At 42.5% G+C, this 57,671-nt stretch carries 35 protein-coding genes and 2 pseudogenes (2 of these 37 running past the window's edge); 25 read left to right on the top strand and 12 right to left on the bottom strand.

The genetic code is table 11. The features are described 5' to 3' along the window. The 5 genes from NV381_RS18545 to NV381_RS18525 all read left to right on the top strand — a co-directional run. Positions 1–303: the final stretch of a DDE-type integrase/transposase/recombinase gene (locus NV381_RS18545; RefSeq protein ID WP_258214780.1), read on the top strand. Its footprint begins 1,764 nt before the window's first position; only the last 303 of its 2,067 coding nucleotides appear in the window; its start codon lies off the left edge, out of view; its stop codon occupies positions 301–303. A gap of 1 nt (position 304) precedes the next feature. Next, complete coding sequence (locus tag NV381_RS18540; RefSeq protein ID WP_258214779.1) at positions 305–1,246, top strand: TniB family NTP-binding protein; 942 nt, start codon at positions 305–307, stop codon at positions 1,244–1,246. A 152-nt stretch (positions 1,247–1,398) separates the two neighbouring features. After that, positions 1,399–3,384 carry a TniQ family protein gene (locus tag NV381_RS18535; protein WP_258214778.1) on the top strand — a complete coding sequence of 662 codons (1,986 nt, stop codon included), beginning with the start codon at positions 1,399–1,401 and terminating at the stop codon, positions 3,382–3,384. Between the two features lie 264 nt (positions 3,385–3,648). Then, positions 3,649–6,060 carry an AAA family ATPase gene (locus NV381_RS18530; RefSeq protein ID WP_258214777.1) on the top strand — a complete coding sequence of 804 codons (2,412 nt, stop codon included), beginning with the start codon at positions 3,649–3,651 and terminating at the stop codon, positions 6,058–6,060. A 54-nt stretch (positions 6,061–6,114) separates the two neighbouring features. Beyond that, positions 6,115–6,675: a hypothetical protein gene (locus tag NV381_RS18525; protein ID WP_258214776.1), complete on the top strand. Its 561-nt coding sequence runs from the start codon at positions 6,115–6,117 to the stop codon at positions 6,673–6,675. 674 nt (positions 6,676–7,349) lie between these two features. Here NV381_RS18525 and NV381_RS18520 read toward each other — a convergent pair. The 5 genes from NV381_RS18520 to NV381_RS18500 all read right to left on the bottom strand — a co-directional run bounded on the left by NV381_RS18520 (position 7,350) and on the right by NV381_RS18500 (position 16,307). After that, positions 7,350–8,450, bottom strand: a complete 1,101-nt coding sequence (locus NV381_RS18520; RefSeq protein WP_258214775.1) for a hypothetical protein — start codon at positions 8,448–8,450, stop codon at positions 7,350–7,352. A gap of 6 nt (positions 8,451–8,456) precedes the next feature. Then, positions 8,457–10,058 carry an ATP-binding protein gene (locus NV381_RS18515; RefSeq protein ID WP_258214774.1) on the bottom strand — a complete coding sequence of 534 codons (1,602 nt, stop codon included), beginning with the start codon at positions 10,056–10,058 and terminating at the stop codon, positions 8,457–8,459. Continuing rightward, positions 10,055–11,917: an HsdM family class I SAM-dependent methyltransferase gene (locus NV381_RS18510; protein ID WP_258214773.1), complete on the bottom strand. Its 1,863-nt coding sequence runs from the start codon at positions 11,915–11,917 to the stop codon at positions 10,055–10,057. The genes NV381_RS18515 and NV381_RS18510 overlap by 4 nt, the downstream gene beginning before the upstream one ends. Before the next feature lie 15 nt (positions 11,918–11,932). Next, positions 11,933–12,991 carry a restriction endonuclease subunit S gene (locus NV381_RS18505; protein ID WP_258214772.1) on the bottom strand — a complete coding sequence of 353 codons (1,059 nt, stop codon included), beginning with the start codon at positions 12,989–12,991 and terminating at the stop codon, positions 11,933–11,935. A gap of 1,030 nt (positions 12,992–14,021) precedes the next feature. Then, positions 14,022–16,307, bottom strand: a complete 2,286-nt coding sequence (locus tag NV381_RS18500; RefSeq protein ID WP_258214771.1) for a glycoside hydrolase family 28 protein — start codon at positions 16,305–16,307, stop codon at positions 14,022–14,024. A 233-nt stretch (positions 16,308–16,540) separates the two neighbouring features. Between NV381_RS18500 and NV381_RS18495 the strand changes: the two genes are divergently transcribed. The 6 genes from NV381_RS18495 (at position 16,541) to NV381_RS18470 (ending at position 30,088) form a co-directional block, all read left to right on the top strand. Next, a complete protein-coding gene (locus NV381_RS18495) occupies positions 16,541–18,790 on the top strand; it encodes a helix-turn-helix domain-containing protein (protein WP_258214770.1) in 2,250 nt (749 codons plus the stop codon). Positions 18,791–19,001: 211 nt separating this feature from the next. Then, positions 19,002–19,964 (top strand): ABC transporter permease, encoded by a 963-nt coding sequence (locus NV381_RS18490; RefSeq protein WP_419182281.1) that lies wholly within the window; start codon positions 19,002–19,004, stop codon positions 19,962–19,964. 15 nt (positions 19,965–19,979) lie between these two features. Continuing rightward, positions 19,980–20,855 (top strand): carbohydrate ABC transporter permease, encoded by an 876-nt coding sequence (locus NV381_RS18485; protein ID WP_171655755.1) that lies wholly within the window; start codon positions 19,980–19,982, stop codon positions 20,853–20,855. A gap of 67 nt (positions 20,856–20,922) precedes the next feature. After that, positions 20,923–22,572, top strand: coding sequence for an extracellular solute-binding protein (locus NV381_RS18480; protein ID WP_258214769.1), 1,650 nt, complete (start codon positions 20,923–20,925; stop codon positions 22,570–22,572). Between the two features lie 82 nt (positions 22,573–22,654). Further along, complete coding sequence (locus NV381_RS18475) at positions 22,655–23,986, top strand: glycoside hydrolase family 28 protein (RefSeq protein WP_258214768.1); 1,332 nt, start codon at positions 22,655–22,657, stop codon at positions 23,984–23,986. After that, positions 23,987–30,088: an S-layer homology domain-containing protein gene (locus NV381_RS18470; protein WP_258214767.1), complete on the top strand. Its 6,102-nt coding sequence runs from the start codon at positions 23,987–23,989 to the stop codon at positions 30,086–30,088. Here NV381_RS18470 and NV381_RS18465 read toward each other — a convergent pair. Both NV381_RS18465 and NV381_RS38490 read right to left on the bottom strand, forming a co-directional pair. Beyond that, positions 30,075–30,410 (bottom strand): hypothetical protein, encoded by a 336-nt coding sequence (locus NV381_RS18465; RefSeq protein ID WP_258214766.1) that lies wholly within the window; start codon positions 30,408–30,410, stop codon positions 30,075–30,077. The two genes, NV381_RS18470 and NV381_RS18465, sit on opposite strands and share 14 nt — an antisense overlap. After that, positions 30,407–30,469: pseudogene (locus tag NV381_RS38490) on the bottom strand (SUMF1/EgtB/PvdO family nonheme iron enzyme); the annotation flags it as partial. The gene NV381_RS18465 and the pseudogene NV381_RS38490, both read right to left, overlap by 4 nt. A gap of 169 nt (positions 30,470–30,638) precedes the next feature. Here NV381_RS38490 and NV381_RS18460 point away from each other — a divergent pair. The 4 genes from NV381_RS18460 to NV381_RS18445 all read left to right on the top strand — a co-directional run bounded on the left by NV381_RS18460 (position 30,639) and on the right by NV381_RS18445 (position 36,403). Beyond that, positions 30,639–32,069: a sulfatase gene (locus NV381_RS18460; protein ID WP_258214765.1), complete on the top strand. Its 1,431-nt coding sequence runs from the start codon at positions 30,639–30,641 to the stop codon at positions 32,067–32,069. A 36-nt stretch (positions 32,070–32,105) separates the two neighbouring features. Further along, positions 32,106–33,260: an ROK family transcriptional regulator gene (locus tag NV381_RS18455; protein WP_258214764.1), complete on the top strand. Its 1,155-nt coding sequence runs from the start codon at positions 32,106–32,108 to the stop codon at positions 33,258–33,260. Between the two features lie 131 nt (positions 33,261–33,391). Further along, a complete protein-coding gene (locus tag NV381_RS18450; RefSeq protein WP_258214763.1) occupies positions 33,392–35,158 on the top strand; it encodes a cache domain-containing sensor histidine kinase in 1,767 nt (588 codons plus the stop codon). A 21-nt stretch (positions 35,159–35,179) separates the two neighbouring features. Continuing rightward, a complete protein-coding gene (locus NV381_RS18445; protein WP_258214762.1) occupies positions 35,180–36,403 on the top strand; it encodes a response regulator transcription factor in 1,224 nt (407 codons plus the stop codon). 19 nt (positions 36,404–36,422) lie between these two features. On the opposite strand, the pseudogene NV381_RS18440 reads toward NV381_RS18445, so the two are convergent. Continuing rightward, positions 36,423–36,566: pseudogene (locus NV381_RS18440) on the bottom strand (IS3 family transposase); the annotation flags it as partial. A 240-nt stretch (positions 36,567–36,806) separates the two neighbouring features. Between NV381_RS18440 and NV381_RS18435 the strand changes: the two are divergent. The 6 genes from NV381_RS18435 (at position 36,807) to NV381_RS18405 (ending at position 47,109) form a co-directional block, all read left to right on the top strand. After that, positions 36,807–38,111: an ABC transporter substrate-binding protein gene (locus tag NV381_RS18435; RefSeq protein WP_258214761.1), complete on the top strand. Its 1,305-nt coding sequence runs from the start codon at positions 36,807–36,809 to the stop codon at positions 38,109–38,111. Between the two features lie 24 nt (positions 38,112–38,135). Next, positions 38,136–39,050, top strand: a complete 915-nt coding sequence (locus NV381_RS18430; RefSeq protein ID WP_258214760.1) for a carbohydrate ABC transporter permease — start codon at positions 38,136–38,138, stop codon at positions 39,048–39,050. A 24-nt stretch (positions 39,051–39,074) separates the two neighbouring features. Beyond that, positions 39,075–39,941 (top strand): carbohydrate ABC transporter permease, encoded by an 867-nt coding sequence (locus tag NV381_RS18425; RefSeq protein ID WP_258214759.1) that lies wholly within the window; start codon positions 39,075–39,077, stop codon positions 39,939–39,941. A gap of 84 nt (positions 39,942–40,025) precedes the next feature. Continuing rightward, positions 40,026–41,528 (top strand): sulfatase, encoded by a 1,503-nt coding sequence (locus NV381_RS18420; protein WP_258214758.1) that lies wholly within the window; start codon positions 40,026–40,028, stop codon positions 41,526–41,528. A gap of 200 nt (positions 41,529–41,728) precedes the next feature. Then, entirely contained in the window at positions 41,729–45,886 is a 4,158-nt protein-coding gene (locus tag NV381_RS18415) for an S-layer homology domain-containing protein (protein ID WP_258214757.1), read from the top strand. A gap of 527 nt (positions 45,887–46,413) precedes the next feature. Beyond that, positions 46,414–47,109, top strand: a complete 696-nt coding sequence (locus NV381_RS18405; protein WP_258214756.1) for a class I SAM-dependent methyltransferase — start codon at positions 46,414–46,416, stop codon at positions 47,107–47,109. Between the two features lie 211 nt (positions 47,110–47,320). Here NV381_RS18405 and NV381_RS18400 read toward each other — a convergent pair whose 3' ends face one another. Continuing rightward, on the bottom strand, positions 47,321–49,060 hold the full coding sequence (locus NV381_RS18400; protein ID WP_258214755.1) for a sensor histidine kinase: 1,740 nt from the start codon (positions 49,058–49,060) through the stop codon (positions 47,321–47,323). Next, positions 49,057–49,818: a response regulator transcription factor gene (locus NV381_RS18395; RefSeq protein ID WP_258214838.1), complete on the bottom strand. Its 762-nt coding sequence runs from the start codon at positions 49,816–49,818 to the stop codon at positions 49,057–49,059. The genes NV381_RS18400 and NV381_RS18395 overlap by 4 nt, the downstream gene beginning before the upstream one ends. 247 nt (positions 49,819–50,065) lie before the next feature. Here NV381_RS18395 and NV381_RS18390 point away from each other — a divergent pair, with 247 nt between their 5' ends. The 4 genes from NV381_RS18390 to ahpF all read left to right on the top strand — a co-directional run bounded on the left by NV381_RS18390 (position 50,066) and on the right by ahpF (position 54,214). After that, a complete protein-coding gene (locus tag NV381_RS18390; RefSeq protein ID WP_258214754.1) occupies positions 50,066–51,325 on the top strand; it encodes a TraB/GumN family protein in 1,260 nt (419 codons plus the stop codon). Positions 51,326–51,401: 76 nt separating this feature from the next. Continuing rightward, the gene (locus tag NV381_RS18385; RefSeq protein WP_258214753.1) at positions 51,402–51,713 is read left to right on the top strand and encodes a YbjQ family protein; all 312 of its coding nucleotides are present in this window, start codon (positions 51,402–51,404) and stop codon (positions 51,711–51,713) included. Positions 51,714–52,108: 395 nt separating this feature from the next. After that, on the top strand, positions 52,109–52,672 hold the full coding sequence (ahpC, locus tag NV381_RS18380; RefSeq protein WP_258214752.1) for an alkyl hydroperoxide reductase subunit C: 564 nt from the start codon (positions 52,109–52,111) through the stop codon (positions 52,670–52,672). Between the two features lie 12 nt (positions 52,673–52,684). Then, on the top strand, positions 52,685–54,214 hold the full coding sequence (ahpF, locus tag NV381_RS18375) for an alkyl hydroperoxide reductase subunit F (protein WP_258214751.1): 1,530 nt from the start codon (positions 52,685–52,687) through the stop codon (positions 54,212–54,214). A gap of 130 nt (positions 54,215–54,344) precedes the next feature. Here ahpF and NV381_RS18370 read toward each other — a convergent pair whose 3' ends face one another. Beyond that, complete coding sequence (locus NV381_RS18370) at positions 54,345–57,320, bottom strand: ATP-binding protein (protein ID WP_258214750.1); 2,976 nt, start codon at positions 57,318–57,320, stop codon at positions 54,345–54,347. 324 nt (positions 57,321–57,644) lie between these two features. Further along, a protein-coding gene (locus tag NV381_RS18365) for an alpha/beta-type small acid-soluble spore protein (protein WP_171654113.1) crosses the window boundary here: on the bottom strand, positions 57,645–57,671 show its final stretch. 183 nt of this gene lie beyond the right edge of the window; the window shows 27 of its 210 coding nt (coding positions 184–210); the start codon falls outside the window, past its right edge — the gene reads right to left on this strand; its stop codon occupies positions 57,645–57,647.

The raw sequence follows: 57,671 nt of genomic DNA, 5'->3' as shown, positions 1-57,671 counted from the left end.
CTCATAGAAGATTTGGAAAGAATGAACCGGTTTACCTTTAAAAAAGTGCTTGATATATTACGAGAAAAAGGTGAGTTGAACGTAGGCTATATTCCTGGATCGAGAGAAGTCAAAAAAGGTATGGCTTTACTAATGAAACGAATTCAAGAAAGAGTTAAGTCCAGGCGCAAAGCAAGAGAGCAATCGGTAAGAATGAATCTTGAAATGGGCATTAAGGTTGGCCAGCCTCCGAAAACTGCACAGTCTAAGTCCAAGGTTACTTTGCAAGATATGTTCAGACAATTGCAACAAGGAGGCGAATAATATGTCAGTAATAGAAGATGAATATCAATTAAGTACAACATTTGCTCAAAGGGTTGCAAGCCTATATATTACACATCCGCGCTTGAAAAAAATTTGGGGTATGCTGGATTCAATTAGAAAACATAATAAATTTCAGGGAGGTAGCAATTCTCCACGGCATCGATTTGTAATTGGTTTATCGGGAGTGGGTAAAACACAAATGATGAGAAGATATGCTGAACTAGAGGTTAATAAAGGACATATTTATATTGATGAAGAAGGAACAGAGATTGATATACGACCAGTAGTTTATGTGAATTTACCGGATCCGTTTACAATAATGGAACTCTATCAGAGCATTATTTATAGTCTGGGTGCGCCACAGCTGCCAGGTAGACCTAGAATTGGCGAAGTAAAGAGACAGGTGTTTACTATATTAGAAGCACAAAAGGTCGAGATGCTTATCTTAGATGAGATGGATCATATTTTAAAATCTAGATTTGTTAAAAATGAGGAGGCTATGAGTGCGATTAAGCACATAACCAATCACGGAAGTGTTTCTGTTATTTGTGTAGGAACACCCGAAATAGAAGAGTTGAGGAAATTTGATCCTCAGCACTTTAGAAGATATCCTCCGACCAGATTAGAGCGGTTTAAAGATTGTGATAAAGACTTTCTAGAACTAATGAATTCTATTGAGGAACAATTACTCCCTCCAAACAGAGTTGGGTTTGGCTTCAAAGATTCTATTCTACCGTCACTTCTTCATAAAGCGAGTTACGGATTAGTTGGATATCTCACACCTATCATCCAGGAAACATATGACCTGCTTGGAGTTTTTAATGATAATTTTAATGAAGAAACGGATGGATTGAATTTGAACTTCATATCCAAGCTCGAAGAAGCATATGGGAACATTGTAGGTGATGTTGCTGAGGAAGAGATGGAGAAAATGTTTAATTAGAATGTTGCGAATAAAGGCATGTGAATAAGTATGTATAAATAATCTAGGAGAAGAAGGGTCACACCACATTTCTCTCTTGATTCATAATGCTTATTTGTTAATAAAAGAGGTTAATGTTTTTTGAAGAATTTTATAAAGGTGTGTAATGACGGATGGTCCGTAAGTTTACCAAGAGACTTAAATGGCAACCATTAGAATCGTTATCAAGTTACCTGATGAGAATGTGTGAAGCAAATGGGCATAATCTTTCGAAACAATTTAAGGAGATATACAATTTGAAATATGGAAGATTTCGCAGTTTTCGTGCTTATTATATTGATATAGCACCAGAACGTGTGGTAGATGTGAAAAAGTTATCCAGTATTTTTTCCATATCGAATGATGATTTATTACATAATAATGCTTTTACTAATCTGCTGAAGAAATTTCAAGAAAACAATATTGACAACGATGATGGAGTTCAGTTCAAGATTTTGATAAAAGGATACGAACAAAGATATAGAAGGTTTTGTCCTTCATGCATTAAAAATAAAGGTTCTTTCAATACTCTCTGGCAAATAAAAGAAATAGAAATATGTGATGTTCATAGAATACCTCTGGAAAACTCTTGCCCTTATTGTAGTACATATTATCCTTATCTTACTGATACGAAATTAACTTGTCAAAAGTGTAATTTTAAGTACGAATATAAAAGTAATGTAATCTTAGATCAAGAGATAGTCGATGATCAACTGTTGAAATATAGTATTTGGAATTTTTTGATTAGCCCAGATACAAAATTGACAAATGGAATTAAAGGCTTAACGTATGAGAAAGCATTGGCAATACTATTTCTTTATGTATCACAGAACTGTGAGATTAAGTATAAGTCAACTTCAAATTTAGTATTTTCAAAAGATGAAGCAAATTGTTTAAGATACTTTATTCTGGATGAAAAGTATTATAAAAAAATAAGAAGGCCTAATCTATCAATTCTCCTAAGAATTCTTCAATCACCAATTAATATAAATATCGAGGGATTTTCAAATATAATTGTTCCCAAAGAATTTATTGATAGTGTTATGGAATTGTTAAGTGACTATCCGAAAAAATGTTTGACTGTTTGGTGTCCGAGAAATAATACAGATGAAAAAATGAAAAAAATCGATGTTTATTACAAAAACCAGTTCAAACATAAAAATCCATCAGTTTGTACAGACTGCTTTATTTTTTTTGGGGAAAATAAAAAAACTGGGATTTGGGAGGAGATTTCTAATAAAACTCAAGAAATATTATATGTAATGGAACTCCTAGAAAGTGGAGAAAGTCTAAAATTAATCAGAAGAAAAAGTAAAATAAGTTCTACACGGGTATATGAAATACAAGGATATTTGTTAGCTCATAATCTTCTTTCTACTAGACTACGTAGGAGTCTGCTTAGTAAAATAATAAAAAATAAATATCTTGTAAGCAAAATGTTCAAGGATCTTATTGAATCAACAAATAGCTATAATAAATCTCAGTTACGGAGGAAATCTAAAGAGATATTTAAATGGAATATGTGTACTTTTTATTACTACTATGCATTTGTTGAAGTGCAATCATATATTATTTTCGATTCAAAAAAAGAGACTCGCGTACCACAAGAAGTAAAAGATCAAATAATAAATAGAATCAAAATATTAGTGGAAGATAATATCAAAGTAACTGTAGAAAATGTATTAGAAGGAATTCAGATTGATAGAGATTTTTTAAAAGTTCGCGGTTTAAATTATTTACTTATTGAAGCAAAAGAAAAACAAATTACTCTCGCATTGAAACTACTCATGAATAAGGTAGATAAATTTGTGGAGGAGAAGAAGCAAAAAAATGAAACATTTAATTTTAATAATATGCTAAACAATTTAGGAGTTCAAAGAAATACACTTTTCATCAAGTATCCAACTCTGTTTGAATATTGTTTGAAATTAGTAAGAGATGAGAAGCAGGAACAAATCGCCCTTAAGAGACAAGCTGTATTACAAAAAGCTCTAAAGGTTATTGAAGTACTTAGAAAAAATGGCGAAGAAATAACGTTTACAAAGATTGCAAATTTAATGAATATATCAGAAACGACATTGTTGTACTATAGAAAAAAAGGTAAATTTCCATTATTTTAATCTTAGGATTACTTATGACCTTGATCTCTCCAAATATATTTTGTAAATATTTTTGAAAAGTAACAGATTTTAATCTGTTGCTTTTTTACGTTTTTTAACTTTGACCAAATAAGGTAAAAGGAGGGAAATGACGAGAATTCTCGAAATATGTAATAAGCAAAAACATCTAAATTCGTATATATAAATCGAAAACAAGTATGAGAAAAATAGAAACTTCACCTAAAACAAGCAAAGAGGAAATTGTGACTAAATGGGGGATTTAATGTGATACATAAAATAGAACGTCTTGTTTCAATTGGGAAGTTTCGAAATTACCAATCAACAGGAGATGTAACCTTTAAGAAATTTACCCTTGTTTATGCGGATAATGGTAGTGGTAAGACAACCTTAACATCAGTATTTCGTTCTTTAGCTGAAAGTAAACCTGATATAGTTATTAAGAGGAAGTCTACTAACCATATGGAAACTCAAGTAGCTCAAATAATTCAAAGAGATGATTCTGGTAACAATACTTCCCATACACTTAGACGATCTGGATGGTCAAATCCCCTTCCTGATGTCGAAATATTTGATATCCATTTTGTTAATGAAAATATATATTCAGGTTTTGATTTTAATGATGAGCATAAAAAACAACTTCATGAATTTGTAATCGGTGCTCAAGGGGTAAACATTCAACAACAAATAGAACGAAATAAAACTGAGAAAACAGCATTACGTCAAAGAATTGCTAGTCTTGAAACACAAATCATACAACTTGTTGGTAACGAATTAACTCCTGAAATGTTAAATGCGTTTTTATCTTTACGCGAAAACGAAGCTGAAGATATAGATGTCAAAATTGCCGCGGCAATAGTTGCTTTAAATAATGCTAGAGCCAGTTCTGTAATCCAAACATTACAAACACTTTCTCCAATTAATCCAGTTGATCCAGGACTAGACTTTGAAGCAATTATATCCGATTTGCAGTGCTCGATGGATACGATTCAAGATGAAGCGTTAAAAAGTATATTCAATGAACATTGCAGTGATTTAATAACCAACACAATTGAAGATCCAGAAACTTGGATAAAAAAAGGATTTAATTATTTAAAAAGTAAAACAGAAAAAATAGAAGAGAGGGAACGCATGGATTTAGCTTGTCCTATGTGTAGACAAGCGGTTGTAAATAATTCGGATATACTCAGAGCTTATACCGCTCATTTTAATGAAGAGTTTAATTCACTAATATTAAGGCTTCAAGACCATTCAAGAAGTATTCCTAAATTTAATCTTGAAGCAACTATTCAATCGATAAATAACACAATAGAAACAAATATACAAAGATTTAATTTATGGTCATCACATCTTTCTTCAGATGTTCCTCAAATTAATTCAAGTATAATTTTCAATGAATCTAATTTAAGAAATGAGTTAGAAGCACTAATTTCAATTGTTGATAATAAATGTCAAAATCCATCAGTTGCAGCTTCTATTGAGGAAGTTGTTACTATAAAAACCTCATTGCAAAACATTAACGATAATATTTCTAACTACAATCAAGTTAAGTCAGATTTCAATAATTCAGTTAGTAATTTCCGTATGGGGATTCAATCTGAACAGCTTGCACAAAATGAGTTAAATAGACTTAAGAGGTTAGAGAAAAGATTCGAGCCATCAATAGCAGCCATTTGTCTCACTTTAAAGACTGAGAAACAAAATCTAAGAGCTTTGGAACGAAATTATACACAATTGGTATTACAACAAAACGAAGAAACAACAGTCTTTTTTTCGACCTATAAGGATAGAATAAATCACTACTTATCGGAAGTTTTCAGAACCTCATTTAAAATTGAAAGTGTCGAAAATGTGGCGCCACAAGGAAGAGCAACGCAAAGCAAAATTAGCTATAAACTCACAATGAATGGATATGATATTTCATTTGATACTAGTCAACCCAACAGTGCGAAGGAATGTTTTAGTGAAGGGGATAAAAGCACGATTGCACTAGCTTTTTTTCTATCAAAGGTGGATATTGATCCGCGGTTATCTCAGAAAATATTGATTTTTGATGATCCTCTCTCTAGTCTAGATCGAAATCGCAGGTTAACTACAGTTAAACTCATTAAGGATCTCTATTTGCAAATAAAACAAGTAATTGTACTGAGTCATAATGAATATTTTCTATCAGATTTATCTAAAGGTATTGATAGGGGGGATAAAAGGACTTTACGCATATCAGAAAACTTTTTAACAGAATCCTCGAGACTAGAGCCTGTTGACTTAGATGCGTTGGTTGAGATTGACTACTTTAGGCATATAAAGGAACTTGAAAAATTCCTTGAGAACTCAGATATTAATCAAAAAGACAGAGTCCTTGGACTGATGAGGAATATTTTGGAAGCTCATATATGTTTTAAATTTTATAGACAAACTACGGTGATCCCTGAAACCAGCAGGACATTTGGAAGATTAATTGATGAGTTAGTTACTCAAAATGTTGTTTTTAGGAATGATACAACTCCATCTTCAATAATTACAAAATTGAGATTGATTAATGGAGTATCGTGTAAACCACATCATGGAGAACCGGAACCTGACTATAGAGCATTAGGTTATGATCCAGATACGATGAGTATTAGAGAATTAGCTGATCTTGTACGCGACACTTTAGATTTGATTGATAATAAATTATGATAAAGTGTTCCAAGAAAGAGGGGCTTGCATGAAACTAAATACAGGTTGTGTTGAGTGTGTACGAGAAAAAAACAAATAGTTGAAAATGAACTACTTTTGGAGATGCGTGATGACGGAATCTATAGTGTTTCTTGTATTAACGGACATAAATCAATAGTTGTTCTAAATCATCACAAATATGAAATACTATTTGAAATGGGCGTCCTTGCATTGTCTGATGGTTATACGAGAGAAGCAGTATCAAATTTTGCTGCTTCTCTTGAGAGGTTTTATGAATTTAGCATTGAGGTATTTCTGCGTAATAGCGGAGTATATGGCAGTGCATTTGAGCAAACATGGAAAAATCTTAAAAATCAATCAGAAAGACAGTTAGGCGCTTATCTAATGCTATACCTTAATCATTTCAGTAAATATGAACTTCTTGGTAAGCAACCTGAAATATTTGATGACAAACTAACGAAATTCAGAAACGATGTAATACATAAAGGAAATCTCCCATCTTATGATGAGGTTATTAAATATTCAGAAGCGGTGTTCACTTATATTAAAAACCACTTAATTGAACTAAAAGACCAATTTAGTGAAGCAGTTGAGATTGTTTATGATAAAATATAGCTAGTTATATGATGAAAAATAATGCTGAGGGGGGGAAACTTTTAGTTTCTTGGGGCGAAAATACAGTCTTCAAATCCTCTAGGCCAATTGAGGAAATAAAAGAACTGGATTTTCTAAGTTGTATAGAAGAGAGAAGAGTGTATAAAACTTTTTATAATAAGTAGTTCCATTTATTTCTAAATACACGTAATAATTAGTATTTTCCCTACGTTATCTTAAAATAGAGGTTGCAATATAAAGATTAATCTGCCGCGGTTTATTACAAAAGAGATTACATTTATCAATGCCAAATGACAAATGTAATTCACGCTGCCACTTATAGTAATATCGTATGTCATCGATTTAGAACGTAGAGTCATCACAATTTTGTCAATCGTCAAACACTATTAGAATCATGTGTGGATTTACCAAGCCACGGATCATCTCATTAAGATAAATGCACTACTGAAAAGAGGCCCACACAGAACAATGTGTGGGCTTCTTCTATTATGTCTACAATCGTCAACTATGAATGAAGCCTCCTAGTTGAACACTTTTAGTATAGAGAGTACTAATTATTATCAAGTATAATTGAATCTTTGTGAAGATATTCCGTTCCATATAGGCTATAATTCTAACAATATTTTTATTGCAACTTGTCCTACATCCAAAGGCTCGGTTTTACTTTATTCATCTTAAAATATCCTCCGCATTCGTAAATCCCTCAAGATGGCTTTGAATTTTATAGGATCACCTAGTAAAGTCTCAAGCAGTTTCATTCTGAGGAAGTATAAGGGGAGCTTTCGTTTTCCTTTCTCAGAACTATGACATTTCCCACTCAATTTCTGTTTCAGCCATTCATCCAAGTTGTCCCAATCAGGATTATCTTCGGCCAAATCACTTAGGAGAGCATCGTACATATTTTCAAGCCTGCCAGGCCATCTACCGCTTAAATCATAGATACGATTTAAGTTATTAACCCTTGCATTGGCTACATCCTCCGTTGAAGAAGTTGTTAATTGAACAATGAATTTATCCCGGGTCCCGAATACGATGCCAATGTCCAATTCATCAATTGCTTCATGTTTGTAAGGGATGAATGCTCGTTGAATTGCCCCTGGATTGGCGGATATATCGAGCGGGTCCTGTTGAAGCTTGACTCGCTCGTTACAGGATAAACAAACGGGTATGAGGTTGTCTGGTAAGATTGCCAAAGCCGGGTATTCATGTTTGGGAAAGTAATGATCCAAATCGGCAATTAAATTCTTCGAAAGGTCGATTTCACACAGACATGCGGGACAGAGTTTTATATTGTCATTGCTTTGCAGGTAACCTTCAAAAAAATAAGAGCGTTCAAAAGGATGTTTAGAAAACGTTCCTATTTGGTCGAAACCTATCTTATTAAAGATCTGACTGTAAAAGGGAACAATAAATTGATTGAGTGCTGTTTTAAGTTTAGGCGGAAGCTTGTTTGACTTGAAACAGAAGGTGACCGTATCGTATTGATCGTAAAAACAGATATCGTTCTGAAAAGCTTCCCGGATCTGAATCCGCTCCTGGATAGACAATGCATTGAAGAGTCCCATATATCCTGAAACGACCGGGCCATCTGAATTTCTGCTTTTTGATAAATACCAGGAACCCGCCCCTGTCGGTTTACCGGAATTAAAGTGAGCAAGAAAATGCTCACTAACAAATGTCTGGTTCATGGCAGAGTAGTCCAACAGTTGGTCGACAAAGTTCAATACTATTTTGAATTCGTCATGATATTTTGATTTGTTCATTCGAATCAGCATTGAGTTTCAGTCATTCTCCTCCAGCTCTAATAATCGGTTGGAGACACGGAAGTAATGGTAGCCAGGTCCTAGCATGTCTTGCAACTGTTTAAGCTTATCATAATTGTTTTCCTCATCAGCCAGTCGGAATGCTTCATCAATCATTTCTTCAGCGTATGACCCGATAATGCTTCCGGTCTCGAAAATTTGCTTACTGATCTCCCCACGGTTGGCACCGAAGGTGGAAATACGCGTAGGTTTGATCTCCGAACGTGGTTTATCATTGTCCACAATCAGCTTGAAGTTATAAAGCTGATTAGGATCAACATCGGTCAAAATCATGGAAGAATGGGTGGCAATGACGACTTCATGGCTAGTGTCAGTGTTTTCTAATGAGATAAATTCGTTGAGATACTTGATAAAATCGACATTCCATGCTTCGTTCAGGTGTACGTCAGGCTCATCCAATAAGAGCAAAATATTATCTTCACAGCTCATGAGAAGCAGGATACCTAGATGAGCAAGCCATAAATATTCGCCATCGCTAAGGTTGTCACTATTAAATATGACATCCGACCCTTTCAGCTTAAAGGCGAGCTCAGCATGTTCCAACAATCCCAAACGTTTGGCATATAGTAGGGATGATAGAAAGGACAATGGCGTTGTCGCTTGACTGATCTTTTTATGAAAATAGTTGCCATGAGCTTGTTTGGCATCTTGTTCCAAACGGAAAACAGCATTTCTGCGATAATCAGATAAGAATTGTTGGAAATTCCCTTTTATTTCATCGTTTTGTTGAGTGACTGTTCTGTTTACAAAATCATGTAATGGCGGTGAACCTGATTCCTGTTCAATGTACAGTAACTTCATGAATTCTCGCTCAATGGAGCCGATCTCTTTGCCAAATCTGGAAGAAATCTTTCCATCGTTTCCCGAAAGTGAAAAAGAAACAGGGGTGAATTTCCCGACCAGGTCAAAAAGTTTTTTTCTTTTGAGGCAGTAGAGGCGATTTAGTTCAGGATCGCTAGAAATATTGGAGAAAACACAAAGCGTGATTATAACGTAAAGTGAGGTTTCTCCATTAATGAACATATATCGAGGATCCTCGTGTAATCGTTCTATCTTACTGAGAAGCCGGTCCAATCCGGCAGCATCTTCGACTTCACGTTCTGGATTAGATACATAATCATATACGTCACTGATCAATGCATCTTCTGGCGTTTGAAGTAGAACGCCATCCAACAAATTGTTGGGACCTGTAGATTGAGCCAAAATTTTGGTCGGGTGATAATCCTGCATGTCGCTGAATGGTGTGGTTTCTGTATCTTGTTTCTCTCCATCGATTGTGTAGGATAATGGCCCATCCAAATTCCATACAGCAATCTTTGTTTCTTTGCCGTTGACATGTACAAAGTAATCGATTCGGAACCGGAAACCTGGTGATTCGTCCTGCATGATGCGAGTGAATATAAAGCTGATAGCTTCCAACAAAGCCGATTTACCGGTGCCGTTTTGACCGATCAAGAAGCGGCAGGATGCCCTGAACTGAGAGTTGGTATTCTCATGAAATTCAATCGTAAACTTTTTTAATAACTTATATTCTTCAATATAGATGCGATTTAGCCTCATAAGTTTCTACCTTCCATATATGAAATAGCTGGCTGCCAACGATGCATACTCAGCGGTTTTCCTTGGCGGTCGACAACTGTAGCTTCGTTTTCAACCTCGTTAAAGGAAGGTATTTTGATTTCCGTATGCAAAGTGCGTTCCAAAATACCAAAGGATTCAAATAGTAAAATGGTTTGTAACGCAATCTGTACACCAATGATTTTTTTTGCTGCTTCATGTGCGGCCAGTGGTTGAGTGCTCTTATAAAATTGATTAAGTAGTTTTTTTTGCCATTCTGCTAACTCGTCCAAAAACCAACCTAGGTTTGAATCAATCGACTCACGGTGCTTTTTCATTTGCTGCCGTCGCTCTTTCGCTGTAATATCCATCATAATCTTGTAATAATCTTTTTCTTTCGGAAGAGACTCGATTGCAGAAGGTGGAACTGTCACAGCAGCATCGGTATATTGTCGATCCATCGTTTCGGAAATCCAACGTGACTGATCCATTATTTCACGTAGTCCCTCGGCGATCTGCTCCTCCAAATCTAGCACCTCACGGAACAATTCATGCGGGTCTCCAAATGTCTCCGTATGAGGCTCCATATAACTGTAATTTGATAAATTCAAATAATAGTTTTCATTTACGATTTCATTATATGAAACGAACGTGATATTCTTTTTCTCCACGTGCGATAGAGGGTAAGACAGGAAAGGATATGTCTTATATTTGGCTTTAAACCATTGATCAGCGTCATACTGGCGTCTTCCCCAAGCGATGAGCAAATTGTGGAAAATATCTTCCTCCTCTGGAGAGCCATTTTCCGATTGACTGAGGTCTTCAGAATTCATTTCATAAAACCAGACATATTCAGTATCGGATGTGTGAGACTCTTTTCTACGAAACAGAAGGACGGATGTTTTTAATTGGGCAGAAGATTTGAACATTCCGCGCGGTAGCGATACAATGCCATCCACAAGTGCCATTTTAAATAAATGCTTCCTTTCTTGAGCATACATTTCGCTGAAAAAGAAGCTTTCTGGCAAAATAATGGCACTCCGGCCTCCAGGCTTTAACAGCGATAGTGTCCTCCAAAGAAAAAGAATTTCGGATGTTTGTTTTTTTTTATCCACGAATAGGATTGAGTTTGAAAGCTGTTTATTGTTCATTTTCATAGAAAAAGGCGGATTTGTTAGGACTACGTTGGCCCTGGATTCCGCATAGTCAAGCCCTCTGTCTAAAGCGTCAGTAAGAGATACTTCAGAGGAAGTGGCCCCATTTAGAAATAGGTTAGCTCTAGATATTCGTACCGAGAAAGCATTGATATCGAATCCTTGTATATGATTTGAAAAGGGCAGAGAAGCAATTAGAAAGCTTCCAATTCCACATGAGGGGTCTACTAAAAGATCAGATTTCTGTAGGTCAACCATACGTACTAAGGTGTTCGCAAGTCTCAGTGGTGTGAATACAGGCATCATCTTTCGCTTAGCTATAGTTGTGCCAAGAATATCGAAGATATACCCAAAACTAACTTTGTCTTGAAAATTGTTTACAATCTCATCCACTATTCTCATTGCTTCAAACAGCATTTGCCCAGAAATATTCCAATCAAAAGGCCCTGTCAAGCCGTAACCGGCAACTTGATCGATTTGCAACTTGGCTTCTTCGATTAAATGCTTGGCAGAAATATCTATGGTTTGGTTCATGACTATATCCCAAGTAATTCCACTATGTAAATGAGGAGTATCCAGCGATTTAAATAAAAACAGGAATGTAATTAGGTCAATGCTTTCTTCCGATCCGCTTATACCATTTCGCCACAACAGATCCATAAGAGCGTTCAGTTGTCTTGCCAGTATTTTTCGGTCTTGTTCAATCATACCGCTCGTCCTTCCTTAAATGAGGTCTATAAATAAATTATTTTGGGCAAGGTCGATTAATTGAACCAGCTGCTTATGCGCAATGGTTTGTTTTAGCCGAATGGCATTCAAAGAATGTGCGACAGTAGAAAATTCCCTTTGAAGTTCAAACGGCGGAAGTGGAACCTTCCAAGACTTTAGAAATGCTACAGAGATGCGTCGACGTCCAGCACTGCCAGACAGGAACTGTGCGGCCCATCTACGAGAGCTCGGGAGAGATAACAGTCGGTGAATCCAGTAGGCGTGAGTGACATTCGAAATGGGTCGAAGCACAACAAACTCACTTGATCCAAAACCAATATCGTGCTCCAGACCAGCAATCACACAGCCTTTTCCATTTTCTAAGCTTGGAGAGATTTTGGGGAACAAAACGTCGCCATTAGCGAAATAACTATAGCTGCCTTCACGCATGTCTCTGACCTTTCGATACTCCGATAGAGAAACTCCCTCTGAAAAAAGATCTTCCATTTTAACATATGGTACCAACAAGTCGTTTCGATCCGAAATACCTTTTTTGGAAGGATTGATCGTTACTATATCACCTAAGGCAATAAGTTCGAATCCTTTTGGATTTTGAACCGGATCTCCAAAACAGGAGACAAACACTGCGTTTAAGGCTTGTTGCAATAAGGAGTTTGAATTTCTTCTCATTTTAAGCAGGCGTTCTGCTTTTTGGAACAAATGGACAATTTCCTTTTGTTTCGACAACTGAGGAAGAATAATTGTTTCATGGTCAAGAAAGGAATGATCAATTGTGGTACTATGTACGGCTTTGTTTCTATCCCAGGTAAGCGCATAACGAGGGGAATGAAGGAGTTGGTACAGGTATTCCTCATCAATAAGATCAGGGCGAAGAATAGTAACCTTACCTAAACCACTCGGAAGCCTATCTTCATTTTTGTACCGAAAAACCCTTCCAATATCACCTCCGAAAAGTATGATAAGAATATTTCCGGGTTTAATCTTGTTTCTTTGAAATGTTAGTTTAGTAATAGTAAAGAGCTTGTGCATCGGTATGGGTGATGATGAGACCAATAAAAGTTCCTTCCTTTCTTAATTCCGGAAAACAATGGAAGTAAATCCACGTATCTATTTTCTCATTACAAAGAGCTTCATGCAACAGGTGCTTATGATAGTGTTGTTCCCTACGAGAGTTATACTAGATCATACGTGACAAATCACATACTACGCTAAAATTAGATTGGAGTATTTTACCGTGGACGTTTACTAGTCATATGTTATGTATATCAAAAATTGTTAAGTCGTGGTTTGGGTTACGGAGGCACTTTATTTACTATTTACATATGCAAATATGTATTTATGCGGTTCTTCTTTAACTAGTTAACGAATTATGACAAAGATTAATACAGAAATTTGCACTTTATGCCATTTGACATTCCAACAAGTGCCAAATAGACGTTACAAAACATCCCCAAAAGGGGCGTTTTGTATGACAAAGTGAAATACAACTCACAACATATTGTGAGTTGTAATTCAATTTGTCACCGTTTGTAATTTATTTTGTCATAGATTTGGAACATAGATTTGTCACAAGAAAGTCAGTCCCGATGTGGCTCAAAGCCTGGATACATCGGGATTTTTTATGTTTTTATAAATTTTGATTTCTTGTGAAAGTTTAATAAGGCCGAAAATTATTTGGGAAAAGTTGACAACCGGTGGTAGATCACTTTTTACAATTTAATATGAACCAAAATGAACGGAGTTACGCGGTTTTACGACTCTGTTTTTCTAATTTATGCTGAACCATCACAAAACTAAAACATTACCCCTCCCCAATCTATTGTTGCAGAACTTTGCGTCTTCAGATATTACGGGGGGGAGAGAGCTTTCGTACCTATAGCTTGTTGAAGTGCCCCAGCTCGTTCGGATTCGCAATCAGCATCTCGAAAAGTATTTTGAATTCCTTCCACTTTCTCTTCATTAAATGAAACAGCAGGTTGATGAAGAATATAATCCCATCTGCTTATTCTGATTAATGCAGTCCTTATACAGTCCTCAGCGTCTTCTTAGGAGTGCAAATCAAGTACAAAAAACGGACCACAGACTAATTTACATCATTTTTTATAGTAGAGCTTCTTACATCTGAGGGAGATACATTCGTTGTGCTGTTTGTAAAAAAAACTCCATCCGCATGCCTGATGTAATACCCGTATGCAGGAAGGTCGCCCCAAAGATTGGACTCGGGATATTGGCCAAGAGCATATTCCGGCGGATTTCCCGGCACCGATGTTTTACCGCCTTTGTAGGTTATATTGACATTATCGAAATAAATATTTTTTATTCTGTATTTTGTACCGTCCGACATATTTGCACCTGAAATCGGAGAGCCCCACGTATTTTTCATGTTTTTCCCGATAATATTCTGGAATTTGACCGTATCCATGGTTCCCGTTTTAGGTACGTCATCTTGGGTAGTACGGTCGCTTCTCTTCCCTAGGATGACAAAAAAAGGATTACCTGCATCTTGAACATCGATATTCTGGAATGTGATGTCTTTTACATCCGCCCCATCGACAGATTCCACACACATAGCGCAATATTTTACATCCTTGATCATGATATCCTGAAATTTAACGTTCTTGAACGCCCCGTAACTGGCGGTTCCGAATTTTAATCCGTTTGTGCTGGAAGCCGTTACATTGGAGTTCTTGACGAGTACATCCTCTACTCCGCGACGCTTGCCGCTCTTGATGCAAATGGCGTCATCCCCGGAATTCACCGTGACGTCTTCAACCAAAACATGCTTAGAATCAACAATATCAATGCCGTCCCTATTACTTAATATATTGACATATAGATTCAAATTCCTTAATGTCAAATAATCAGTTTCCGCAAGCACTACGGTCCACATGCCCGATTTCTTGATGTATAAATTTTGGATCGTTACCATGCTGCTTAGTACGGAATAAATGGCTGAGGGTCTTTGAGGCTCCGAGCCGGTTGTAAACGAGTCGCCATTGCCATCGATGTTGCCGCCTCCGTCAATTCTCACATTTTCAACGTTGTTTACATAAATTAAAGCTTTATTGACATTCGAGTCGGGCCCCAATTGGGTATTGTAAGTCAGTGGGTGCGTATCCGGATAATCCGAGATGGAGGTACTGCCTTTTAAGGTTGCCGAATAGTCAATGTATAATGTCATATTACTCTTAAGTTGGATCATCCCCGACAAAAAAATGCCATCATGCAAATAAACGGACCCGCCCGTGCCCGCAGCAGCGTTAATGGCTGCCTGGATCGCAGCAGTATCCTTAGTTGAGCCGTCTCCTTTAGCCCCATAGTTTTTCACATCAAATACGGGCGATGGCGGTCCTCCGATAAAAGTGGACTGACTGTATACCTTGACATTGTCAAAATAAAGCGTTCCGGTATCACCTGAATTGATTCTGAAACCTGCCTGCCCGACATTGTTGGATGCGTACAGGAAGTTAATGGAGCTTACCTTTCTTATTCCGTCTACGAATACATCATACGTATTGGCAGTGGTATCCAGCACCACTTTGATAATGTACCATTTATCAGCAACATAGGGATCAATATTGGTTAATGTCCCGTTTTTGTTATAAGCGATATTACCGTTCGAGAAAGCTACAGAAGCTATTTTATTTCCGTTGTTGTCATAAATATTAGGGATGTATCGAACCCCGCTATTTTCTGTCGTTTTTACTTTTGCCTCAACCGTCACCTTGCCGCTTAAGGAGGAAAACAATTTGGTAGCTGCGGCATCGTTCGATGTTGAGCTTTTGTATATTTTCACGCTCTTATCGGTAGGGAACGGTACTTCCTGAACGGTAACTGTGCCTCCCGAGGTGTTCGGGTTCCAGCCGGACGGCGCAGCTCCCGTTGTATTTCCGTTAAAATTATCATTAACCGTATAACCTGTCGCGGAGGTAGGGAAGTTTGCCGGCGGTGCTGCAGACGTCACCGTCACCTTAGTACTTTGTGGGGATTCGCTAGCTTGTCCTCCTGTATCGACAAATACGGAAGATACTTTATAATCGTAGGTAGTGCTTGGTGAAATGTTGTTGTCGATATAGGTAGCGATTCCAGGCTGGGATTGCCCGACATAATTAAATTGTGTGCTTCCCGCATCTGCCCTGTATATACTGTATTTTGTCGCGCCGGAAACCGTAGTCCATGTTAAGGTAACCGAAGTGCTTCTTACCGTTCCCACTGAAAGTCCTTGCGGCACCGGTAGGGAAGTATCCACGATTACGGTAGTGGTTCCCGCAGCCTTAACCATATACTCACTTGGGTAAAAGCCGAACATCATACTCGCAATGATCAGTACCTTGATCAAAGGGTGTACAAAGATTTTCATCCTCATCATTCTTATCATCTCCCATTCACATTGTTTTTTTAGTGCAATTTGAGTTACAAATTAATCGTAATGGAGATGACTGCTGGTGTATATTTACATGTTTTAATGTGATATGCAAAAAGAAAAATAGGTGACTTTTACAAAGGGAACCAAGTTTGACTATCCGCATGTGACTTCCGCTAAGCGAGCTTTTAGATATAATGAAAATAAATCAGGATAGACCGATCCCTTGAGGAGGTATTATGAGAATTAATTGGCGCAACCGTTTGCTGCTTTCTTATCTCCCTGTTTTTTTTATTGTCGTAGCCATACTGATTCTCATTTTCTTTATGTCCATGAGTGAGTTCTCGAAAGAGGAGGCAAAAAAAGCGAACGAAATTTTTGTGAAACGCATTCTTGAAACACTCGACTCTTCCCTCATTTCGATAGATCAAACGATCACTAAAGAAGTGATGTCTAACGAAAAGTTGGAGCTTTTCTTCAGAAATGATTTCTCAACAAGCAAGTACTTCAATGATTTTGAGGCATCGAAAGTATTGTACGATCTGCTGCGGTATGTCCCATTGATCGATTCGGTTTATTTGTATCGCAATTCCGATCAAAAATTGCTTACGGAAAAATCTTCACCATCGATGGCTGAATTTGGGGATCACAAATTTTTGCTGCATCTGATACAAGACGGTGTTCCGAGGCGAAATACCGGTTTGCGAATGTACAAAGAAAATGAAGAAGTCCAAACCAGTAAACCTGTTGTGACTCTTGTCAAAAGGATGATGCCGCCGTTTGGAAATGAAGGTTATATAATAGTTAATATTCGATTGGATTCACTTAGGCAGCTCGTCCAGCCGATGCTTGATTCAAAGATAAGCCAAATTGATGTCTTTGATCAGGATGGATTGTTTTTATTCGGCAACAGCGGAAGGATGGCGGATAAAACCGTACATGCCTTTCCTTTCCCTTATACGAAGGTGACTTCGGATTACACGAAATGGGTGGGAAATAGTAGTTTCTCAGACAAGCATTTGTTCGGATTATTCTCGGTATTGAGTTATGTGTGGATGAGCATTGGAATGCTTACCCTATTAGCCGGAGGTTTGTGGGTTTTTTATATTACACGTAAAAACTACAAGCCGATCGAAATGATTATGAACCACATTTACAAATATTCGCAGAACGGCAGTAGTCTCGCTTTTGCGGGAAAAACGGATAGCGACGAGTTCAAGTTCATTGAGTCAGGCATCGATAATTTAATTGAGCAGTCGATACATTACAAGAAGCAGAATGAAGAAAATCAAGTATATCGAAGCAAGCATTTCTTTCAAGAATTGCTCGAAGGCAACCTTATGGACAATCCTTCGAAATGGGCGGATGAAATTCAGCATTATGGCTTGAGAGGGGATTCCGAAGGTTTTGTCGTCATTGTGGTGGAAATGGATAAGTATTCAGAATTTATTAGAACCTATAACATGAAAGATCAAAACCTTCTGAAATTTATCATAAGCAGCGTTTTGAAGGAAGTTTGTCAGAATCATGCATGTGCGGTATGGGCGGAATGGATCGATGCGCATCGGTTGGGAGCGTTGTTCCCTATTGCCAATAACATAGAAGACAACGATAAGATGCATGTGGTTGGAGAAGAAACCATTCGTTGGGTGGCTGCCAATTTACCGTTTACGATTACGATCGGCGTCAGCTCCCTCGCCCGTCGAATGGAAGAGGTTCCGGATGCATACAACGATGCGCTAGAGGCGCTGCAATACAAATCAACGCTCGGAAACAACCGGTTGTTGGAGCATAACCAAATGGTTAGACAGCCAATTTACAAGGACATGTTCAAAAACCTGCAAAGAATCCGGGCTATTACCCAATCGTATCGTCTTGGCGACGAAAATTGGAAGCAAGAATATGCCAAGATGTTTGAAGAGATTCAGTCCGAGCCTATCCCCAAAGACGAATTAATGAGCATGATGAATTATATGACCTACCAAATGTACCGCGAATCGATGGAATTATCCGAAGAATTGCATCAGGTTTGGGAGCAAAGTTTGCCTGAATACAATGCGATATTGGAGCAATTCGATACAGTGGCGGAGCTGGACGCGCGCTTTTATGATGTGCTGAATCGAACGGCCGAAGATATGCGCCGCATCCGTGAAAGCAAAACTCATTATCATCTAATTGGCGATATGAAGGCGTACATCGAATCGCACTTTGCCGATCCCGACCTTAGTCTAACCTCGCTAAGCGATCAATTCGAACTGCACCCCAACTACTTAAGCCGGCTATTCAAAGAAGAATTCGGCGAGAAGTTCATTGATTACTTGACCAAAATGCGGATAGAGCAGGCCAAGAAGCTTCTGACGGGAACGAATCTTACCATCCAGGACGTATCTGTTCAGGTCGGCTATACTTTACCGGTATCATTCATCCGCGTATTCAAAAAGCATGTCGGAACCACCCCGGGTGATTACAAAAAAGGGATGTTAGCTTGATTTTGCTTAATTGCATACTCTGTCACAAAAAGCATACTGCCCTCTTTTCAAGGCTTAACGACTCCTTATTGCGAGGAAACGAGCCGAGAAAGGAGGTTTTTTGTTTTTGCATATCGCCTTAAAACATATCTATGTACGCCTCTGGCCACACCCGTTAAGATAGATTTGCGAGCAGATGATTTTACAAACGAAAGAGAGGTGATTTATTCTTATGAACACTGTCCATCCCCTTTTGTCTGAAGACGCTATGAAGCATGCGGACATGAACGTGAAACTGCGCAGGAAACGGATTATTAAACAGAACATTCCTCTCATGGCCATGTTCTTGCCCGTTATCCTGTTTTATCTCGTATTCAAGTATATCCCAATGCTAGGTTTAGTCATTGCATTCAAGGATTACAACTTTTTTGACGGGATAGTCGGCAGCGTGTGGGTTGGCTTCAAGCATTTCAAATATTTGTTTGAAAACGCTCATACGCGGGACATCATCTACAACACGATGCTTCTCAGTTGTCTCCGTGTTTTTCTAAGCTTTCCTTTTCCGATTCTTCTCGCTATTATGCTCAACGAGGCACGGAGGCTGTGGTTTAAAAAAGCGGTGCAGACGCTGGTCTATCTTCCCCACTTCCTTTCGTGGATTATCGTCGGCGGCATTGTGGTGACGGTATTTGCTGAGCAATCAGGCGTTGTTAACGGTTTGATGAAACTGACCGGCCTTCCTAGCTATGCCTTCCTCTATCATGAGGTTCCTTGGATGTCGATCTTCATCGGATCGAGCATATGGAAGGAAGCCGGGTTTAGCGCCATCATTTATTTAGCTGCGCTCACCATGATCGATCCGAGCTTATATGAGGCCGCAAATATGGACGGAGCAGGAAAATGGCGGAAAATTTGGCATGTTACGCTCCCAGGTATTCGCCCTACGATTGTGTTAATGCTCATTTTATCGATGGGTCATGTTATGGAGGTCGGATTCGATCATGTATACGTGATGCAAAACCAGGTTGTTTCCCAAGTATCCGAGGTAATCAGCACGTATATTTTCAAAATAGGGTTGCAAGGAGCTAACTTCAGTGTGACCGCGGCAATGGGTTTGTTCGAATCACTGATTGGGATTATTCTAGTAGCAGTCACTAATCGAATTGCCCGTGCCTTTGATCAAGGACTTTGGTAGAAAGGATGGATCGTTATGAACGACACAAAGGGCGAATCGCTGTTTTATGCGGCCAATTATATCATCTTGACTTTAGTGGCACTCAGCTGTCTGCTGCCGATCATCAATATTGTAGCCGTTTCACTCAGCAATCAGAACGCGGTGGCATCCGGATTCGTTTCGTTGTGGCCCATCGGCTTTAACTTGGATTCGTATAAAGCTTTACTCAAAGGCACCAACATTCTTCGGGCCTTTCAGAACAGTTTAGTCATTACGCTGGTCGGCGTGCTGCTCAGCATGCTGTTTACCATCATGGCCGCATATCCGTTATCGCGCAAATATTTTTGGGGCCGCAAATTTTTCACTATGGCTATGGTGTTTACCATGCTGTTTAGCGGCGGGCTGATTCCAACGTTCTTACTTGTTAAGTCGCTGGGCCTTGTCAATTCGTATGGTGCCCTATGGCTGCCCGGACTTATCAGTACGTACAACATGCTTGTGATGCGTACCTTTTTTGAAAACATTCCTGCGGAGATGGAGGAAGCGGCCCGAATTGACGGCTGCGGAGAGCTGAGATTGCTTGCACAAGTCATATTGCCGCTTTCTTTGCCGGTTGTCGCAACATTAGGGCTGTTTTACGGGGTCGGTTTTTGGAATGCATTTATGAGCGTGCTCATTTACATTAATGATACGAAGTTTTTCAACTTGACCGTTCTCGTTCAGAAAATGGTGCAAAGCCAGCAGTTGCTGCAGCAAATGAACAATTTGCAGCCCGATGACGTGGAAGCGGTTACTCCGGACTCCATCAAAAGTGCAGCCATCGTTGTCATGATCGCGCCCATGCTGGTAGTGTATCCGCTTCTGCAAAAATATTTCGTCAAAGGAGTGATGATCGGCTCCATCAAAGGGTAGCATGCTCGGTCAATATTAAGCTCAAAATGATGATAACCACTAAAAATTTTTTCAGGGAGGCAAAACAATGTTCAGTCGTTCGCAAAAATGGGTGTCTGTACTTGCTCTAACCGCTTTGTCCAGTTCTTTGCTCGTTGGTTGCGGAGGTGGAGATGGTAAGACGGAACAAAAAAAATCGGATAACGGAAAAACGGCGGCACAAGGGGAAGCTAGGGGAGCAGCAACTGTTTCCCTTTACGATCGGGGACGTGTTCCTGCGGAAGAAGGCACGATGGATAAAAATCGGTGGACCGATTGGGTCAATACAAACGGCCCTACAAATGTGAAATATGTATTGATTCCAAGAACTGATTCCATCACCAAGTTCAATACTTTATTCGCTTCGGGGGATGTCCCGGACGTCATCAACGAGTACGAACCGCAATATCGCGATCTGTTGTTTCAACAAAAGCAGCTGCTGCCGCTGGATGACTTAATCGACAAGTATGCGCCTAATTACAAACAACTTCTGGCACAATATCCTCAATTAAAAAAGGCGGGAACGAAGCCGGACGGCAAGCTGTATGAAATTGGCCGTTTGCAGGGAACGATGTCCATGTACTCCCTTATTATTCGTGCCGATTGGCTGAAAAAGCTGAATTTGCAAATGCCGCAAACACCTGAGGATCTGTTTAAGATCGCCAAAGCGTTTACTGAACAGGATCCTGACGGCGATGGAAAAAAGAATACGTACGGAATATCGCTCGCTTCCGATAGCGGCATGGGGATCAGCAAGATGTATGGCGATGTCGGCTGGGTCGTGAAGGATGGAAAACTCGTATACGATTGGGACCGGGCGAAGGCAAGCAACGAATTTAAAAAGCGGCTGTTTGACGAAGGGGTAGTGGACAAAGATTACCTCACCGACAAAAACGGCGAAAAGGCGAAGCAGGACTGGCTAAGCGGTAAGCTGGGGATGTATGTGATGCAGCATTCCCAGCAGCTCAATCCCGGCTTGAACAACTATCAGACGCTGAAGAAAAATGTTCCGAGTGCAGAAATTTTGCCAGTACCGCTCCCTAAGACGCAATTCGGCCAATTCAGCATGAATTTCCTCAACCCGGCGCAAATGACCACTGTCGTTTACCGGGGAGCGAAGGATCCCGTAGCCGCCATCAAATACATCGATTTTATGGCGTCCAAGGATACCGCTAAAGTCATGAAATACGGTTTGGAAGGAAGCCATTGGAAGCAAGAACCTAACGGCTGCCCGATTCCGGTCGATATGGAGAGAAACAAAAAAGAGCTTGTTTACGTACCCGATCTTGCTATGCAAACTTCGCCGGACCTGGTAGGGGCTTGTAACAAAACGGAGAGCTCCTTCGATCCGAAGATGCCGGACCACCAGGCATATTTGACCTTTATCAAGCAAGCGCGCGAAGCCTATGAAACTCCGGAACGGCCAATACCTGATTTAACTCTTTCCGAGCACATGCCGACTTTGCCGGCGGATCTTGCCAAAATCAACACGGATCTTACCCAGCAAATTAGCGGGTTTTGGGCTAAGTCGATAGTCAGCGGATCGGCTTACACGATCGACAAGGCACTTTCTGACGCGAAGGCGGTATGGGAGAAAGGCGGCGGCAAGCAATTGGAAGATTGGTATGCCAAATGGTATGTGGACAATAAAGACAAGGCGTTTCTCACCCAGGACATCTATAAATTTTTAAATAAATAAACATTTGATTACAGGACCCCGAAGATGTGTTTTCAATCTTTGGGGCCTGTACTATCATCACCCAATTTGAAGGGAGATCACTATGAGCTATAATGTGAAACATTTTGGCGCCATTGGAGACGGACATACACTGGATCATGAGGCAATCCAATCCGCTATCGACGAATGCAGCCAATCCGGCGGTGGTATGGTAGTTGTCCCGCAGGGAACTTATCTTTGCGGAACGATTCATATCAGGTCGAACGTATGTCTACATCTGGAGATGGGCGCCGTTATTCTAGGGGCTGATGATCCGTCCCACTATCCTGAAATTTGCAAGACTCCTTACGGAAACTTGCCTGGACAAATTCAAGCTTTGATCTGGGCCGATGAAGTGGAAAATATATCGATTACCGGACAAGGGATCATTGATGGCGGAGGCGCCAGCCCTCTGCCTCCTTCCGTGGCTGCCGGGGTGAAGTTTCGGCCTGCGCTCATGTTTTACCGGGGGTGTAAAAATGCGAAATTTCTGGACATTACTTTTCAGTATTCTTGCTTTTGGACGTTGCATCTGATGCGCTGCGAGGATGTTATGGTGCGGGGAGTCACTATCCTCGCCGACATGGGTCGAATCAATACCGATGGGATTGATCCGGACGGCTGCAAAAACGTCATTATCAGCGACTGCAACATCAAAACCGGCGACGATTGCATTGTAATTAAAAGCACGGAAGGTGACGTGTGCGAAAATATTACAGTTACCAACTGTATCCTCAGCTCCCGGCATGCTGCTCTTAAAATCGGAACGGAAGCGATCGGACCGATTCGCAACATCACGTTTAATAACTGCATCATCCATAATACAGATGTGGCGCTTGCGCTTTACATGAAGGATGGCAGTGTGTATGAGAATATGGTAATCAGCAACATGGTCATTGAAGCACGCAATGAATTTCCGATTTTACTGGACATTACTCCCCGTTATTACAAGGAACCGAAGGCTGGACGCATCCGGAACATCACCTTCGATAACATTACCGTAACGGCGAAGGGGCGCTGCTATATCGAAGGAGTTCCTTTGCAGCCCGTGGAGAATGTCCGTTTTCGCAATATCATATGGAACGTATCCGGTCCTTGCAATTTGACGGATCCGACAAAACCGCCGGGAGCCCGACGCGTTGAACTCGATCCGGATCGGATCAACTATGCCGTTCATCCATACCAGTTCATCGCTGTGCATGTTGATGGTTTGCTTCTGAACCATGTCTGCATCCGACATGAACAGTCGGACAGTGTTTCCGACCGGGGTCGCCTGTACGCTGATCATGTCCGCAATTTGACGGTGGACCGTATGGATTCATTTGACGCACCAGCCGGATTGGAGCCGGTGATGATCCGGCAGGATGATGAATCAGGCGAGAAGAGGGCGAAATAGATGAGAAAGAAGAGAATATCAAGCATTTTACTAATAGTCGCTATGTTAGTAGGTATGATGCCTGAATATGACTTGGGCTCAACGGTCGTGCAAGCGGCAGGGGCGGACAAAATCTATTTGAATGAAAATTTTAACAACAGTACCCATTTTCCGACAGGTCAAGCACCTAATTATGCGGATTGGTCCTCGGCAGGCAATGGCGTAGCGGATACTAATTTCTGGTCAACCACTACGACAGGCGGTTCGGTAACGGTGGAGGATGTTCCCGATTCATCCAACAGAAGTGTAAAAATTAACAGGACCAGTACTTCAAGTACGACCAAGGCGGAGTCATCCTTAGATTTTACAAGCCAACCGTTAAAAGGCTTAGTCATTGTTGAAGCCAGCGTTATGTCTAGCGGTGCTATGACCGGAACCCAGGTTGCTCCTTATATAACGAATGGGGCCGGCTCGTCCATAGTAAAGATACAATTAAACGGCGGAAAAATAAAGGCCAATAGCGGATCGACCCAGCAAGATGTACAAGCCTTTACTCAAGGCACATGGTATGACCTCAAAATGGTAATCAATACATCCAGCGATATTTATGATCTGTATATTAACGGAATCAGCAAATTAACCGGTCAGGGCCTGGCAGCTGCGTCGGGCGGGTCAGTAGGAAAAGTCACCTTTAAAATGGATACAGGAAACAACACCGGCGCCATTTACTACGACAATTTAAAAGTATATACAACAACGCCTACGGCTGTAGTAACCGGTTTAGCTTTTGATTCGGCTACCTACAACGTTTATCAAGGCGATGTTTTTAATGCTGTAGTTCAAGCCGTTTATTCAGATAATAGCAAGCAAGTGTTAACGAGCGGGAATGTCTTTTCATCCTTAAATCCGACAATTGCGTCCGTTGATCCATCAACAGGGGGAGTTACTGCTCGCAATCAGGGTACAACGCAAATCTCGGTTTCAAATAGCGTATACGGCACCCCTGTATCGGCAACGGTGATTGTCAATCCGCTTCCGGCTCTAACGGCACCGACTGGGCTCAGCGCAGGTACAGTGACGGGCACATTGCTGCAATTGAATTGGTCTGCGTCGTTGAATGCGGCCAAATACTATATATACAGGGCAGCTGCAGGAAGCGGGCTGTACAGCAAAGTCGGAGAGTCGACAACAACCACTTTTACGGATAATACCGTAGCGGCAAGCACAGCGTATGATTACATCGTTTCGTCCGTATTTACGACTACGGGAGGGCAAGTGATCGAATCGTCTCAAAGTCCTAAAGTAAGTGTCGAGACACCGGCGGCATCAGGGTTTATTGTCGATGACGACTTCAACGGAGCTGCAACGGGACGGGTCCCGGCCGGGTGGACCAGCACGAACGCGGGGTCCGGAACGGTAGCTGTAGCGGAAGTTCCTTCCCCAGCGGACAAAAGCTTGAGCCTGAACGTCAAGAGCAAAAGCGATGCCGCCGAAGCCGACAATATATTTCCGGGAATTACCGGGAAAGTGGCGATAGAGGCCAGAATTATGACGAATGGAGCGCAATTCAGCGTGTCTCCATACATCTACAACAATAAAGACAAGGCTGTGATGAAATTCGGACTTAGAAACGGGTATTTCGTTGCGATCGGCGCTTCCCAGCAAATCAATACGCAGCCTTTCGTCCCGAACCAGTGGTATAACATTAAAATCATCGTGAATACGAACGCCAACACGTATGATCTTTGGATCGACGGGGCTCAGCAAACGGTGGACAGGTCGGACCTGGTCACTCCTTTTGACGGTACAACCAATATTACACGGGTTATGTTTAAAGCGGATAATAGTGATGTATCCACAAGCTATGTCGATAACGTTAAAGTATATACGCTGCCTCCTGCTCAAATCACAGGAATTAACTTTGACCAACCGGCCTATACCCTTTATGAAGGGGATACTTTTAATGCGAGAGTGAATACGGTTGACACGGACGGAGCCGCTCAGAATGTAACAAGTAGCAGTACTTATACATCTTCAAACCCCAGTGTTGCAGCCATTGACGGGACAGGGAAAATTACGGCTATCCGCGCAGGGACTGCACAGCTGAATGCATTATATACAGTAGGGCAAAGTGTGTACCAGGTCCAGGCCACTGTGACCGTAAACTCTATTTCGGCCCTAACTGTCCCTCAAGGACTTAGCGTAGGGGCTGAATGGAGCACTTCCATAACATTAAACTGGACCCCTGCGGCTAATGTTACGAAATACAGCATCTACAGAGCGAAAGCGGGAGATAGCCGGTACAGCTATGTCGGACAATCTCAACCCGGTATTGCCGCATATATCGATAACAGCATATCGCCTAACACGGCTTATGATTACAAGGTATCCTCCGTGTTTAATACTACGGGAGGACAAGTGATCGAATCTGTGCAAAGCAGTAAAGTCACTGCCACTAGTGCGGCGCCGCCTGTGAATTTCCCGACTGCAGCTACGGGTTTTACGGTCAAGGATGACTTTAACCGCGATAAAAAAGGAGATACACCAAATGGCTGGGTAGCAGATACATCCGGCGGTACTGTGAGCGTGCAGGAAGTCCCGTTCCCGGTCGATAAGAGCGTCATGATAACTAAAAGCACTGGAACGAATGCGGCAACTGCTGCAAGGAAGTTCTCATCTTTAAACGGAACAGTGACCATAGAAGCTAAGGTTAAAGCCATGGAGACAGCCGGAACCAAGTACATCCCATACATCTATGACGGTAACGGCAATACGATAGCGGCCATAGCATTCAAAGACGGGAACATTGTATACAACAAAAACGGGTCGTTGACCAATACAGGAGTATCTTTCAATGCGGACAAATGGTACATCGTTAGGGCGGTGATCGATACAGGCGCCAGTAAGTACGATCTTTACATTGACGGAATGAAAAAAGTAGGCGGAATCAGCCTTTTGGCCCCGGCTTCGGATGTAGGGAAAATATCCTTCGGCATCGACGCGGGCAATACCGGCACGCTTTACTTTGACAATGTTAAAGTATACAGCCAGGCAGCCTTCATAGGAGGGCCGCCGGCACCGGTATTCGATGTTAAAAATTACGGCGCCATAGGAGACGGTCTGACGAAGGACACAGCTGCGATACAAGCTGCCATCGAAGAGGCTGCGGGCACCGGCGGATCGGTTTACTTACATGACGGCATATTCCTTTCAGGGATGATCCAATTAAAGAGCAATATGACCTTTTATATTGATTCCACGGCAACCTTAAAGGGCAGCTCGTCCACTGCCGATTATCCGGATACGAATCCGCTTACTTACAACACGCAATTAGGTCCTGCAGCCAATTGCAATAAAGCGCTGATTTATGCGGATCATGTGGAAAATGTGACCATTGATGGTGGAGGAACCATCGACGGAAGCGGCGACTCCTTTGCCGTAGGCAGCGAACCTACAAGGCCTATGGCTATTTATACCGTACTTAGCAGCAACGTAACCATGCAAAATTTATATATCAAGAAATCCGGCATGTGGACCGTTGTCAATGCGGAAACCGATTATCTGATTATTAGAAACATCTACTTGGATGTGAAGCTGTCAAGCAACAGAGACGGTTTTGATATTGTCGATTCCCATCACGTATTGATTGAAGAGGTGACGGTAAATACCGGGGACGATGCCATATGCATTAAAAGCGGTAAACGACGTGGAGTTGAGGACGTGCTCGTCCGAAATTCCAATGTTACCGCTTCGGGTACAAACGGCCTGAAATTTGGAACAGCCAGTTACGGGGCGTTTAAAAATGTCCGGTTTGAAGACATCATGGTCAAGGGCGTTAAATACTGCGCCATGTGCGTGGAATCGGTTGACGGAGCAGACGTAACCAACATCACTTTCCAAAGAATTGATGTTCAGGATGCTGGCAACCCATTCTTTGTCATTCTTGCTAAGAGAAGCGACCGTACGACAAAAGACGATAAAGCTAAAAAGGGAACGATGGATACGGTCCGGTTCCAGGATATCATCGGAAAAAATATGAACACGTCCTGGGCTTCTCCGATATCAGGCGCTAACATGTCGGATGGTACCAATTATCGATTAAAAAATATTTATTTCGACAATGTGAATATGACATACAAAGGCGGAAGAACGACAGTGCCTGGAAATCCGTCTGAATATGCGCTCGGACAGTATCCCGAATCGAATATATGGGGAGATCTGCCGGCCTATGGTTATTATGTCAGGCATGCAGATGGAGTACTTTTTACAAACAGCACAACGAATGTATCTCCTTCGGATGCAAGAGAGCCTGTAATGATGGTGGATGCGTTCAATTCAACAGGTATCGTGCTGGGTACGACAGGGTACAGCCTCCATGTTGGTGAAGCTCAGAATATTAAAGTTACGCAAAGTTATGAAAACGGAGATACTTTGGACGTAACAGGTTCAAGTACTTTTGCATCATCCGATACAAGTGTAGCGACAGTGGATGCTTCGGGAAAAATAACGGCAGTCCGCGCAGGAAGCTCGGTCATCACAGTTACCAATCGCGTATACGAGGCCGTGGCTAATGTGACCGTTTTGAACGATTTGGTGCTGAGCAGCGATGCTGCATTAAGAAGTCTCATCGTCACTCCAGATATACTGACACCCTTATTTGATAAGGAAACAACCAATTACACAGCAAATGTGGGTTATGCCGTAAGTGCTGTAACCATTGCTCCAATCGCCAATTCCGCTTATGCTGCCATAGCAGTTAACGGAGTCTCGACCGAGTCAGGCGGTAATTACTCGGCGAATCTGAACTTTGGTGCTAACACGATATCCGTCGTTGTAACGGCACAAGACGGTACTACGAAAACGTATGTACTTACTATAACCAGAAGGGTTGATAACAGCAGTAACAGGAGCTCCAACAACGAACCGTCCACTCAGACGGTGACAATAGACCCCACAGCTCTCAAAGTCACTAATGTTTCATCTGCTATAAATGTAGATGCAGTGCTGGATAAGTCGACAGGAACGGCAAAAGCGGAAATCTCCGCAGCCGATTTGAAAAATGCATTGGAAAAAGCGGCGGCGGATCATAATGGAGTGAAGACGGTAAAAATTCAAGTGCCAAAGGTGGACGGTACTAAAGTATATGAACCCGTATTGCCCGCAAGTTATGTAACAAACGGAGATAAGACGCAAAAGATAGCAATTACGACTCCGTTTGCAACGATAGAACTGCCGGGTAATTTACTCAAGCCCTCCGAAGTATCGGCTTCATCAACAATCTCATTTCCTGTTGAGTTTGTGGTTAAGGAAACTATCGGGGATAGGCCCATACTGGACCTTCAAATGAGGGTTGACGGTCAGATAGTAAAATACGATAACCCTGAAGCTGCCGTTACGATATCGATGCCGTTTAAGCCATCGGATCAGGAAATGAAGGACCCTGAGCATATCATCGTCTTGTATTTGGATGGGGATGGAAATGCGGTGAAGGTACCGAATGGAAAATATGATACAGCAACGGGAAAGGTTACTTTTAAAACGACGCATTTCGGCAAATATGCCCCCTCTTTCGATTATAAAACTTTTGATGATATAAGTAGCTACGGGTGGGCGAAAAAGCAGATTGAAGTGCTCGCTTCCAAAGGGGTTATCAGCGGAACGTCGGATATTACATTTTCGCCGGCGGAAAGCATTACAAGAGCAGATTTCCTTGTACTTCTGGTGAGAACTCTGGGAATTTCCGCAGACATTGACGGCAACTTCAGCGATGTAAGTAAGTCAGACTATTTCTATCAAGAGCTTGGCATTGCAAGGAAGGTTGGCATAAGCGACGGAATCGGGGAAAACTGGTTTAATCCACAGGATAAAATATCACGGCAGGATATGATTGTGCTTTGCGCAAATGCACTTCAACTGACACTAGGGTCTGGTGAACATGGCAGCACATCCGATCTTGAACCATTTAAAGATAAGTCCGATGTAGCTTCCTATGCAAAGGAAAGTGTCGCTTCCATGGTTAAAGGAGGCATAGTGACAGGAGACGGAAGCCACCTTAACCCTCGTGGTAATACTACAAGAGCAGAAGCAGCAGTGATCATGTACCGAATGTTTAATAAGCAATAAAGGATACGACAGAACAACTGAAGCACATCATGAATCCGGTTCGGATTGATGGTGTGCTTCGTTTTATATTACGAGGTGACCCAACCAGCATGGCCGCTGCCAGATCGCCGCACATCCGCTGTCCCAGAGACAGATGACGAACCGGTGTATGGATGAACTTATCCAGCTTCAACACTTCGGTTAATTTCTTGATGTTGTCCTTATAAACGTCAGGCTCGATCTGGTAGATGCGCCTCAGAAGCTCGAAGGATTCACCGAGCAGTAAATCCCAATAGAGCTGCGAACGTTGTCCGAAAGGTAATGTAGTCTGCGTACTCTTCAAAAATAGTCCCGGCTGAACCAATCGGCACACCATTCCCATACATTGCCGGATACATTATACCGATGGAAATTTCAAAAACCGTCGGGAATTTGTTCGAATCATGAGAATTAAAGACAACGAAGGAAATGGGAAGACTGTACATTCGAAAATAATAGACAAAAACTCCACTAAAAGATATTATATTAATTAATTACTTGAATTAATTAATTATACTTTTAGGAGGTTAATATGAGAATTATTTACTTGGACATCGATTCAATCAGACCTGACCATATGGGTTGTTATGGTTATGAACGAGACACGACCCCCAACATCGACCGCATCGCTTCAGAAGGTACTCGTTTTAATGATTGCTATTGTGCATCTTCGCCTTGCGTACCGTCACGTGCAAGCTTTATGTCCGGTCGGTTCGCTGTTAACCATGGCGCATTTACTCACTGGGGCCCAGGATATGATTTTTACTATCCTGAGGGAGATGGACATAGTGAGACGATGCCTTTCTTCACACGACATCTTCGGAAGGCAGCTTACAAGACGGTTACGTTCTCAACTTTCGGCGACAGGCATCATGCTTGGTGGTATTTCGCTGGATGGAATGAGGTACATACGCACTCACTTAAGGAAGGCAATGAGGATGCGGATGAAGTGAACGCAGCCGTTATTCCTTGGCTGAAGCAGCACGGAAAAGAGGAAAATTATTTCCTTCATATTCAATATTGGGACCCACATACGATGTATACATACCCTAAGGAGTATGCAGATATGTGGAAAGATAGCCCAGTTAAAACGTTCCCGAACGAGGAAACTATTCAGGAACATAGAAGGGATATTTTCCCTAGATCTGCTTCGTTCTTGCATACAGCTAACGAGATACCGGCAATCATGCCCAAACAAATAACGAGTCGCAGCGATTTCCAGCAACTGCTTGACGGTTATGATGGGGGCATCAGTTATATGGATCGTCATGTAGGGCAACTCCTTGAAACATTGAGGGAGCTCGGGATTGAAGATGAGGTCTGTTTTATTATCAGCGCGGACCACGGCGAATCGATGGGTGAGCAAGGAATTTATATGGAACATGCTACCGCGACAGAGGCTGTACATCACATACCTTTGATCATTAAGGTACCAGGGGTGACTAAACCGGGCACGGTGATAGACGGATTTGTGTACAACGTAGATGTGATTGCAACGATCACCGATTTGTTAAGACTCGAAGTGCCAAGTGGCTGGGACGGTACCTCTTTCCTGCCTGCGCTAAAAGGCGAGCATTGGCAAGGACGGGATTACTTGGTCATGGATCATGGCCTTTACACATGCCAAAGAGCTGTACGTGATGCGAAGTGGTATTACATTCGAACCTACCATCCGGGATTATACCGTTTTGATGTGGTTACCCTCTACGATATGGAGAATGATCCTAATCAACTTATTAATGTCGCTGATATTCATCCAGATGTCGTTAAGGAGATGGACCACCGACTGACGGAGTGGACTCAGCAAAACCTCGCTCAGCCCGGTCACCGTGTAGACCCTATGCAGAAGGTAATAGAGACTGGTCCTTGGAAGTATGTTACATTGGAAGGATGGGTACAAAGGTTAAGAAATGAAGGTTGGGATGAAGCTGCTGATCAGCTGTTAAATAAATATCAAGCTTGATAGCTGTTAGCCCAACCGTGGAGGTAGGATTGAATAATGAAGTTGACGGGTCGAAACCACGTACACACTAAACTAAACAATAAAATCGTTATTTTGCAAACGTTATTGAGGCACGGGGCCATGTCACGGCAAGACATTGCAGAGTTGACCAAGTTAACACCGGCTACCATAACCAACTTAACGGCAGAGCTTATAGCGGAACAATTATTGGTTGAGTGCGGAAGTGTCGTACCTGCAAAACAACGCGCAGGACGCCGTTCTGTCGAGCTTGATGTACAAACAAATTCCATGTATGTGGCAGGCGTTCATGTGCGGCAGGATCGGTGGGAGGCGGCGATAGTAAATATTAAAGGAGAGGTTATTAGCTCCAGGCAATGGCCTCTAGACGGGTTGAATTGGACGCAACTCATACCTGAAATTATTCAAGAATTAAAAGGCTTTTTTCATGAGAATAAGCAATACGTAGTGTATGCAGTTGGGATCGGCTCCTTCGGACTAATACGACATGTTACCGGAAAAGTACTGCAACCAAATATGGGGGCAGTTCCGGAGCTGCCGTTAGTCGAAGAGTTGGAGCGGCACTTAAAATTACCCGTTTATATTGACAACAACGTCCGAGCAATGGCACAAGCTGAGAGTTTGTATGGGCAAGGTAAAATCGCGGAGAACTTCTTATTCGTTTATATCGGATGGGGAATCGGCGCAGGCCTTGTACTTCACCATGAACTGTATCGAAGCGGGGCCACTGGTGCGGGGGAACTGGGCCACATGACGCTTTTCCCAGATGGTGAGCCCTGCTGGTGCGGTAATCGCGGTTGCTTGGAGATGTATGCATCCGATGCAGTGTTAGTAAAGCGGCTGAAATTGTCAGGTACGGATGACTTGTTAAAACTAGCAAGGGATGGTAATACTATGGCTAGAGCTGCTCTTGAGGAAGCTGGAGTCGGGATCGGCGTTGCACTTGCCTCTTACAACAATATTTTTCAGATAGAACGTGTGATCATTGGTGGTGTCCTGGCCTTGGAAGATTTACCTCTAGTACATCGTGTGAGAGAAGAAATCCAATCCCGTTCCTTCTTAGCACGGCTTCATCCAGTTGAAGTCACCGTATCTTCATTAGGTCCAAATATTGGTACGATCGGGGCAGCAAGTTTAGCAGTAGACATGCATTTTTTAACTTTAAAAGATTAGCATAGTAGCAAAATATTATAATTTAGGGCCGGATGCAGATACCAGCCCTATTTATGTATTCTTTGTTGAAAGTGATTTATTAAGCGTCAAATGAACTGAGGTGCAGCTTGCTGAAGAGGTTAATTAGAACAATGAAGATCGGAAGCTTATTTAACCAGCTTGTCTCCTCTTATATAGTGCTTATTGTTATACCTATTGCACTAATTGGTTGGATGTCCTTTAAAGCTTCCGAAGAACTGCTAATGGTGAAAATCAGTGAAACCAACAGACAAACCACAGGTCAAATAGAAAGAAACATTATAACTCTTATCGACCAAGTTACCGCTGTAGTCAATATGAACAACCTGAACCAGAATTTAGAGTCCTACCTGATAAAATCATATACTAATCCATACGAACAACTCACGGATCGGGCTAACGTTGAGAAAAATATGATGCAAGTATCATTAGCCTTCGATTGGATGCAATTTGAATCATATATAATCGGTAAAAATGGTCTGGTCTATTCTACCAATGACTCAAGCGGGGTGGTCAATACCGAATGGTTTTCGCAACTACCGAATGAGCCTATGATTAGGAAATATCCCGACCAGATTTGGTGGACAGGAACCAAAACAACTTACATAAAAAACCAGGGTAATCAAAATTATTTTAATGCAGTTAAATTGTTACACAATGTCAATAAACGCTCGGAATATGGGGTTTTCATTCTGAGTATCAAGGAAGATAGTCTATATCGTATTTATCGAGACAGTATTAATTCTGAGGCGGCGTTTTTTATAATAGATCGAGAAGGCCGTTATGTAACTCATAGCCATAGAGAACTAGTAGGGCAATTAGCAAATTCAGAGGTTATCGAGCGAGTCGGTATCGAACGAAATAATGAAGGGACCTCTACGATCTACGAGGGAAATACTATAACTTCGATTAAATACCTAGAGATCCCGGGTTGGACATTAGTCATGAATGTTTCCGTACAATCCTTATTTAAAGACATTCAAGGGCTCTCCAATAGTATTTTCTTGATGGCCCTCATCCTTGTCGGTATCTCAGTATTTGCCGCAGTGTGGATGTCAAGAAGAATTGCTACGCCTTTAATTCGATTAAATCAACGATTGCAGGCATACCGCATCAAGGGAGGGCCGCCACAAACGAATACAGTGGTTCCGGAGATGAACGAATTGGTTTTATTGACAACGGAATATGAACAAATGGTTCGAAAGCTGGAACATACCATCCATGAATTGGTTCGCAATCAGGAGGAAAAACGTAATGCGGAATGGAATGCCCTTCAAGCTCAAATCAATCCTCATTTTCTTTATAACACACTGAATTCCATTAAGTGTCTCTTGTGGATCAACAAGACGGAGTATATCGAGCCTACGATTAACGCGTTAGTTAAGCTGCTTCAAATGACTATCCAACGAAAAGACGATGAGATCACATTGCGGGAAGAAATTGCTTGCCTGGAGTATTATGTATACATTCAAGAAATCAGGTTATCCAGAAAAATTATCTTGAGGACATTTATTGATGAAGCTCTATGGTCCTGCCATCTTCCCAAGCTGTTGCTTCAGCCTATTGTAGAAAATGCCATCTTTCACGGAATTGAAAGGAAACCCGAAGATCAGGGAGAAGCCATCATTACGTTATATGCCGTATCGTACATAGACGACATTAGAATTGAGATCACTGATAATGGGGTGGGTATGGACTTAGAGCAACTGCGCCATCAAGAGGTTAAACAATCCAATCATCAGTTTAACGGGATTGGAATGAGGAATGTTCATGAACGGCTTCAAATGAACTACGGCAGCCGGTATGGACTTTCAGTGCATTCCATACCAGGTGAAGGTACCGCTGTGACATTAACTTTACCCGTTCGTGAAGCAAAGTAAAGGCAAAAAGGGGGGTTGGGCTTGAGAAAAATTCTAATAGTTGACGATGAGAAGCTGTTGAGAAAAGGCTTTATTCACATGACTGATTGGCCATCGCACGGATTCCAAATAGTGGGGGAAGCCGCGAATGGTGAGGATGCACTGCAATTAGTAGCAGATCTGAATCCTGATATCGTTGTTACGGATATAAAAATGCCCGGCATAGATGGCTTAGAACTTATTCGAGCCATTAAGTCTGCCTATCCACAGACCGAAGTAATTGTACTTAGCAGTTATAGCGATTTTCCCTATGTAAAAGAATCACTGCAACTTGGGGCCGCCGATTATATTTTAAAAGCTAGTATGACTTTTGACGAAGTGCTCGCCGCACTAAGAAAATGGACTCCAAAAAATAAGGATACCATCGAAAATGATACGGAGAAGAATTCTGAATTTATGCCGATAGAGCAATTGTCTGAACAAAACAAAGCATTCTATGGGAGCATCTTGGCAACGAATAAGCAGAAGGCAGCTAAAGGAATGGAGGAGCAGTCCTTCTTGCTTGACCGCATGAATTGGAAGGTCCTTCGACCCTATTTGGAAGAGAGAGATATGACTGGGCTTTACGATAAAGTTTTTGACAGAGCTATAAGCCTCATTCAGTCGGGTATAGCTCCTGAACCGTATTATTTACAGAAATGTCTTGTAGAATTAGTCTACATGCTTATCCATAAAATGGATGAGGCTGGCTGGAATCCAGTGGAGTTACAGAAACATAAGATATCCTATTTTCGGAGAATCGAATCCTCTTCAAGCTTTGACGTATGCATGCAAGAATTCAAAAAAGTGCTGTTGGCCATTGATCAGTTTGTATCATCCCCCAGCAATTCTTCTAGTAAATACAGTCCGACAATTAAAGCAGTAACAGCATATCTGCATCAAAAATTCGGAGACACTGAATTATCACTTAATCAAATTGCTAAGATATTTCATGTCAATAAAAGTTATTTAAGCCAATTATTTAAGCAGCAGGTTGGGGTTAACTTCCAATATTACTTGACTCAGATTAGAATCGATAAAGCAAAAGAACTTCTTAAACAAAATGTGCCAGTAAATGAGGTTTGTTTGGCCGTGGGTATTGATAATATGAGCTACTTTAGCCAATTTTTTAAACGCAGGGTAGGTGTGTCCCCCACCGATTATGTGAGAGAATCGAATTTGTCGGAGACCAAAACCAATAGAAACTCTGGTGAAGTGACCCCGTAAAATTAGACAGGTTATTTTATTAGGCGATTTGCTCGGCATGAGTTCGGTACTGTACCGGACTCATGTCTTTTAGTTTTGCTTTAATTCGCTTGTGATTGTAAAGGGCATGATGGTACTGTTTCATCTGATAGTGCCAGCCTTGGTCAGAATGAATCAGGAGCTTATCCACAATACCTTTAATTACATGAGATCCCGTTGTAATTTTTTTGAGGCCTAAAAAATAAAACATATTCTAAATAAATATAAACACTGAATCCATTCATTTTTCAAATCCCAAATGGATGGATACTAATCCTAAATGAATAGACTGTAAAGTTCAGAAAAATCCCTATAGAATGTAACTGAAAGCGATTGCGCCGCACAAAATGACAAACTTTGAAAAACAAATTAAGGGGGTAAGTGTATGAAAAAGAAGATTTTATCCACGAGTGTGGTTGCAGTTCTGTTATCGGGAGTAATCGCAGGTTGTTCCCAGTCAGTGGCACCTACTCAGAAAGCTGATGGAAAATCAGTAAAGGGACCTGTAACAATTAGCTTTTGGTTCCCTGGAGCAGATAAGGCCAACGATGAGTACTTTACGAATGTAGCCAAGGAATTTGAAAATTTAAACCCAAATATCAAAATTGAAACTACCGTACTTCCTGCAAACGCTGCAGACGTGGACACGAAGCTGAATGCTGCGAAACTTAGCGGGACATTTCCGGATGTACTCTCGGCGTACCTCGTTTTCATGGGGACTCGAGGCACTAAAAATGAATTCGCACCGTTGGATGATTATCTCAAGAATTGGAATGAAAAGGATGATATTCTAGAAAGCGCATTAGCCGCTGGTAAGGTGAAGGATAAAAGCGTAGGACTTGCGTTTTTTCCTGCACCTGAGGTCTTGACCTATAGAAAAGACTACTTCCAAGAAGCGGGGCTTGACCCCGAGAAGCCGCCAACTACTTGGGAAGAGCTGGCACAGTATGCTGAGAAATTAACGAAGCGTGATGCTTCAGGAATAGTTACCCGCGCGGGGCTCGATATCCCCGGAATAAATGCAAGCGTATTTTTCGAACCGTTTCTTCGTCAAAATGGCTCGAAAGTAATTGATGAAGCAAAAGATGTACCTTCATTTAACGATCCAAAGTCCGTGGAGGCTTTTAATTTCCTTGTGGGGATGGCTAATAAAAAGGTAAATATTCCTTATAACTATCAAAAGAAGGATGATGTGCCTTTTATGAACGGGAATGCTGCAATGTCTTACCTGCAAACCACGTCGATCAGCAATCTACTTACAAATAAGCCTGAGTTGAAGGATAAGCTTGGTTTCGCACCAGTCCTAAAACGCGAGAATAAAGTGGCATTCAATGGAAATCGTCTTTTTACGATAGGGGCTAACAGCAAAAATAAAGACGCTTCTTGGGAGTTTATCAAGTTCATGATGTCTAAGGAGCAAGTATGGAAGCGGTATAAGGATTTAAAGATCCCCGTTGTCAGAAAGTCGCTGGAAAAACAATTCATGGATGAGGATCCGAAATTCAACTCTGTTCTTATGGATTATGTAAAGAATGGTAAGGGGAAAGCAACGGTTACCTGGTCTCCCCTGTACGACAAATATATCCATTTGGCTTACGAAGAGGCGATCAGTGGTAAAAAGCCGGCTGCACAAGCATTAAAAGATGCTCAGGAAGGGCTCGAAAAAGAAATAAGCACATTTGCAAAATAAAATTATTAGGGAGGTTCTGGCTCCATGTCTGAATTGACTTTAGTGACAGAAACTTCAGCGGGCCGGAGGAAAAAGGCGGTAAGACTTGACGAAGATCGAATAGGCTATGTGCTGATCGCTCCTTTTTACTTTTTCTTGCTGGTGTTTGTACTGATACCGATTCTTGTTAATTTATATTTAAGCTTTACGAATTACGATCTATCGAATGCCGATTGGGTTGGATTGAAAAATTATCGGATTCTTCTGTCGGATCAGTTTTTCCATATCGCGTTAAAAAATACGTTTGTCTATACAATCCTTACCTTATTGTTTTGTATGGTAATTGGTTTAATGCTGGCGCTGGTCTTGAACCGTAAATTGATCGGCCTATCATTTTTACGCACCGGTTTTTTTATGCCTCACATTACCTCTATGGTGGCTGTATCGATGATATGGCTATGGATCTATGAGCCCTCCCACGGTCTGGCGAATTCATTCTTGGATGTACTGGGCATCAAGAAAATCGAGTGGCTCTATAACGAGAATTGGGCAATGCCTGCTGTTATTTTTATGAGTATATGGAAATTGGTTGGGTATAACATGGTTATTTACTTAGCAGGCTTGCAGAGTATTCCAAAGGATTTGTATGAGGCGTCTTCGGTAGACGGTGCAGGACCCAAAATACAATTTTTCAAAGTAACGCTTCCAATGCTAACACCGGTTACCTTCTTTCTTTTCATCACAGGATTAATCCATAACTTCAATGCATTTGAACAAATCCAGATCTTAACACATGGCGGTCCGATGAATTCGACCACAACCTTAGTTCATCAGATTTACAATCGAGCTTTTACCGAATTTCAGATGGGGTATGCTGCTGCGCTTTCTATGATATTGTTATTTATTATTGCATTTATCACTCTTGCTAATTTCAAGTATGGAAGTCAAACACATGAATAGATTTTTATGTAACAGAAAGGGTTCATGATGGAAACTACAAAATACCGAGTCCCTATTTCAGCTGTGATGTTCATCTTGTCACTTGTAATGCTTGTTCCGTTCCTGCTTATGATCTTAACCTCGTTTAAAACCATGGGCGAAATTCAGTCATCCCAATTTGTCTTTATACCCAAGCAGCTATCACTGGATAATTACATTCAGGCTATGAAGAGAGGGGATTGGCTTCAGTATTTTTGGAATTCGATTTTCGTAACTGCCGTCACTGTCATTGCCAGCTTGTTGTTGAACTCTATAGCCGGCTACAGTTTTGGTAGACTGCGTTTCAAAGGCAGAGACTTGTTGTTCGTCATCTCATTAGTAGGTTTAATGATTCCTCCTCAAGTCACGATGATTCCGGTTTTTCTCATACTTAAGCATATTCCTTTCGCCGGGGGGAATGACTGGTTAGGTCAGGGAGGGATTGGCTGGATCAATTCTTACATGGGATTAATCGTGCCGTATGTAGCCGGATCATTTGGAGTGTTCTTGTTCCGTCAATTCTATCTTAATTTCCCGAAAGATCTTGATGATGCTGCAAAGGTGGATGGGCTGAGTGCTTTCAAAACTTATCTGTATATATATGTTCCGTTAAGTAAGCCGATCTTCGCTACTTTAATTGCGTTAAAAGCAACTCAGTCTTGGAACGAATACACCTGGCCTCTAATTGTCACAAATAATGATGCGATGAAGACGGTTCAATTGGCTCTGACCTTGTTTAGGGACGAGACCCAGGTTCAATGGAACTTATTAATGTCTGCGACGACACTTATTGTACTGCCACTTATGATTGTGTTCCTATTTTCGCAAAAGTATTTTATCGAAGGTATTGTCACTTCGGGTATAAAAGGATAGTAGTTAAGAACAAAGTTAGGAATAGGGCGCTTCTTCGGCTCCCTTACCTCTTGGTAAAGAGAGCGAATGAAAGGAGAGACTTACTTGAAAACAATCGTACTTTTATTAGATTCAGTCAATCGGCATTTCCTAAGTACTTATGGAGCATCCGGCATTTCGACACCAAATTTAGATCGTCTGGCTGAACGGTCGGTGGTTTTTACTAATCATTGGTCAGGCTCGCTTCCTTGTATGCCGGCACGAAGGGACATGTTGACTGGGCGCCTTGGTTTTTTGGAGCGCAATTGGGGACCGATCGAACCTTTTGATCAGACATTACCTCAAATGCTAAGAGATAACGGGATTTTCTCCCATATTTCCACGGATCATTATCATTATTTCAAAGTAGGAGGGGAAAATTACTGCCAGCAATTTGATACGTGGGATTTTATTCGTGGGCAAGAAAGCGACCCTTGGGTTTCGCGAGTAATGAAGGACGAGCAGCCGGAGGGGCACTTGGGTAAATTTGTACCCCAATATGCATTAAATAGGAAGGAATTTCGCAAAGAAGAGGATTATTCTTCACCAAAAACGATCAAGTCCGCTATCCGCTGGCTAGACAGTAACCATGATGCGAGTGACTTCCTACTTTGGGTGGAAGCATTTGACCCTCATGAACCGTTTGATCTGCCAGAGTCATATATAGAGGAATACGAAGATGACTATAATGGCCCCTCCTATTATTGGCCCGAATACGGACAAGTCAACGTTCCGAATGGAGCATTGAAACATATTCGTAAACGGTATGCCGCCCTTTTAACTATGACAGACCGCTGGGTGGGCAAGTTGTTTGAAACAATGGATCGGTATGCGATGTGGGAAGACACCATGGTGATCTTTACTTCTGATCACGGTTACATGCTAGGTGAACATAATTTTTTGGCCAAAAATGTTATGCCTGCATTCAACGAAATAGCCCATATTCCCTTGATGATTCACATGCCGGGAGATAAATATGCTGGCAAACGGGTTGATACATTGACGCAAAACATTGATCTGTTTCCAACCTTGCTTGAGCAATTTGGGCTGGATGTAAGCCGTTGCCGGAACAGACTGCATGGAAAATCATTGCTGCCCTTGATCCGTGGGGAGGTATCCTCCATAAGAGACTGCGCATTATATGGATATTTCGGAAAAAATGTCAATGTCACGGATGGAGAATACACCTACTATCGAGCTTCATATCACGATGACAACTCACCGATCTCTTTATATACTGCGATGCCTACAACGATTGGCCATTATTACGGAATGGATCATATTATTGAACCGAGCCGCATTGAAATGGGTCCATTCCTGAAATGGACAGACTTTCCGGTGTATAAAATACCTGGAAATAATGTGAGAATGAAGGATCAGACTCAATCATTTCATGTGAATAGCGAATATATTCGGCAGCATTTACTTTTCAACATCCGCGAAGACTATAGCCAGAATCATCCGCTGCATCATGAAGAAACAGAGCAGAGGATGATCCAGCTGCTGCGTAAAGCATTAGAAGAACACGATTCACCGAATGAGCAGTATTCGCGTCTTGGTCTGGTATAGTATCGACGGGTATGTCCCAATAGGAAGACAAAGACATACCCTCGATAATAATAAAATAAATACATTTGGAAGGCAAAAATACAATCATTAAAGAAAATGTAAGCGGATTCAAAAATTTCTCAAGACTTCATAGTTGCTGCCTTAAGATAGATTTCAATATAAAACCAATGTAGTAAAAACATTAACAGGGAGGTAAATGTATGTTTAAAAAATTGATTTGCATCTTGATGGCAACCTTATTATGCTTGTCTACTCTTGCAATTACTCCGGTAAGCGCAGCTGTAGCACCGCCTGCGGCACCAAACGATGTTGTGGCTTCTGCCGGGAACTCACAGGTAAATCTTAGCTGGAGTGGTGTACCCCAAGCAGTCAGTTACAATGTATATCAGAGAACAGCCTCAACTTCTTATGGAGCTAATCCCATAGGAACCATAGGAACCGTAACCGGGACAGTGTATGCCGGGACAGTGTATAATGCAACAGGTCTTAGCAATGGGACTACTTATTACTTTACTGTCGTAGCAAGTAATGCAGGCGGAAACAGTACATATTCAAATGAAGTAAGTGCTACACCTGGCGTTGGCGCAGCTACTATTAATGTGAATACCCATTCTGTGCTGAATACTTTTACACATAAGCTGTTTGGAGTTAATAGCCGCTATGGCAGCAGTCTCAATCAATACAAACTGTCATCAAATGCATATGGCATGTGGGATTATGAGAATGACCGTATAACGACGCAGGCTGACGAATATGTCGGTGAAATGAAACCTGGTGTCTTGCGTTTTCCTGGCGGTACAATGGCCAATTTATATGAATGGAAGAAATCAATTGGCCCTGTAGAGAACCGCTTACCGCAGATTCATGGAACTTCGCTGGCGGCAACTACCTCCGAGTTCGGTCTGGATGAAGCGGCACGTTTTAGTGAAGCACATGGAATCGAATTGACCTATATGTATAATATGGGCAACGGAAGCCTCCAGGATGCGCTGGATTTAATTGAGTATTGTAATGCACCCAACGATGGCTCTAACTGGAATGGGGGTACTGACTGGGCATCGGAAAGAGCTGCAAATGGGCATCCGGAACCATATAACATTACTAAATTTGAAATGGGTAATGAATTTAATTTGCAAAGGGCTCAGCAATATTGGACCCAAACAATCAGCAATGCTGATTATGAAAGCAGGTACGCTCTTGGGGGGCAGATGGATTTTAAAGATGATTTCACAAAATTTGCTCCTACTTTGTCTACGCAACTTGGGAAGATATATAAGGTGGTTAGGGATACTGATTGGACAGACGCCGCCTCTAATAGCGATGGGAAAGCCAATCAAGTTGTATATTTTCGTTATCGCCCGGTTGTTGCCGGCTCCGGGGAAGTTTTCGTTAATAATGTTAAGTGGGACATTGTCAGCACCCTGGCGAATGCAGGCAAAGTCAACGCAGTTGCAGTTGATTACTCAAAAGGAAGCATTACCTTTGGCGATGGTATAAACGGTAATATTCCACCTGCCGGCGCTACTATCCGTACGAAATATTCTGCGATAAAAGATGGTTTTGCAACTATGGCAGAAGGAATGATTAATTTTAGCAAGGCACATGGATTAAATATTGAGGTATATTCCAGCATACATAATGAAAATTTTTACAAAGCAATGCAGGGTCATAATACCTGGACAGGTATAGCGATTCATCCATATGGTAGTGCGTTTACATACAATAACATTAATGACGGGCTCTATGCTGACAATACCATGTTTATTGCTGAAGGGGCATTGGATGAAGTAAAGGAACAATTGAATTTATTAAAAACCTACAAGCCTGATGGGAAAGCGGCTATAACAGAATATGCTATTATAGCTTATAATGCCAATAATAAAAGCTGGCTAAACTCGAATTCCCATGCAATATATACGGCTAGATCCGCCTTAGGCTTCACCGAAATACCTGGTATTTCTTATGCAAACAGGCATTCATTGATTGATACTCCTTTCTCGCAGGATGCGACAGGATGGGGGAACCAGGGCCTTTTGTCCGTATATCTCAATGAGGGGCCAGCCACTACAGTTCCAAACCGTACGTTGAAAAAAATAACACAAACGCCAGCAGCTCTTGTCCTGCAAATGCTTAATACTTTCTATGGGACTAAAGCAGTTCAAACAACAATAGATAACAACCCTCGAATGCAAGCAACATCAACGCTTTATCCTACTATTCCATATTATCCATCCTTTATCGATACCGGCATTAACCCCAAGGATGATAATGAAAATGTCAGCATTAACGTATTGGATGTTCATGCATCAACTGACGATGATGGATATACCTATGTTGCTGTTGCCAATGGAAGTAGAAATCAGAACGTTTCTGCAACAATCAAGCTTGACGAAACTTCCAAGCTTCCTACTGCGCAGGTGATGTATGTTGATAGCCCGACTTTTATGAGTACAAATGATGACATTAACCCTGATAACGTACAGCTTGTAAAAACTGGGATTACTGGTATTGCAGGCAAGAATAGCATCACATATGATTTCCCGGCCAACACCTTTGTTATTATTAAAGTAAAAACTCAAGGTGATTTGATGCCAGAAGCTAATGTTAGCAATGTTGTCATTTCTGGGCCCTCTTCCGTAGAGGCCGGGGTTGCGTATAGGTATGAAGCTGCAGTTTCTCCCGTAAATGCCAAAACCGTATCGGCGACTTGGAAGATTACCCAAGGCAGTGGGATAGCGACCATCAATGCAAGAACAGGGCGTGTTCAGGCAAACGCTCCCGGAATAGTAAAGGTAGTAGCATCGGTAGACGGTTTGGATAGCGTAGCGTATTCCACAATGGTTCAAGCGAATGCGCCATTGCCTGTCGCCCCAACAGGTCTTATAGCAACAGCAGGGGATTCACAGGTAAGCCTCAACTGGAACAGTGTGCCGCAAACAGTAAGCTACAAAGTATACCAGGGTACAAGCACGGGTTCTTACGGGTCAACGCCAATAGCAATAACCAGTGTGCCAACATACAAAGCAGTTGGACTTAGTGGCGGAACACCTTACTATTTTGCGGTTGTAGCAACAAATTCTTATGGAGATAGCATATATTCATATGAGGCAAGTGCAATTCCTACTTTTCATAGGAGTAGCAGCAGTGGAAGCAGTAGAAGTGGAGAAGTGGCAGCTCCTTCGGCTGATCTATCTGGAAGCAAGAGTATGTTTACTGCTCCCAAGCTTGACAACAGTACAGGGAAAGCTACAGTCCAATTAGACACGGCTGGATTAAAGGCAGCTTTTGACAGTACAAAGGCTGATGATAAGGGCATAAAAACAATAAAAGTTGAGATTCCGAAGATAGATGGCGCAAAAGCCTATGAGTTTACACTGGATGCAAACTTCTTAACCGCAGCTGGTGCTGCAAATAAGATAGAGATTAAGTCAGACATCGGAAGCGTTGTGATGCCTGGAAACATGTTGGCCAACACCAGTGTCGAAGGTGGGAAGATAGTAAGCCTTAATATAGCTCAAGCAGACACATCCAAGTATGCTGATGACATAAAAGAAAAGACAGGCGGAAGGCCTGTTATAGACCTGAGCGTGGCTGTAGACGGCAAAACTGTAGACTACAATAATCCTGATGCGCCTGTTACGGTTGCAATACCTTATACACCTACGGCAGAAGAGCTTAAAAACCCAGAGCACATAGTGGTATGGTGTATTGACGGCTCAGGCAAGGCGATATCAGTACCGAGCGGAAAGTATGATGCATCTGCAGTAGTGTTCTCAACAACACACTTCAGCCAGTATGCCGTAGCCTATGTGTTTAGGACCTTTGATGACACAGCTGACTATGCATGGGCTAAAGACTCAATAGAAGTAATAGCAGCAAAGGGAATACTAAACGGTACAACAGACAATACCTTTTCACCTGGTGCAAACATAACAAGGGCTGACTTTACAATGATCCTGGTCAAATCACTGGGCTTGAGAGCCAAGATAGATTCCGGATTCAGTGACGTAAAAGTAGCAGACTACTACTATGAATCGGTGGGAATAGCTAAAGCACTTGGCGTTGCCAACGGATCGGGCGACAACAAGTTCAATCCTTCCGAAGAAATATCAAGACAGGACATGATGGTTATCACTGCCAGAGCGATGAAAATAGCTGGGAAGCTTACATCATCTGGATCAAGAGAAAATCTTGAAGCATTCGCCGATAAGTCTGATGTAGCTGATTATGCCGCAGCTGACATATCCACGATGGTCAACGAAGGACTTATAGAGGGAGATACAAACAGAGTCAATCCTCTTGGCAAAACAACCAGGGCTGAAGCAGCAGTCATCATGTATAGGGTTTATAACAAGTAATTACTGTAAGTATACGAACAGGATTCATCTTCTATAGCCATTTTCATGTAAGGGCGCAATAATAAAAGCATTAAGTCCTCCTTTCTGTTATTATAAAATGCGTCCTAAATCGGTTGTTTAAGGAGGTGTCTGCGAGCTTCCCAAGATCAAAGAACCGCTCAATCTGCTTAAAGAAACGATCGCAGATGACCTTGAGCAGCTACGTATCTCGGAAGACCGGGACGCAAAAGTCGGCCACAAGAGCGCGGATTCCTCATTCTTTGGCTACAAAACACCTTACGGAACAGTTAGAGAAACGAATAAAAAGACGACCTTCATTCCCATTTTTTAGGGGTGAGGGTCGTCTTTTCATTATCTAGGCAGGCCTGTATGGCTGGTATCTTACTTCAATATTCTCTTTAGATTAATCGTGAATATGGCCATAGCGCCTTAGAGCTCCATTCCTTATATGTACAGTTAACATAAATAACCCACTCATATAAATATTTATGGTATAATATACCAAAAAAATGGAGGGGTCGATTTATATGTCAACCGGTGAATCAGTTAGAAAGCTAATTGATAAGGCACATGAATTTAATGAGTCCCTATTTAAAGAATTGTCTGAAGGTAAAATATCGGAAGATGAATGGTTTGAGATAAACAGTCAGTACTTTACTGAGCATTATCTGGCAAGCGATAACCCAAGAGGTCAATCAGGGCATGGTGGAAATGAACATGGATACTTTCATTCGCATCAGATGCTGATTGATGTAATTCATAAAAGTGGAACAATTATTGATGTTGGATGCGCGAACGGATATCTGCTCGAGTCTCTTCATCGTTGGGTAACCGCGCTTGGGTACTATAAATTAACCTGCCATGGGCTTGATATTTCTCAAGGCTTAATTGAGTTAGCGAAGAAACGCCTTCCAGAATGGAGCAATCATTTTTATACAGGGAATGCAGTGAGTTGGACTCCAAAGGAGAAGTTTGATTTTGTCTGTGTTAAGGAGTTAGATTATGCAGTTCCCGGTAAGCAGCAAATGTTTTTGGAACATCTACTTGAACATTTTGTTAAACCGTCTGGAAGACTGATTTTAGGTCCCTATAGTGAAGAGACAAGTACTTCTACCAGGTACGGATTAGTATCTAGTTGGGGTTACAAGCCTACTGGTTGTATCGAGAGATCTAACCATAAACATGTTGACATCTCCAGGCGATTGCTTTGGTGGGACACCTAATGACTGAACTAACGGCGAACGTTAGTTCAACCCATGAATAGGCTGCCGGTGCGATCGGTAGCCTATTCAACTTTCGGGGCAGGATAGTGCAGCCAGACCCTGGTCCCGATGTGGCTTAAAGCCTTGATACATCGGGATTTTTTACGCATGCATAGATGGAATATTTAGTTTGTTATTTGGAAGGAATCACGCGCTTCAATCCTGATTTGGCTCAGCAGGGCAACAGGATCTCAATTTTCGTGCCTTGCCACACTTTGGATTGCACCTGAATTTCGCCGCCGTGCGCCTCCACGATGGTTTTGGCGATACTCATCCCGAGCCCGGAGCCATTCGTCGATTCTACAGTATTCGTTCCCCGGTAGTAGCGATTGAACAAATGATGCAGCGTTTCCTCGTCCATCCCTTTGCCATTATCGATTACTCGGATGCATGCCTTGTCGTTCATCCTGCCGACAGAGACAGTGACGATCACGCCGGGCGGGTTATGCTTCACGGCGTTGGACAACAGATTGTCCATCAGCCGCTGCAGCCAGGTTTCATCTGCCTTTACCAGCAAAGGACGCTCCTCGCCAACGTAGTGAAACTGATACTCAGACATGGTGGCGTCGTTGACGTACTTCAGTACGGAGCGGCGCACCAGCTCAACCAAGTCTATCTCCCGAAGCTCCATGATCGAATCGCCTTGCTTAAGCTGATGAATCAATGAGAAGTCGGAGATCAGCGCAAGCATATAATCTCCCTTCTCCCGAATCGTTAAGCCCATGATGCGCATCTCCTCGTGGCTCCATTGCTCAGGCAAGCTCTCTAGCATATACCCATAGCCTTGAATCGTAGCCAAGGGCGTGCGTAGATCGTGAGAGATTCCTGACATCCACTCCGCTTGCTCCTTCTCCAGCCGCTCCCGTTCCTTCTCCGTCTGAGCCAATTGATGAGTCATCTGATAGAAGGATTCGATCACTTCCTTATAGAGCCTATAGCTGATTCGCATCGTGCCGTTGCGGCGGAAAACCTTGCGTATGTCCTTGGCGGTCAGTACCTGGTCGTACTGTCCCCGGCCCATACGTTCGAACCAGCCTGCGAACAGAATCAGCGGCTGACCGTAGCGGTAGCCATGCCAGATGGAGATCGGCAGCGCCAAGAGCAGGATCAGTCCTGCAAACCAGATGAGTCCACGCGTTGCCGTTTCCATTACAGGATGCTTCAGTGGGGCTCCCGCTGCATGGGGCGTATAGAGGATCCAGGTCATTCCGCTCAGCTTGTCCCGATGAGTGACAATATTCGTGTCATAGTTGCTGGGGGATTGCTGGATAGCCAGAATATCCAGCGGTCGATACGCTTTCCGCACGTATGCTCCATCGCCGATGCCTTGTACGATATGGCTCTCGGGATCGATCACCTGCAGATAGCTGCCGGTTTCGTGCAGCTGCTGGTCCAAGACGGGAACCGCTTCGCTACGCACGATTCCATGCTGTCCATAAGCGTCGAACCAGGCCACGAGCTGATCAAGGTCAGGATTTTGGTAGCCAAGTATATACAGAAGCGGCTCTTGGAAGGAAAAATTCAACTGAGTGTGTACGGCATACGTCCCAAGCGTCCGTGTCTCCTGAACATCGAGCAGTTGAGCGATGGAGTAGGAGGCCGGTAGTGCATGATGCGGAGTTGTATTGACGGTGTAGATCACCTCTCCTTCGGCACTGACAACCTGCAGCCACATTCCTTTCTCCTCGATAAGCTTGTCCCACTCGGGGGAGATCTTAATCGTCCCGCTCTTGTAATGAGCTTCTTGAGCGATCTGTTGCAGGACACCAACCGGAAAGTTCCGGCGTATCTCACTACTCGTCATGTTCTGGAAAAATATGATGCAGGCAACCAGAGTAATGGCCACAATCAGCAGAGCATAGAAAATCAATTGATACGTGAAGTGGAACGCCATGCGCCGCTGGATCTTCATCGTTTCTGCGACTCCTTCGCCAGCTTGTAGCCGAGCCCGCGTACGGTAAGAAGCAGCTTCGGGTTGCCGGGATCGATCTCGATCCGCTCCCGGATGCGCCGGACATGCACCATCACGGTCGAGTCATCGCCCTGTCCGTTAATCCCCCAAACCTGGTCGTAGAGCTGTGTTTTGGAAAATACGATTCCGGGAAACTTGCAGAAGTGCAGAAGCAGCTGGAAGACCTGCGCCGGGCAAGGAACAGGCTGCCCATCTACAATCAGCTCGCCCTCCGCCTCGGTAACGGTGAAGCGGCCGAACCGGTAAACGCCGGGTTCGGACCCCTTAACCGGACTAACTGTGGGGCCTTCCTGCTCCAGACGGCGTATACGCGCCTGAATTCTTGCGGCCACCTCCAAGGGATTGAAGGGCTTCGTAATATAATCGTCCCCGCCCATCGCGAAGCCCCGCAGGACATCCAGATCTGAAGCCTTGGCTGTCAGAAATAAAATATGCGGATTCCCGTATTCGCGGAGCTTGGAGCAGAGCTCTAGTCCGCTGCCGTCGGGGAGCATAATGTCGAGCAGAACGATATCGGGGGCTTCACGCTTCGCTAAATTGAGAGCTTCCGCACAGCTGGAAGCCGCGTACAGCTGATGAAACCCTTCCCTGCGAAGTACCATTTGCAGCATGGTGACAATCGAAGGCTCGTCGTCGACGATTGCGATTTTAATATCTGATAAACTTGTCATCGTTTTCACCCATTTCCATAGTAGCATATTCACCTTAACGGAACCTAAACGGCGGGAGCAAAATTAAGCTGATGTTTATCTATCCGTTTAGGTTCTGTTTCATTGAGGCTGATAGGATAGGGGGTGAGAAAACTATTCGAGCATTTTAGCTTTTGGGAGGTTATGTCGATTCCAATATGAAAGGAGGACAAGCAGCTTATCCTGGTAAGTAGGTCACTCAAAGCCCCTGATAATCTAAATTTTATCATCACACTACAAAGGAGCTTATATGCAGATGAAAAAAATTAGTGTTTTATTTCTTTCCCTATTCTTGTTTGCTTCTGTATTCTCTTCCGTTCACGCAGCAGAGAATGCCTTGTCCATATGGCTAAATGGCGAGCAAATCCAATTCAGCAAGTCCGAACCGATCTTAGAAAATGGGGTGACACTCGTCCCGATGCGTCCGATTCTGGAGAAGCTGGATGTCAAAGTGAATTGGGATGAAGCGACCCAAATCGTCAGCGACGCCAAAGAAGGTCTCTCCTTTTCCCTTCAAATTGGCAGCACAAATGCTATTGCAAACGGCAAAGCAGTCAAGCTGGAAGCAGCGCCAAAGCTAATTCAGAATGTTACGTATGTGCCGCTCCGCTTTGTCGCTGAAACTGTAGGCTATCAAGTTGCCTGGAACCAGTCTCTGCGTCAGGTTAGCCTTACCTCCAAGCAGCAATCCGATGGAAGCCGCGGCTTCTTGTGGAAGGTAGAGAATAAAGGCAACACGGTGTATCTGCTTGGTTCAATCCATTACGTACTTGAAGGAATGTATCCGCTGCGTCCGGAGATTGAGAATGCGTTCCAAGCTGCTGATTACTTGGGCGTAGAGGTCGACTTATCGAAGGTAGCTCCCGAGGAATTACAAAAACAGATATTGGAACTGGGTGTTTATAAAGACGGAAGCACACTAAAGGATCATGTCTCCGCAGAAATATATAACAAAGTTACAGCATTACTGAAAGCAAATGGGCTGCCGGAAAACAGCTTCGATAGCTTCAAGCCGTGGTTCGTCCAGCAAAACATCTTGGGCATTATTGTAGGAAAAGAAGGCTATCAATCGGAAATAGGGATTGACCAGTACCTGATCGACAAGGCCAACAAAGCGAAAAAACCGGTTATTTCCCTGGAAAGTATCGATTCCCAGTTCCAGACGAACAACAACTACTCCGACTCTCTGCAGGAAAAGCTGCTGCTCCAAACACTGGACCCATCTTCTGGGGTCACCCTCGCACCGAATGGAGGGATCGATGATCTTGCTAAAATGTGGAAAGAGGGCGATTATAACGCCTTGCATGAATATACCAACTCTTCTGATTGGGATGCTGAATATCACAAAGCCCTGCTGACTGACCGCAATGTAGAAATGGCCGAGAAGATTAAAAGCTATCTGAACAGTGATAAAAAAGAAACGTACATGGTTGTGGTTGGAATGCTGCATACGCTGGGCGACCAGGGGGTAGCTCCATTGCTGGAGAAGGAAGGCTTCACGGTGGAAAGACAGTAGTACTATTGTTCCTAACACGACAGGCTGTCCCAGAAGCGTATCACTATATAGCAAGGACAATTGAGGAGGATAATTTATGATTATAACCACTACATCAACTATTGAAGGTTCCCCGATCAAGCAGTATCTGGGCATTGCCACGGGTGAAGTCATTATGGGAGCCAACGTATTCAGAGATTTTAAGGCTTCGATTACCGACCTCGTAGGGGGGCGCTCGCGCGCTTACGAGGGCAAACTTCAGGAAGCGAGAGATACAGCATTTGCTGAGATGACCCAGAAAGCTTCAGGGATGGGAGCTAACGGGATTGTCGGAGTCGACATAGATTACGAGGTCATTCGCGATGGCATGCTGATGGTCGCTGTAAGCGGGACGGCTGTGATCGTTTAAGCCACCACACTAACGCCGCTACGATTCAGGTAGCGGCTTTTTTCTTTCAATATCGTTATCACGTTGTCGGTTCAATCCATTTTGCCGAAGAAGGCCGAAGGAAGAATACTTTTTGTGAAAAGAAGGGATAATGCTAATTGGGTAATACCAGCAGGCAGCTATGTATGATGGCCCCAGCAGCAAACCGATGGAGTCGGACATGATCAAAGAAAAACATAAATCTTCATCAAAGCTTCATCTTGTCTTCATGGTTCCTTCATGATCAAATAGGCTGTCAGTGATATCATGTCTATATAACTAAACAAGAATTATTATAGACTACTAGAGGTGCTGTATGTAGGTCCTAGAAAAGCTATATATAATTCTCAAACCACATTTAGGAGGAAAAATTAATTATGTCTCTAATTGGAACTGAAGTAAAACCGTTTAATGCATCCGCTTTTCAAAATGGTAAGTTTATCGAAGTTTCAGACGCTGATCTAAAAGGTAAGTGGAGTGTAGTTTGCTTTTACCCTGCAGATTTTACATTCGTTTGCCCAACTGAGCTTGAGGATCTTCAAAATCAATATGAGACTCTAAAAGGGCTTGGTGTTGAAGTGTATTCCGTTTCAACCGATACCCATTTTACACATAAGGCATGGCATGACAGCTCAGAAACGATTGGCAAAATTACTTACATTATGATCGGTGATCCTTCACATACGATTTCCCGTAACTTCGATGTGCTGATCGAGCAGGACGGTCTTGCTGATCGTGGTACTTTTATCATCGATCCAGATGGTATCATCCAAACTGTTGAAATTAATGCTGGCGGCATCGGCCGCGATGCAAGTATTCTTGTAAGCAAGGTTAAGGCAGCGCAGTATGTTCGAAACAATCCGGGTGAAGTTTGCCCAGCCAAATGGCAAGAAGGCGCTCAAACACTTAGACCAAGCCTTGATCTCGTAGGAAAAATTTAAGGGGCACTTTAAATGATACTAGACTCAGATATTAAAGCTCAATTAAACCAATACCTTCAGCTCATGGAAGGCGATGTGCTAATCAAAGTTAGCGCCGAGTCCGATGCTGTATCTGCTGACATGCTGGCTCTAGTGGATGAAATATCCAGCATGTCATCCAGAATTACAGTGGAAAAAACACAACTGCCGAGAACACCGAGCTTTAGTTTGAACCGTATGGGCGAAGATACTGGGGTAACTTTTGCTGGCATTCCTCTGGGACATGAATTTACTTCCTTAGTGTTAGCTTTGCTGCAGGTTAGCGGAAGAGCTCCAAAGGTTGAGCAGGATGTAATTGCCCAGATTAAAAATATTAGCGGCGACTATCATTTTGAATCTTACATCAGCTTGAGTTGTCATAATTGCCCCGATGTTGTTCAGGCGCTGAACTTGATGAGCATTCTCAATCCAGGCATTACGCATACCATGATTGACGGCGCGGCGTTTAAAGCAGAGGCAGAAAGCAAAAATATTATGGCAGTGCCATCTGTTTACCTGAATGGTGAATTTTTTGGTAGTGGCCGTATGACGCTCGAGGAAATTCTTGCTAAGATAGGTAAAGCTCCGGATGCTTCAGATTTTACCAACAAGGATCCATATGATGTGCTTGTGGTTGGGGGCGGTCCAGCAGGTGCAAGTACAGCAATTTATGCGGCGCGTAAAGGCATTCGCACAGGTATTGTTGCTGAACGCTTTGGTGGTCAGGTGATGGATACCGTCGGTATTGAGAACTTTATTAGCGTTAAATATACCGAAGGTCCCAAGCTCGCAGCGAGTCTTGAAGAGCATGTGAAGGAGTACGGCGTTGATGTAATGAAATTACAGCGCGCCAAGCGTTTAGAAAAAAAGGAATTGATTGAAGTTGAACTCGAAAACGGTGCTATTCTAAAGAGTAAGACCGTAATTCTATCAACAGGTGCTCGTTGGCGTAATGTTGGTGTGCCCGGCGAAGCAGAGTTCAAGAATAAAGGTGTAGCATACTGCCCTCATTGTGACGGTCCTTTGTTTGCAGGAAAACATGTAGCGGTTATTGGCGGCGGTAATTCTGGTATTGAGGCGGCAATTGATCTCGCAGGTATTGTGAGCCATGTAACTGTTCTTGAGTTTATGCCAGAGCTGAAGGCAGATGCTGTACTGCAAAAACGTCTTTATAGTCTGCCTAATGTAACGGTTATAAAGAATGTTCAAACCAAAGAAATTACCGGCACTGATAAGGTAAACGGTATATCCTACATTGAGCGCGACACAGGTGCAGTTCAGCATATTGAATTGCAAGGGGTGTTTGTTCAGATCGGTCTTGTACCAAATACCGATTGGTTAGGTGATACGGTCGAACGCAATCGCATCGGGGAAATCGTTGTAAATAGCCATGGCGCTACGAGCGTACCCGGAGTGTTTGCTGCAGGTGATTGTACAAACAATCCGTACAAGCAGATTATTATTTCTATGGGGTCGGGTGCTAATGCTGCCTTAGGCGCGTTCGATTATCTGATCCGAAATTAAAGGATGGATATGAGTACAGCGACTGTCGATGCAATAGTTTTTCTGCGGTTTTTCTGTAAATATTTGTAAATGACTAGTTAGGCATTGACTTAAACCGAAACGCCCCGTCAAGGGGCGTTTTTTCTTTTGTTTACTGCTTATGCCAATTGTCCGGAATAATAAACGACACTGTGGTTCCTTCATTGGGTTTACTGGAAATAGACAAGCCTTGACCATACAATTGTATCAATCGTCGATTCGTATTGGTAAGTCCTATTCCGCCCTCTCCCTTCATTGTCGGACTCAAAAGTTGAGATACCTTTTCTTGTTCCATACCTTTGCCATTATCTTTTACTTCAATAAGCGTGAAGCTATCTTGGCGAGCAATCCGTATATGAACCGTGCCGCCTTTATTTTGACTAAGGAGACCGTGTTTGACAGCATTTTCAATCAAAGGCTGTATGGAAAGCGGAGGCAGAAGCAAGTTAATGTTGGATTCAACTTCCCATACGATTGACAGCCTGTCCTCAAACCGCTCTTTTTCGATATATAAATAGGCTTTGGCAAGCTCCAGCTCATGGGCAAGCTCGACCAGTTCTCCAGTATTTAAAAAATCAAAGCTGATCCGTAAAAATGATGTAAAAGAATCGCCCAGATTTCGCATCTTTTCGGTGTCAATTTCACTAAGTGCCATAATTGAATTAAGCGTGTTGAAAAGAAAATGAGGATGAATTTGTGCCTGTAGATAGGCAGCTTCCATACGTAAACGTTCATTTATGGATTGCTTCAGCGTGGTTAAAGCCCTGATTCGGTATTTGAGCTCCAGAGCGTCTACAGGCTTAGTAACATAGTCGTTGGCTCCTGCAGAAAATCCGGTGTAGATGTCAGCAGGCTGACTACGTGCAGTCAGCAGCAATATGGGAAGCTCTGCTACCGAGTAATGCTCCCTAACTTTCTGCGTCAACTCGTAGCCTGACATATGTGGCATCATGACATCGGCAATCAGCAGATCCCATTGTTGGGTGCCTAGCAATTCCATCACCTCGCGAGCTGAACTAGCTGTAGTGATGTTATAAGGCTCTGCTGAGAGAATTCCAACGAGCACATTCAGATTGACAGGGTCGTCATCAACCGCAAGAATATTCACCTTCCCGTGATTCAGAAACGGCCGGATATGTATGGAGGTTGCCATTTCACTAATTGCAGCGTTCTGAAAAATCAACCCGGCAGGCCCGTGTTCGGTTCTGTTCATTATCTGGTGGGGATGAAGAGAGTGTTGCGACAATGGCAGATCCGAGACTTTAGCTAAGGGCAGACCAAAACTAAATACAGAGCCCTTACCCGGCTCGGAACGAACTGTCAATGCACCACCGTGCAATTCTACCAGTTGCTTGCATATGCTTAAGCCAAGTCCGATTCCTCTCCCATCGCTTATCCCATAAGACCCTTGTTCATAAGGGAGAAATGCTCGCGCCTGTGTTTCTTCATTCATACCGACCCCGGTATCGGAGACATGGATAAAGGCATGTCCATCCCGCGTCTCGGCAGAAACGGAGATTGTTCCTTCTTCCGTATACTTGAGGGCGTTATGCAATAGATTATACAAAATCTGCACGAGTCTTTTCTCATCGGCCATTACCAGCGGCATCGATTCCTCGATATTCATAGTCAGCTGGATCGGCTTGCCATCAATCATAAATCTAAGCATACTAATTACGCCGGGAACGATCGATTGAATTTGCAAGGGCTCTTGCTGCAGTACAATACGATGTTCCTGGAGTCGTGCGACGTCGAGAAGATCGCCAAGCATATGCGACATACGGTTGCTTATTGTTATAAGGAGCTCCATATCCTTAAGGCTTCGCTCATTCAACTTCTCTTTCTCCTTGGCGACAACGGTTTGGGCAATATTCATAATCCCGTGCAGCGGTGTCCTTAGTTCATGCGACGTATTGGCGAGAAATTGGTCTTTTAGCTTGTCAGCTATTTTTAACTGCTCATTAAGTCTGGCATTTTCATTCGAATTTCGGAAATATTTTTTGAACCAGTACGTAGAAAAACCAATGATGGCTGCAATAATATCAATTGGATAATAAACAGGAAAATAATTCGATAAGCTCCAAATAAAGCTGGACATAACGCCTACTGCGGAAATCAGCAAGAAGATGTCGTCCTTGTCGGATTGCTTTTTGAAGATCATCGTTCCTGTTATATAAATGAACCAGACAAAGGGTAATAAATAGAAAAAAGTAAGGATACCTAATTTAGCCGTTCCATAGATTATTGGAGCAGTTGCTGCCAGCAGGAATACGGAGAAAATAATGAGCATCGTTGTGAATGCACGCAGCCAAACATTCTTCGGAGGAGCTGAAGAGAACCTTCTGAATACTACAAGAATAAGAAGGGAATGCCACAGGAGAGAGACCTGTCTTACTTTTAACGCCCATGCATAGTCGATCGGGAGCCATAGAAAAAGAATGTTATCATGACCGGCCATAATCGTAACCCCGGTAGTCAGTGTTAACAGAGCGATAATAAAAAAAGTCCGTTCATGAGGATTAAACAAGTAAAGGATGAAAGCATACAATCCATGAAGCAGCAAAACAATAAACATTACCAGTTGAAATCCGATGGAATACCAACGCAGGCTGTCGATGCCAGCCTGAGAGCCAAAGCGAATGGATTGCAGAATACCCCCGTTATAAGGATCCTCGAAGTTAGCTACTCGTATGAGCACATCAAGCTCTTGGACACCATTCGCAGGGTAGGAAGCGGTATAAGAAATTTTTCTGGGTATGTACTCACTGACGTTATCTGCAGGTTTTCCTATGTCCCCCTCAGTGAACCCATTGATTTCCACAGCAGAAGAGGCTTGTAATCCTTGAAGCCACATCGCGACAGGCTGCTCCAGAGGATCGACTAGAATGCGCAGCCGGTATGTTCCGTAGCCAATCGAGGATCCTGAGTCTTTTGTCAGCACGCTACTCCAGTCTCCTGGAACCTGAATATAATGGGATTGATCTTCTACCTGATGCAGATCCTTCTGAGAAACTAATTTTGCAGGGTAGAACTGCCACTCACCATCCAGTCGGATCGAAGAGGATTTCCTGAAATCCCAGCCGCGCATGTCGAGTACGCCATTAACAGCGGGAGAATGCTCCGATGTAGAAAAAACTGCGGACCAAGTCCATCGCAGGCTGAGAAGAACACTCAGAAGTAATACAATTATGGCTATATTTATTAGGGTGGTTTTATTATTTATTCTCATCATCATACAATGAAATTCGACATAAATAGCCTGGATTCCTCCTTATATTTACCTTTCGAGAGGGGGCGGTGGCATTCCCCCGTGGAAGCTCTACCATATCGAAAGAAAACCAAAAAGACTTGCAGCACTCTTAGTAGTAAGAGCGATGCAAGCCTTCTGTATGTCTAAATCGAAACGAATGGATCAGCGTTTAAAGCTCGAAAGATTTTG

This window comes from Paenibacillus radicis (ex Xue et al. 2023), assembly GCF_024722015.1.
Classification (GTDB): domain Bacteria; phylum Bacillota; class Bacilli; order Paenibacillales; family NBRC-103111; genus Paenibacillus_S.
This window is presented reverse-complemented; position numbering and strand designations above follow the sequence as displayed.

Bases quoted from the DNA above. Each gene is read 5' to 3' on its own strand.
- NV381_RS18430 (WP_258214760.1), top strand. From the start codon at position 38,136: ATGTCTGAATTGACTTTAGTGACAGAAACTTCAGCGGGCCGGAGGAAA.
- ahpF (WP_258214751.1), top strand. From the start codon at position 52,685: ATGATACTAGACTCAGATATTAAAGCTCAATTAAACCAATACCTTCAG.
- NV381_RS18485 (WP_171655755.1), top strand. From the start codon at position 19,980: ATGAACGACACAAAGGGCGAATCGCTGTTTTATGCGGCCAATTATATC.
- NV381_RS18405 (WP_258214756.1), top strand. From the start codon at position 46,414: ATGTCAACCGGTGAATCAGTTAGAAAGCTAATTGATAAGGCACATGAA.
- NV381_RS18435 (WP_258214761.1), top strand. From the start codon at position 36,807: ATGAAAAAGAAGATTTTATCCACGAGTGTGGTTGCAGTTCTGTTATCG.
- NV381_RS18450 (WP_258214763.1), top strand. From the start codon at position 33,392: ATGAAGATCGGAAGCTTATTTAACCAGCTTGTCTCCTCTTATATAGTG.
- NV381_RS18515 (WP_258214774.1), bottom strand. From the start codon at position 10,058: ATGAGGCTAAATCGCATCTATATTGAAGAATATAAGTTATTAAAAAAG.
- NV381_RS18400 (WP_258214755.1), bottom strand. From the start codon at position 49,060: ATGAAGATCCAGCGGCGCATGGCGTTCCACTTCACGTATCAATTGATT.
- NV381_RS18370 (WP_258214750.1), bottom strand. From the start codon at position 57,320: ATGCGCGGCTGGGATTTCAGGAAATCCTCTTCGATCCGACTGGATGGT.
- NV381_RS18500 (WP_258214771.1), bottom strand. From the start codon at position 16,307: ATGATGAGGATGAAAATCTTTGTACACCCTTTGATCAAGGTACTGATC.
- NV381_RS18495 (WP_258214770.1), top strand. From the start codon at position 16,541: ATGAGAATTAATTGGCGCAACCGTTTGCTGCTTTCTTATCTCCCTGTT.
- NV381_RS18475 (WP_258214768.1), top strand. From the start codon at position 22,655: ATGAGCTATAATGTGAAACATTTTGGCGCCATTGGAGACGGACATACA.
- NV381_RS18540 (WP_258214779.1), top strand. From the start codon at position 305: ATGTCAGTAATAGAAGATGAATATCAATTAAGTACAACATTTGCTCAA.
- NV381_RS18460 (WP_258214765.1), top strand. From the start codon at position 30,639: ATGAGAATTATTTACTTGGACATCGATTCAATCAGACCTGACCATATG.
- NV381_RS18395 (WP_258214838.1), bottom strand. From the start codon at position 49,818: ATGCTACTATGGAAATGGGTGAAAACGATGACAAGTTTATCAGATATT.
- NV381_RS18535 (WP_258214778.1), top strand. From the start codon at position 1,399: ATGGTCCGTAAGTTTACCAAGAGACTTAAATGGCAACCATTAGAATCG.
- NV381_RS18425 (WP_258214759.1), top strand. From the start codon at position 39,075: ATGATGGAAACTACAAAATACCGAGTCCCTATTTCAGCTGTGATGTTC.
- NV381_RS18385 (WP_258214753.1), top strand. From the start codon at position 51,402: ATGATTATAACCACTACATCAACTATTGAAGGTTCCCCGATCAAGCAG.
- NV381_RS18415 (WP_258214757.1), top strand. From the start codon at position 41,729: ATGTTTAAAAAATTGATTTGCATCTTGATGGCAACCTTATTATGCTTG.
- NV381_RS18455 (WP_258214764.1), top strand. From the start codon at position 32,106: ATGAAGTTGACGGGTCGAAACCACGTACACACTAAACTAAACAATAAA.
- NV381_RS18480 (WP_258214769.1), top strand. From the start codon at position 20,923: ATGTTCAGTCGTTCGCAAAAATGGGTGTCTGTACTTGCTCTAACCGCT.
- NV381_RS18520 (WP_258214775.1), bottom strand. From the start codon at position 8,450: ATGCTGATTCGAATGAACAAATCAAAATATCATGACGAATTCAAAATA.
- NV381_RS18510 (WP_258214773.1), bottom strand. From the start codon at position 11,917: ATGATTGAACAAGACCGAAAAATACTGGCAAGACAACTGAACGCTCTT.
- NV381_RS18470 (WP_258214767.1), top strand. From the start codon at position 23,987: ATGAGAAAGAAGAGAATATCAAGCATTTTACTAATAGTCGCTATGTTA.
- NV381_RS18390 (WP_258214754.1), top strand. From the start codon at position 50,066: ATGAAAAAAATTAGTGTTTTATTTCTTTCCCTATTCTTGTTTGCTTCT.
- ahpC (WP_258214752.1), top strand. From the start codon at position 52,109: ATGTCTCTAATTGGAACTGAAGTAAAACCGTTTAATGCATCCGCTTTT.
- NV381_RS18490 (WP_419182281.1), top strand. From the start codon at position 19,002: ATGAACACTGTCCATCCCCTTTTGTCTGAAGACGCTATGAAGCATGCG.